The 48,939-nt window shown below is 36.1% G+C and carries 40 protein-coding genes (1 of these 40 running past the window's edge); 30 read left to right on the forward strand and 10 right to left on the reverse strand.

The genetic code is table 11. From position 1 onward, the window contains the following. The 4 genes in view from FN817_RS19125 to FN817_RS19140 are tightly spaced (at most 24 nt apart) and all read left to right on the forward strand, a layout consistent with a single transcriptional unit that may run on beyond the window. A protein-coding gene (locus FN817_RS19125; RefSeq protein WP_228451607.1) for a curli production assembly/transport protein CsgE crosses the window boundary here: on the forward strand, window positions 1-448 show its 3' portion. It extends 287 nt beyond the left edge of the window; only the last 448 of its 735 coding nucleotides appear in the window; the start codon falls outside the window, past its left edge; it ends in the stop codon at window positions 446-448. Between the two features lie 11 nt (window positions 449-459). Continuing rightward, a complete protein-coding gene (locus tag FN817_RS19130; RefSeq protein WP_142719321.1) occupies window positions 460-870 on the forward strand; it encodes a curli production assembly/transport component CsgF in 411 nt (136 codons plus the stop codon). 24 nt (window positions 871-894) lie between these two features. Then, complete coding sequence (locus FN817_RS19135; RefSeq protein WP_142719322.1) at window positions 895-2,259, forward strand: CsgG/HfaB family protein; 1,365 nt, start codon at window positions 895-897, stop codon at window positions 2,257-2,259. An 11-nt stretch (window positions 2,260-2,270) separates the two neighbouring features. Further along, a complete protein-coding gene (locus FN817_RS19140) occupies window positions 2,271-3,782 on the forward strand; it encodes a carboxypeptidase-like regulatory domain-containing protein (protein WP_142719323.1) in 1,512 nt (503 codons plus the stop codon). Between the two features lie 258 nt (window positions 3,783-4,040). Here the strand turns inward: FN817_RS19140 and FN817_RS19145 are convergent, their stop codons facing one another. From FN817_RS19145 to FN817_RS19165, 5 genes are all read right to left on the reverse strand, one after another. After that, window positions 4,041-4,691: a response regulator transcription factor gene (locus FN817_RS19145; protein ID WP_228451608.1), complete on the reverse strand. Its 651-nt coding sequence runs from the start codon at window positions 4,689-4,691 to the stop codon at window positions 4,041-4,043. Window positions 4,692-4,904: 213 nt separating this feature from the next. Next, on the reverse strand, window positions 4,905-5,372 hold the full coding sequence (locus FN817_RS19150; protein WP_142719324.1) for an OsmC family protein: 468 nt from the start codon (window positions 5,370-5,372) through the stop codon (window positions 4,905-4,907). A 113-nt stretch (window positions 5,373-5,485) separates the two neighbouring features. Next, a complete protein-coding gene (locus tag FN817_RS19155; protein WP_142719325.1) occupies window positions 5,486-7,045 on the reverse strand; it encodes an Rne/Rng family ribonuclease in 1,560 nt (519 codons plus the stop codon). A 366-nt stretch (window positions 7,046-7,411) separates the two neighbouring features. After that, window positions 7,412-7,702: an HU family DNA-binding protein gene (locus FN817_RS19160; RefSeq protein WP_002984212.1), complete on the reverse strand. Its 291-nt coding sequence runs from the start codon at window positions 7,700-7,702 to the stop codon at window positions 7,412-7,414. A gap of 318 nt (window positions 7,703-8,020) precedes the next feature. Continuing rightward, the gene (locus tag FN817_RS19165; protein ID WP_047424429.1) at window positions 8,021-8,692 is read right to left on the reverse strand and encodes a response regulator transcription factor; all 672 of its coding nucleotides are present in this window, start codon (window positions 8,690-8,692) and stop codon (window positions 8,021-8,023) included. Window positions 8,693-8,871: 179 nt separating this feature from the next. Between FN817_RS19165 and tssO the strand changes: the two genes are divergently transcribed. From tssO to polA, 22 genes are all read left to right on the forward strand, one after another. Beyond that, a complete protein-coding gene (gene tssO, locus FN817_RS19170) occupies window positions 8,872-9,408 on the forward strand; it encodes a type VI secretion system TssO (protein WP_047424431.1) in 537 nt (178 codons plus the stop codon). A gap of 11 nt (window positions 9,409-9,419) precedes the next feature. Next, complete coding sequence (locus FN817_RS19175; RefSeq protein ID WP_142719326.1) at window positions 9,420-9,944, forward strand: type VI secretion system transmembrane protein TssO; 525 nt, start codon at window positions 9,420-9,422, stop codon at window positions 9,942-9,944. A 48-nt stretch (window positions 9,945-9,992) separates the two neighbouring features. Next, complete coding sequence (locus FN817_RS19180) at window positions 9,993-10,904, forward strand: PKD domain-containing protein (protein WP_047424435.1); 912 nt, start codon at window positions 9,993-9,995, stop codon at window positions 10,902-10,904. A 45-nt stretch (window positions 10,905-10,949) separates the two neighbouring features. Next, window positions 10,950-13,355 (forward strand): type VI secretion system protein TssR domain-containing protein, encoded by a 2,406-nt coding sequence (gene tssR / locus FN817_RS19185; protein WP_142719327.1) that lies wholly within the window; start codon window positions 10,950-10,952, stop codon window positions 13,353-13,355. A 435-nt stretch (window positions 13,356-13,790) separates the two neighbouring features. Further along, entirely contained in the window at window positions 13,791-14,198 is a 408-nt protein-coding gene (gene tssD / locus FN817_RS19190; RefSeq protein ID WP_047424439.1) for a type VI secretion system tube protein TssD, read from the forward strand. Between the two features lie 167 nt (window positions 14,199-14,365). Next, entirely contained in the window at window positions 14,366-16,300 is a 1,935-nt protein-coding gene (locus FN817_RS19195; protein ID WP_142719328.1) for a type VI secretion system Vgr family protein, read from the forward strand. A gap of 17 nt (window positions 16,301-16,317) precedes the next feature. Further along, complete coding sequence (locus FN817_RS19200) at window positions 16,318-17,772, forward strand: hypothetical protein (protein ID WP_142719329.1); 1,455 nt, start codon at window positions 16,318-16,320, stop codon at window positions 17,770-17,772. Between the two features lie 86 nt (window positions 17,773-17,858). Next, the gene (locus FN817_RS19205) at window positions 17,859-18,326 is read left to right on the forward strand and encodes a hypothetical protein (protein ID WP_142719330.1); all 468 of its coding nucleotides are present in this window, start codon (window positions 17,859-17,861) and stop codon (window positions 18,324-18,326) included. 22 nt (window positions 18,327-18,348) lie between these two features. Then, on the forward strand, window positions 18,349-19,107 hold the full coding sequence (locus FN817_RS19210) for a hypothetical protein (protein ID WP_142719331.1): 759 nt from the start codon (window positions 18,349-18,351) through the stop codon (window positions 19,105-19,107). Window positions 19,108-19,266: 159 nt separating this feature from the next. After that, window positions 19,267-19,788, forward strand: a complete 522-nt coding sequence (locus FN817_RS19215; RefSeq protein WP_228451609.1) for a hypothetical protein — start codon at window positions 19,267-19,269, stop codon at window positions 19,786-19,788. A 358-nt stretch (window positions 19,789-20,146) separates the two neighbouring features. After that, window positions 20,147-21,325 (forward strand): hypothetical protein, encoded by a 1,179-nt coding sequence (locus tag FN817_RS19220; RefSeq protein ID WP_142719332.1) that lies wholly within the window; start codon window positions 20,147-20,149, stop codon window positions 21,323-21,325. 105 nt (window positions 21,326-21,430) lie between these two features. Next, window positions 21,431-22,102: a hypothetical protein gene (locus FN817_RS19225; RefSeq protein WP_142719333.1), complete on the forward strand. Its 672-nt coding sequence runs from the start codon at window positions 21,431-21,433 to the stop codon at window positions 22,100-22,102. Between the two features lie 261 nt (window positions 22,103-22,363). Further along, the gene (locus FN817_RS19230) at window positions 22,364-24,859 is read left to right on the forward strand and encodes an ATP-dependent Clp protease ATP-binding subunit (RefSeq protein WP_142719334.1); all 2,496 of its coding nucleotides are present in this window, start codon (window positions 22,364-22,366) and stop codon (window positions 24,857-24,859) included. Between the two features lie 57 nt (window positions 24,860-24,916). Continuing rightward, entirely contained in the window at window positions 24,917-25,783 is an 867-nt protein-coding gene (locus tag FN817_RS19235; RefSeq protein ID WP_142719335.1) for a lytic transglycosylase domain-containing protein, read from the forward strand. A gap of 344 nt (window positions 25,784-26,127) precedes the next feature. Beyond that, window positions 26,128-26,544 carry a type VI secretion system tube protein TssD gene (tssD, locus tag FN817_RS19240; RefSeq protein ID WP_047424455.1) on the forward strand — a complete coding sequence of 139 codons (417 nt, stop codon included), beginning with the start codon at window positions 26,128-26,130 and terminating at the stop codon, window positions 26,542-26,544. Window positions 26,545-26,735: 191 nt separating this feature from the next. Then, window positions 26,736-28,922 (forward strand): type VI secretion system Vgr family protein, encoded by a 2,187-nt coding sequence (locus FN817_RS19245; protein ID WP_142719336.1) that lies wholly within the window; start codon window positions 26,736-26,738, stop codon window positions 28,920-28,922. A 32-nt stretch (window positions 28,923-28,954) separates the two neighbouring features. Continuing rightward, window positions 28,955-29,812, forward strand: coding sequence for a hypothetical protein (locus FN817_RS19250; RefSeq protein WP_142719337.1), 858 nt, complete (start codon window positions 28,955-28,957; stop codon window positions 29,810-29,812). 17 nt (window positions 29,813-29,829) lie between these two features. Next, window positions 29,830-31,080: a PAAR-like protein gene (locus FN817_RS19255; RefSeq protein ID WP_142719338.1), complete on the forward strand. Its 1,251-nt coding sequence runs from the start codon at window positions 29,830-29,832 to the stop codon at window positions 31,078-31,080. A 1-nt stretch (window position 31,081) separates the two neighbouring features. Next, window positions 31,082-31,999 (forward strand): ankyrin repeat domain-containing protein, encoded by a 918-nt coding sequence (locus tag FN817_RS19260; RefSeq protein WP_228451610.1) that lies wholly within the window; start codon window positions 31,082-31,084, stop codon window positions 31,997-31,999. A 282-nt stretch (window positions 32,000-32,281) separates the two neighbouring features. Further along, window positions 32,282-32,695 (forward strand): type VI secretion system tube protein TssD, encoded by a 414-nt coding sequence (gene tssD / locus FN817_RS19265; RefSeq protein ID WP_142719339.1) that lies wholly within the window; start codon window positions 32,282-32,284, stop codon window positions 32,693-32,695. A gap of 468 nt (window positions 32,696-33,163) precedes the next feature. After that, window positions 33,164-33,577, forward strand: coding sequence for a type VI secretion system tube protein TssD (gene tssD, locus FN817_RS19270; protein WP_047373786.1), 414 nt, complete (start codon window positions 33,164-33,166; stop codon window positions 33,575-33,577). A gap of 161 nt (window positions 33,578-33,738) precedes the next feature. Then, a complete protein-coding gene (gene polA / locus FN817_RS19275) occupies window positions 33,739-36,573 on the forward strand; it encodes a DNA polymerase I (protein ID WP_142719340.1) in 2,835 nt (944 codons plus the stop codon). Window positions 36,574-36,735: 162 nt separating this feature from the next. On the opposite strand, the gene FN817_RS19280 is transcribed toward polA, so the two are convergent. Genes FN817_RS19280 through FN817_RS19290 form a run of 3 tightly spaced genes read right to left on the reverse strand, consistent with a single transcriptional unit; the run spans window position 36,736 to window position 38,270 of the window. Continuing rightward, window positions 36,736-37,296, reverse strand: coding sequence for a hypothetical protein (locus FN817_RS19280; protein WP_142719341.1), 561 nt, complete (start codon window positions 37,294-37,296; stop codon window positions 36,736-36,738). Between the two features lie 7 nt (window positions 37,297-37,303). After that, window positions 37,304-37,702, reverse strand: a complete 399-nt coding sequence (locus FN817_RS19285; RefSeq protein WP_142719342.1) for an immunity 22 family protein — start codon at window positions 37,700-37,702, stop codon at window positions 37,304-37,306. Window positions 37,703-37,712: 10 nt separating this feature from the next. Then, window positions 37,713-38,270 (reverse strand): YdeI/OmpD-associated family protein, encoded by a 558-nt coding sequence (locus FN817_RS19290; protein WP_142719343.1) that lies wholly within the window; start codon window positions 38,268-38,270, stop codon window positions 37,713-37,715. 146 nt (window positions 38,271-38,416) lie between these two features. Between FN817_RS19290 and FN817_RS19295 the strand changes: the two genes are divergently transcribed. Then, window positions 38,417-39,064 (forward strand): MgtC/SapB family protein, encoded by a 648-nt coding sequence (locus tag FN817_RS19295; protein WP_142719344.1) that lies wholly within the window; start codon window positions 38,417-38,419, stop codon window positions 39,062-39,064. Between the two features lie 41 nt (window positions 39,065-39,105). On the opposite strand, the gene FN817_RS19300 is transcribed toward FN817_RS19295, so the two are convergent. Then, window positions 39,106-39,594: a copper resistance protein NlpE gene (locus tag FN817_RS19300; RefSeq protein ID WP_228451611.1), complete on the reverse strand. Its 489-nt coding sequence runs from the start codon at window positions 39,592-39,594 to the stop codon at window positions 39,106-39,108. Between the two features lie 275 nt (window positions 39,595-39,869). Between FN817_RS19300 and FN817_RS19305 the strand changes: the two genes are divergently transcribed. The 3 genes from FN817_RS19305 (at window position 39,870) to FN817_RS19315 (ending at window position 44,152) form a co-directional block, all read left to right on the forward strand. Further along, window positions 39,870-42,008 (forward strand): S46 family peptidase, encoded by a 2,139-nt coding sequence (locus tag FN817_RS19305; RefSeq protein WP_142719345.1) that lies wholly within the window; start codon window positions 39,870-39,872, stop codon window positions 42,006-42,008. A 72-nt stretch (window positions 42,009-42,080) separates the two neighbouring features. Continuing rightward, a complete protein-coding gene (locus tag FN817_RS19310; RefSeq protein WP_142719346.1) occupies window positions 42,081-43,079 on the forward strand; it encodes a polysaccharide deacetylase family protein in 999 nt (332 codons plus the stop codon). Then, window positions 43,076-44,152 carry a GNAT family N-acetyltransferase gene (locus FN817_RS19315; RefSeq protein ID WP_142719347.1) on the forward strand — a complete coding sequence of 359 codons (1,077 nt, stop codon included), beginning with the start codon at window positions 43,076-43,078 and terminating at the stop codon, window positions 44,150-44,152. Before FN817_RS19310 ends, FN817_RS19315 begins: the two co-directional genes overlap by 4 nt. Window positions 44,153-44,245: 93 nt before the next feature. On the opposite strand, the gene FN817_RS19320 is transcribed toward FN817_RS19315, so the two are convergent. Then, complete coding sequence (locus FN817_RS19320; RefSeq protein ID WP_142719348.1) at window positions 44,246-47,113, reverse strand: M16 family metallopeptidase; 2,868 nt, start codon at window positions 47,111-47,113, stop codon at window positions 44,246-44,248. Window positions 47,114-48,939 lie beyond the last annotated feature (1,826 nt).

Consider the following 48,939-nt stretch of genomic DNA (forward strand, 5'->3'; position numbering starts at 1 on the left):
TGTCAATCTTGAATCAAAAGATGCCTTGAAAGCCTTTCTTTATATCAGGGATGAAGAAACACAAAAACTGGTCGCCAAAGACAGCCTGGAGCTTAACAGCGATCTTTTTAAAAAGAAAACCGCAAAGGTAGAAGAGGATGCAGCTTATGAACTGAGAGGACTTACCATTGATGAAACCAAAACCAAGGTTGGAAAAGATTTTTATGATCTGTTTTATATGCAATACAGCCAACTCCCGGATAAAAGCAGCAGTGCCGTTACCATTACAGAGCTTCCCCTTCGCGGAACAAGCGGCCAGATCAATATTCAGATTGAGGATAAAATTATTTACAGTTTTATGACCAATCCGGCAGAAGATTATTTAGCAGAACAGCTGGTCTACAGCTTGAAATATATCAAAGAATTTAATGCTAAGAAAAACCTTATTAAAAATGAATTTATCTACTAAAAATGTCCGCCATGAAAACCTTTATCATTATTTTGACCTTTATTGCAGGTATTTTCTACGGAAAATCTCAGCAGCTCGTCTACAAACCGATCAATCCGGCTTTTGGGGGTGATACGTTTAATTACCAGTGGCTTTTAAGCTCTGCCAATGCACAAAACCAATTTGACGAAAAAAATGATTTCAGCAATCTGCTGGATCGTGTAAACTCTCTTGACAGCTTTACCCAGAGTCTCAACAGACAAATTCTCAGTGAACTTTCAAGAAAACTGTTTGATGAACAGTTTGGTGATGGAAACATAAAGCCGGGAAATTATCTTTTCGGATCACTTTACTTACAGATTACCAATACTAATCAGGGACTTTTAATCAATATTTTGGATACCAGCAATGGCGATCAGTCCGAGATCGTAATTCCGAAATAGGAAATCACTAAAAATAAACTTACCATGACAACCTACACTTACACCAGAATCTTTTTCTGTAGTTTCCTGCTATGCATTCTGCAGGCTTGTAGCTCAATATTTGGTTTACCTTCGGATCCCGAAAAACCAACAATGGGAGAGGTTACTTCCTCTACCGCAGAATTGAAAAACCTTCCCCTTCCCAAAGAAAAAATTGTAATAGGGGTCTACAAATTCCGGGACCAGACCGGCCAGTATAAACCTTCCGAGAACGGAAACAACTGGAGCACGGCAGTCCCTCAGGGAACCACCACCATTCTTATCAAAGCACTGGAAGACAGCCACTGGTTTATCCCAATTGAAAGGGAAAATATTGCCAATCTTCTCAATGAAAGACAAATCATCCGTTCCACAAGACAGGAATACATAAAGGATGCAGATAAAAACAGCCAGGCACTTCCTCCTCTTTTGTATGCCGGAATTCTTCTTGAAGGCGGTGTAATCTCCTATGACAGCAATATTCTTACCGGAGGACTTGGGGCAAGGTATTTCGGAATTGGTGCTTCCACACAATACCGTCAGGACAGAATTACTATTTACCTTCGTGCTGTCTCCACCCTTAACGGAGAAATTCTTAAAACAGTTTACACCTCTAAAACCATTCTTTCAACCAGCGTCAACGGAAGCTTCTTCAGATATATTGATACAGAAAGACTTCTGGAAGCTGAGGTAGGACTCACCCAAAATGAGCCCGTTCAGCTTGCTGTCACCGAGGCTATTGAAAAAGCTGTAAAATCTCTTATCGTAGAAGGAATAAGAGACAAAATATGGGGGAAAGCAGTGGATACTAATGGAGGATACGAGACCTTAATCAATGAATATAACAGAGAACAGGAGCAAAATGATGGAAGAGCAGTAGGTGGCAAATATCCGGAAAACTACAGACAGAAAGTTTCTGTATTCGCCAATGTTGAAGGGCAGAAAGTGAAAGATGATTATGTTGGCGCTAAAATGAATGTCGGAGGTAAAATAGGATTTAAATATTTCCTTACTCCTTATCTGAATATGGAAATAAATGGCAGTTATTTTACGCTGGAAAATTCAAATATTGTGAAAAGAAACTATTTCGGTCCCGAAGTGAATCTGGAATATTTACTTTTCCCTAAATACAGATTCAGTCCATACGTTTACGGTGGGATAGGAGCCATGTATTCAAAATATAAACCTCAATATAAAGCACAATTCGGGGGCGGACTGGAATATATGATCAGCAGGAATATTTCACTGAGAGCATCAGCCCAATATGACCTGGGTTTCAAAGACGACTGGGAAGGCCTTGTAAACGGAAAAAGGAAAGATCAGGCTTTACGCTTCGGTATAGGAATCAACTTTTACTTCGGAAACAAATAAAAACACGAATTATGAAAACTTTAATTAAAATACTCAGCATATTCATTTTTGCTTTTTGTCTGTTTTCATGCAATGAAGACCTTGTAGAACAGGCTCAGACAGGAACATTAAAAGGAAAAGTCGTAAAAAGAGGCAGTAATGTGCCGCTTTCCAATGTGAAAATCTTTACCAATCCTACAACGCAGACGGTTTTCAGTGGTACAGACGGTTCTTTTGAAATTGCAGCAATGCCGGTAGGCAATTATTCAGTAAAAGCGGAGCTTTCAGGATATATTACCAGCTTTCAGTCTGTCAATATACAGAATCAAAATCAAGTGGTAACAGCAGTTTTTGAGATGGATGATGACACCTCATTGAATTCTCCTCCCGCTACGCCACAGTTGTTAAGTCCGATAGATAATGCAGTCAATCAACCTTTGAGCGTCGAATTAACCTGGAGCGCAACAGATCCGGATACAGCGGATGTTTTAAAATACAGTTTGGCAATTAAAAATAATCTTGACACTAATGTGATTCAGGTTAATGATTTGACAGCTAATCATTATACGCTTTCAAATCTGAAGTTTGGTGTAAGTTACTTCTGGCAGGTGTCTGTTTCGGACGGCATTCACCAGCCAGTTTTAAGCTCTATCAGTAAATTCACCACCAATACGGTACCGGCCAACAGGTATCATTATACACAAAAACAGAATGGAAACTTTGTTATTATCTCCAGTGATGATCAGGGAAATAAATTCCAGTTTACCAGTTCTTCCTACAACAGCTGGAGGCCACGTAAGAACAATAATGCAGGCCTCATTGCTTTTCTTCGTACAGAAGGCGGAAGTACTCATATTTATACAGCCAATCCTGACGGTTCCAATCCTTTTAAAGTAACAACGGTGGCTGTAGCAGGGTTTAATAATTATGAAATGGATTTTGCCTGGAGTACAAATGGTAAGGAGCTTATTTATTCTAACTTCAATAAACTATACAGGATCAATAAAGATGGCAGCGGTCTGAGTCTGGTATATACTACTCCGGACGGAAGCATGATATCCGAATGCGACTGGAGTTATGACGGTAGTAAAATAGCGTTGAAAACCAACGATTATAACGGTTATAATACCAAAGTTTATGTTATAGACATGACAGGAAGTGTCCTTAAAACCGTTTTATCCGGTTCGCCGGGAGCCAGCGGTGGACTGAATTTCTCCGTAGACGGACAGCTTCTTCTCTTTACCCGTGATGTCTCAGGATACCTTGATGGAAGCGGAAATTACAGACAACTGGATTCACATATTTTCATTTACAATCTGGCTACAGATGCCATAAGTGATATTTCCGCCGAAAGCGAAAAAGTGATGGGAACCAATGATCTTGATCCAAGGTTCTCACCGAATAATGCACAGATCATTTTTATGAACACTTCCAATGATAATATTTCGCAGAGAAATGTAATGGTTATTGACCTTAACAGTAGTTTGACAGATCTTACCCGAACAGCACTTTTCAGCAATGGGGAGATGCCGGATTATGAATAAAGTTCAAGGTTTTAAAGTTTAAAGTTCAAGGTTGTGAGCTAGAGATTAGAAATTTGGGTTGTTTCTAGATAAACAATAGGGTCAAAATTATATAAGTTTTTTCATCGCTCAATTTCTGATCTCTATGTCTCACTTCTCATCTCACAATGAAAAAGAATTATTAATTTACGCCTGATTCTGGCAATTAGAATGAATTCAGGCATAAAAAAATTCCAGACTGCCAAGTTTGGAATTTTTTGCGTTTTTCATGGGGAAATTTCAGTCGATAATATGATTCTCAATAGCATATTTTACAATTCCGACTGAGTTTTTCGCATTGAGTTTCAAAAGAATTCTTTTTCGGTGTGTTTCTACCGTATTGATACTGATAAAAAGTTTTTCAGAGATATCTTTACTGCTGCATCCGTCGCAGATCAGTTTAAGGATTTCCATTTCACGGCGGGTGAGTGGTTCCTTGATGTGTGGGCTTTGCTTTTCTTGTTCGCTGCTGATGAAATTCATCATTTTTTCCTTTGCATGATCGCAGATATAGATTTCATTAAGGAGTAAAACATTAATGGATTTCAGGAACTCATCATAAGTGCAGTCTTTGTCCAGATAACCTTTGATGCCTTTGTTGAAGAGCTTCCGCATATCTATCACGTCATAAGAGCTTCCTATGACAATGATTTTGGTGTTTTTGTGTTGAGAAATAATGCTTTCTACCAATTTGCAGATTTCTGTAAGCATGAGCATGTTGGAGCTCATGACAAGCATTTCCGGTGGTTCTTCTTTTAAGTGTTGGGAGAGGGTTTCTAAAGAATTACAAATGTCAATAGTGCTGAAAATTTTGCTCTGTGTAAGCAGTCTTGACAATCCCTCGGTATAGAGCATGGGCTCATCAAAAATGGTCAATCTTGGTTTCATCATGGTTTGTTTTGTTTATATAAAAATATGAAAAAAACTTGACATTTTGAGTAAAATTGATAAATATTTTAAAATTATTGTGTTTTTATTTATGGTAAAACATTGTTTTCATTGATTTTTTATTAAATAATTCTCTTTTGGTGGAATTTTTTAGAGTTATTACTGTTAAAATGTAATATTCATCATTGTTTTATGAATTTAATTTAAGATGTGGTATTATTTAACTAACGTGGTAGGGATATGCTTCACCGGAAAATTGACCGAGTTGGCAATGAAACAAAATTCGTTGGCTTTATGATGAAGCTGTTCTGCTTTTTCAACCATTGATTCTTCTGCAACTGTTACTTTGGGATGCAAGGTTGCTTCCGTAAAATGGCCGCTTCCATTGGCTGTTTCTTCCATGATGCCAGTCGCTTCATCAGTATATTCAGTTACAATAATACCGGCTTCAGAACAGAAGTGCAGATACCAGAGCATATGACAGGAGGAAAGGGAAGATAAAAGCATTTCTTCCGGATTATATTTTGTTTTGTCACCTCGGAATGCCGGATCAGATGAACCCTCTATCATAACTTTGTTTTCTGCTGAGATCCTATGGCTTCTTTCATAGTCTCTATATCCACTGGTTCCAGTTCCCTGGTTTCCTGTCCATTGGATAGTCATTTTGTAATGGTGTTTTTTCATGTTTTAAAGATAAAAGATAAAAGATAAAAGATATTGTTGTTAAAATTCAATAGGGGTGGGCTTTAGCCCAGCCTAATAAAAAAACCTCCAGTACAACTGAAGGTCTTAAATTTTTAATTAGAGAATTCTATTAATTCTTCTTTTTTGGCATTGTAGATTTTGTATTCTAAATATTTAAAAGAATCTCTTGGAACAATGGTTACCCATTTTTTGTATTTGATAAACCATTTCATTTGGATGCTTTTGATGCCTTTGGTAAGGTAGGCCTCCACAAAGGGGTGTACATGCAGGTAGATTTTTCCTTTTTCTTTCTGCAGGATGGTTCTTAAGGTTTCACCCATTTTTTCCACGATAACAATAGGAGCTACAATTTCTCCGTCTTTGTTCGGGTTTTCTTCTTTGGTGTCGATCTGTTTTTCCGGACGGTTTCTTTGTCTGGTAATCTGGATCAGTCCAAATTTACTTGGAGGAAGTATTTTGTGGCGAGCTTTGTCGCGCTTCATTTCCTCTTTGAGATGCTCGTAAAGATCTCTTCTGTGATCAGAATTCGGCATGTCTATGAAATCGATTACAATGATACCTCCCATATCGCGGAGGCGAAGTTGTCTTGCGATCTCAGTAGCAGCCATTTTGTTCACTTTCAGTGCATGTTCTTTGTTGACAGCGGCTCCGGTAGTAATATTGTTGCCGGAGTTGACGTCAACGACGTGAAGTGCTTCTGTGTGTTCAATAACAAGATAAGCGCCTTTGGAACTTGGAATGTTAACGTGTTTTCCGAAGCTCTGTTTAAGCTGTTTTTCAACATTGTAATATTCCAGAAGAGGAATATGGGAATCATAAAACTGGACAATATTTTTCTTTTCAGGTGCAATTACTTCCACGTAATTTGTCATTTCGTTCACCATTTGCTCATCATCGCAGATGATATTCACGAAATCCTGATTAAAATTGTCTCTTAAAATAGCTGAAGCTTTGTCTTCTTCGCTTAAAACTTTGGATGGAACTTTATTTCTCTGGATATTTTTAAAAGTGCTTTCCCATTTCTGAACCAGCTGGTTCATGTCATTATGAAGATCTGCTACTTTTTTTCCTTCGGCCACTGTTCTGATGATAACCCCGAAACCTTCAGGCTTGATGCTGTCGATAAGGGTTCTCAATCTTTCCTTTTCTTCGAAGCTTCGGATCTTTTTAGAAATAGAAACTTTATTGTCGAAAGGGATCAGAACCAGAAAACGTCCTGTCAGAGAGATTTGGGTAGATATTCTTGGGCCTTTTGTAGAAATAGGCTCCTTAGTGATTTGCAGCAGAACGATATCGTCTTTGGCGATCACTTTATCTACCGTTCCATTTTTGTCTATTTCGGGTTGTATCTCGAAATTCTTTAAGCTTGAAGTGCTTTGTTTTTTAGAAATAGTATCTTTTAAAAACTTTCTATATGTAAGATACTGAGGTCCCAGATCCTGGTAATGCAGAAATGCATCTTTATCATATCCGATATTCACGAATGCTGCATTCAGATTGGGTGCCAGTTTTTTTACTTTTCCTATAAACAGATCTCCAACTATAAAATCGCTTTTGTCCTCTTGCTCATGAAGTTCACATAGTCTTCCGTCTTCCAGTAATGCAATCTTTGTAAGATCATCTTCATGCGAAACTATTAGTTCTTTCTTCATTTTTTAATAAGATAAAATTGTTAAGATTATAGGAATGGGATGTTTTTCTGATTAATTCATCTATTAAATATAAGGATTTTGGATGAAAACCATTATATGTTTATTAAAATAATATTTGAAACCATCCGTTTTCCGCGGAATCTTATAGTTGCAAACAAAAATATAGTTAGTGAACTTTAAGAATTTAAATCCACCAACTATATTATTATATTGTAAATCTCGAAAAGAGGAGATTATTTTTTCTTATGTCTGTTTGCTCTTCTTCTTTTCTTTCTTTTGTGAGTCGCAACCTTGTGTCTTTTTCTTTTCTTTCCGCTTGGCATAATTTTAATTTTTTAGTAACTAGTTAATATTCAGTTAATGTTCTTATTTTACTGCAACTTTAGTTTTTACTTTCTCAACAAAAGATTTTGAAGGTTTGAAAGCAGGAATGTTATGAGCAGGAATCTCAATTGCAGTGTTTTTAGAAATATTTCTTCCTGTTTTAGCAGCTCTTGTTTTAATGATAAAAGATCCAAAACCTCTTAGATAAACGTTATCCCCATTATACATAGAAGTTCTGATCTCCTGCATAAAAGCTTCTACAACTTTCTGTGTTTCATTCTTTTCTGTTCCCAACTTATTTGAGATGGTGTTTACCAATTCTGCCTTTGTCATTTCCTTATTTTAATTTTAAATTTTAGGTGTGCAAATTTAGTTAAAAAAATTGAATACTAGCAAATTAGTGGCAAAATATTTTTATTCAAATCGTTGAGCTTTTTATGTATATGCTATATTAAGGCAGGGTAGCAATAATTTAACAATAAAATAATCTAACGGTATAAAGGTACAAAAAAATTAATGAACAAAATTTAATAAACGGCGGTAGCGATAGCTTTGGCAGGGTTTTCTTACTTATATTAAGCATTTATAAACCCTCCTCAGCTTCCACCAGTTAGCCGGAATTTTAAATTTTCAAATCTGAAATCAGAATTTTTATAAACTGGAATTGTAATAGCCGTTTTCTACACAGAAACGGATAAGGTGGAGCTTGGTTTTCAGTCCCAGTTTTTCTGTAAGCCGGTTAATGTAAGTGTCAATAGTTCTTGTGCTCAGGTTAAGTTTTTCTGCAATTTCTTTATTGCTGAATCCCTCATAGCAAAATCTCATCAGCTGTATTTCGGCTGGAGAAAGTTCTTCCTGACCTTTTTTCTGCCTGTCCATATATTCCTGTACTGCAAGTGGCTGCTGCTCCCATTCCTTGGAATAGGTCTGGTAGTCAAAGTCTTCAGAAGTGATGCTTCCCTTGATGATATCTTTTATAATGGTGCTTTTTTTCTGACAGTAATAGGTATTAGGAATTTTTGAAAGAATTTCAGCCATATCTTCCTGATAAGTGCCGGAATAAGTGATAATAGGTGTTTCCGTATTGTTTTTCCGGATGTATTTAATCGCTTCAATTCCGCTTAAAACGGGCATAAATAACTCAATGATGAACACATCCTCCTGCCTTCTGTAGATTCTGTTTACCAGCTCGTGCCCATTGTTACAGTCATTCAGAAGCATATAGAAAGGATTCTCCATGAGTGTTTTGATCATTATTTTTTTAAAATAAAAATCACTGTCAGCAATAGAAAAACGTACGGTATTAGATAATATTTTACTCATTCTTAATATCGATTTGGCGAATGATATTTAAAATTTAGAGGTCTAATTTATGAAAAACTTATCAAAGTGGAAATTAATATTAATTTAATCAGGGTTTTCACGAAACAGGTTTGGGGAAATTACGTATTGTGCATAAAAATTTTTTTTTATATTTTCACAGGCCAAACAAATCGCAAATTATGTCTTCTAACAGGGAAAAAAAATTAAACAAATCTGACGTCAGAATAGGCATTTGGAAGTTTATTCTGTCTTTTGTCGTTTTGTCGGTTGTAACTTTTGCGTGCTTATTTCTCTTCTTTAAGAGTTATGACATACAACGTGAAGGAATCAGCCGGGAAGCTGAAGCCTATAAAGAACTGATGCTTCGAAGCGACGTGCTGAAAGATCACATTGATGAAATTTATGACAAAATGAACCAGCTTAGTATTAATAAGGTGGAAAATGATGTGTTCCTCAGAACCAGCATTATGGATAACGTGAGAGACGCCAAAAATATTATGGGCAAAGACAGTGCACAGAGCTTTAAGCACTATGCTATATTGATGAAGCAGATAGTACCTATGATGACTTTAAAGGCTAAGATCATTGAAGTGGAATATAAGAAGAAAACCGTTTTAAGAGATCTGGATGAATGTATGGGTAAAATAAAAGTAACCAATAACGAGCTTAGAAAAGACCCTACAAGAAATTTCACAGGAAGTAAAAGAAGAAGATAAAAAGAAAAGATATGCAAGGACAAATCACATTATCGAAGAAAGAAAGGCATTATCAGTTTTTTTATTTAATACTGATGCTTGTGACTGCTATGTTATTTTTAGGAGTGATATTTTTAAAAGGATTTGTATCTCCGTTTTCTGATGAAGATGTGAGAGGAATTCAGAATCTTGAACAGAAAGCTGAATTTGAGCATCATCAAAAAATCGTTATCCCAATCATGGACAGTACTTATACCATGATCACAAAACTTACTGATGACGGCCCGCAGCCTTTTGTAGAAAATAATATTCAGTTGGGGGTTAACGATCTTAACAGTTATTTCGGCAGTACTGATGTTGTTGATATCAGAAAAGATGCTTATCCTCAGATTGCAAAATTCTATAAAATGTACTTTGATGACAAAAAAGTGATTTCAACTACTTCAGAAGATATTAAAGTTTTTCAAAAGCAGGTGGATGAGTGCAGAATCGGATTTAAGGACAAGCAAAATAAGCTTTATCAGCGTGAGCAGGACCTGAAAGCAAGAGTACAATAAGTAATAAATACTAGGAACTTTATATAAAACACATCACAATTATTAACTATGAATTATTTTCAAAAGAACAAGAAAAACATTATTATCGGTGTTGTTGCAACTTTGCTCATCGCAGCATTAGTTGCTCTATGGCTGCAGAAAAAAGTTATCCATTCAGCCGATGATATTGTTGGGGTGGTTTATCCGTCTTCACTGGCGGTAGGAGACACGCTATTATTCGAAGATAAAACCCAGTTTGCGAAAACCAAAAGATGGAATTTCGGAGACGGTACAACTTCAGATAAAAACAGCGGGATTCACTTCTATAATAAACCGGGGTACTATCAGGTGAGTTTGATCGTTGACAATAAGTATACGAAATCTTTCCCTGTAATGGTAAGCGCAAGAAGCGTTCAGAAAGCAAAAGATACCGCAAAATCAGCAACTACTATCGAAGCAGTAGCTCAGGCTATGCAAAATGAAAGCGTATCTTTCCGTGCCATTTCTGATGCAAAAGTGTTTGCATGGAAATTCGGAGAAACAGGAAATACAGATTCTAAAGATAAATTTACAATCTATTCTTATAAAAAACCCGGAGATTATGTGGTAACGCTATACACTGAAGAAAGTCAGGAGCCTATTTACCACCATATTAAAATCCTTCCGGCTTATGATGCACTTGCAGAAGAGGAAGTTTCAGTAGAAGATTCTTACGCAAGAGTAGATAATGATTTCAAATATCACCTTCAGCAGATTGCCAATGGAAACAGTTTCAATATGCATTACAATTACCTGTTGAAAACCTATCTGTGTAACAATGAAAATACAGTAGTAAAGGTAAATGACAGCAAAGTGAACAACTTCTACATGTACTGTGCCGGTCTTCAGTTTGACAAAAACACGGTGATTCAGACTGTAAAGGTGAACCTTGATGATAAACAGGAGTGTGTAACGAAAGTAGAAATCAACCAAAGCAAATAATATCATCCGGTTTACGGATGCGCCAATCATTAAAGATAAAATAGGATGAAAAATAAATTTCCTCTAGCAGCATATTATATAGGGTTATCAGTATTATTGACGAGTTGCCAGGTAAAACTGCCGTCAAAGAAAACCCCGGAACCGTCACAGTACGGACAGGTGGATGCTTCCCCTGTCGTTAACGGTTATCCTAAAAAGTCAGCTCCATGGATCGTTATTTCAGACAGGTCGAGAAATACGGCTTATCTGGATAAAGATGATGAGAAATCTTATAAAGAAGTAAAATTCCTGGAACCTCTGATGGTTTTAAAACATAGAGACGGAATGGTAAAAGTAGCGGAATATGTTCCGGATGCTTTAATGAAAAAAGTTTCTTCAAAATCTATCAAAACATATGGATGGATTCCTGAATCTGAACTTCTTCTTTGGAATAATGCTTTAAAAAGCGAAAAAACAGGATATCCTGTAAGAGTTGCCGTAGTACCAAGTAACAGTGAAGTGATTAAAAACGCTGAAAGATACTATAAGAATGACTCTATTATGGTGTTTAATTCACCAAGCCTTATTGAAACAGCCAATGTAAAGATTCCAAACGGACAAATTGTTTATGTCTATAAACAGGCTGAAAACAACAAGCGATTTTTAGTAGGTAAAAAGCCTTCAATTGACATAGACAGCATTGGCAAAGGACTTTACGGATGGGTAAGTTCTAACGTGATTTCCAGCTGGGGAGAGCGCTCTGCGATCAAACTGAAAAATACAACAGGGATCAACGATTCTTCTTTAGGGATCTATGAAGGATCTCCGGGAGGATCTGGATCTGATGCTGAAAATAAAAAAGCAGTTCTTCTTACAGACGTTAACAAAAGAACACAGCTTGAGAATATCTTTCCTGTAAATCTTCCATTGGAACAGGCTCCAACTCCGGATTCAAAAACAAAATATTTCACCAATATTTTAGACTACAGCAAGAACTTTGTATCGAACGTATTGGGTGAACCTATTTATTTTGACCGCTACAGAGAGATCACGGAAAGAGATAAAAATATTAATATTGTCTTTGCGTTAGACGTAAGTGCAGGAAATGCTCCTTATGCCCCTATCGTAAAATCATTATTACAGGATCTTCAGCTTAGATTTGAGAAACCATCTTATTTTAACAATGTTAAATATGGAGTGGTGCTGTACAAAAATAACCCTTGCGGGGAAAATATTTCTGTATCCAACCTGAGTGCTGACTACAGTAAAATGACAACGTTCATTGATCAGAAAACGAATGAGATGAACTGTGCAAGCAACAGCGGTTATCAGCCGGTTGGTGAAGCTCTTACTGCAGCAGGAAACCTTCTTTCCAGCGTACCTGATGAAACCAATATTGTGGTGACTGTAGGAACTTCTGCCAACCAGAGCGGAAATATGTACAGTGTGATCAGTTCGCTTACTCAGGCTCAGGCAAGACTGATTATGTTCCAGACGAGTGCAAGATCATCAGATACCTACAATGATTTCGTATTGATGGCAGAAAATGTTGTTACCAATACGGCTAAAAATATTGCTGAACTTAAAAAACAAAAGATCATCAACCAATATGATGTTCTTACCAAAAATAACTTCAGCCTGGTAGAAGGAGATGCCGGATTCTTCTCATTGGCTTACCCTAAACAGAGTATGTCTCAGGGATTTGTTATTTTCCCTAAAAAAGGGGATATTACAACTCCCGGATTCCTGAAAAAATCTGTTGACAGCCTTATTTCACAGGTTACTTTAGATAATCAGAATATTGATAAATCACTTAATGAATATTTCCATTCATCAGTAGGAGCAGGAAAAACAGATGTTGATGTAAAATATAAATATCTGTATCCAGGTCTTACCAATCCGGTTTCTGCAGGAATTGCAGCACAGCTGATCAACTACGGAAGCCCATTCCTTGTAAAAGGATACATTCCGAAAGATCTGAAAGATTATACTCCGGGAATAGAAAAAGGAATCCTTATTTCTGAATCAGAATATGACAACTTAAAAGCTTTCTATACCGAAGTATACAGAAATACTCAGGCAGACCGTCCGGATTTTAATCAGGCAAGAGCAGTGAAAGAATATGTGAAGCTTCTGAAAAAGTATAACCCGACTATAAAATTCCTGGATAAAGGAGCTCTTTATGAACAGCCAATGTCGTATGCTATTGGAATGAGTACAGGATTTGATCTTTCCGAAGAAGAACTGATGGCTAAGTACAAACTGAAAGGGTGGAAAAAATCAAAAGTTGTTCCTAGTGAGACTGTGAAAAACTATTTCTATCACTACAAAAATTTAGCAGACAGAATGCTTGCCAACAGAAATAACCCAGCTGTAAAGATTCAGCAAAACGGACAGACTTTCTATTGGCTTAATGAATACTTTACGCCGTCAAGAATTCCGACGGAACAACCGGAATATACAAAGCACTAAAAAATTCATTTTATCATATCAAAAGCAGAAGTTACCTCCTTCTGCTTTTTTTGTGTCCCAAAACCGGAAGTGAAAAGTTGAAACACCTAGACCTTAAACTTTAAATCTTGAACTTTAAATTTAAAACCTTGAATCAAAAATTCACAGAAAAGCGAATTGACCATTCATAATTCACCTTTAATTTCCCGATTATCTCTCGCTATAGTGTAAAAATAATTTTTATCTTAAAAATGGGATTTAGTCTAAAATACTGTATTGGTGGGTGTTGTGATGTGGTGTTTAAATCTTTTGTCGTAGAATTACGACAAGAAATCGTAGAACTACTACAATTTCTCAGATTTATATTGAAAAGTTTTTTTTAGCGAAAAAGAGCCTCTATCTTTGCTAAACAATCACCGAATCACAAATATTACTAACGATTAAAATTTACTAATCATGGCCGAAAGAAATTCAAGAGGAATCTTAAAATTCAACAACGGTGAAGGACAGAAGCTGTTAAAAATGAATTACAGCGTATCCAGATCTACAGACGTATCAGGACGTGTAGCATCAGATCCTTCTAACGCACTTATTAAAGTAACAGTAGAAGCTACTGAAAAATCTGATATTCTTGAAAGCTTGCTGAATGGTAAATACAAGCCAACAGTAGGAGAAATTACATTCAATAAATCTCACGAAGAAGGAACATTGATTACTTTGAAATGGGAGAACGGATATGTAATTCAACATCAGGTTGATTTTGATGCAATAGACAGTAATAGCATGCTGATCAGCTTCGTAATCAGTGCTGAAACTATTGACTACGGTACTTCTCAGTACGCTGGTCTTTGGCCTTCAAGCTAAAATTTACACACATTATCAACATTCATAAGAAAAAAGACTGTCCCTTTTAAAGGCGGTCTTTTTTTGCCTGATAAAAACTTATACCGGAAAATTTTACTCTAACATGCTTATATAACCTCTGTTATATAAAATATTGTTATCTTTAATCAAACACAAACACAAAGCATATGAAAACCGAATCAAAGACAAAAGGATCTTCCTTCCGTCCGTCACAGAATGCAGACGGGATATCCGAGAATCATCATGCAGGAATCAACCGGCTGGTTAAATTGTCACTGGTTGTGGAAGGTAAAATTATTAAGTACTACAAACACTTCACTCTTAAACAAAAAGCCAGTCACCATCACGAATTCAGTCTTACCCTTGCCCATGACGCATTGGGAGACAGACAGAGCCATACTCTTGAAGAAGCTAATAAATTTTTAGGAAAGCGACTTACAGCCGTTATTTCTTACAAAGATATTGAGAAAAGCCCTGAAAGAAACTTTGTCGGAATTATTACTAAAGTTGGATTCAGCCAGGAAAAAATGAGCCTTGGAAATATCGTACTTTCCGGATACAGTCCTACTATTTTATTGGATGGAGCTCCGCATATCCAGAGTTTTGGCGGCGGGCAATCTGTTAACATGGGAATTATTGCTGAAGAAGTAATCAAACAGGGAATTGATAAAGAACGGTTTGATATAAGAATTGATACAAATGATTATTCTCAGATCATTTACAGCAGCCAGTACAATGAAACCCATTATAATTATCTGGCTAGAATGGCAGAAGCATATGGAGAGCAATTTTATTATGATGGTGAAGTATTGCATTTCGGGAAGCTTCCACCACAGAATAAACCTATCAAACTGCTCTATGGAAGCAATGCAGATCATGTAAAAGTAGAGTTAAAAGCTGTTCATACAAAACCTCAATACTACGGTTATAACAGCAGTAAAAATGAAAAACTTACTTCCGGGGAAACTCCCGTAAACCATTTAAGCGATCTTGCCAATACAGCATACAGCCATAACGATAAAATCTATAAAACCCCGGCGCTTCAGGTTGCCCCTATTAAAGCAACAACGCATCTGGATGTTGAACATTCTCAAAGAAGTACTTCAGGCAGCGAAGCGGTAAATGTATTTTCCGTTTCCGGATCTACAACAGTTCCGTTTTTACACCCGGGATGTGTGGTGGATATTTATATGAGAAAGCCGGACAGTAATGAAACTTCCTACTTTACAAAAGTAATGGTAACAGAGGTTGTTCACGAAATTGATACGATTGGACATTATTCAGGAACTTTTGAGTCTATCGCTGCGGATACCGGTTTTTTACCGAAACCCGAATTCAATGTACCTGCCGCACAGCCACAGATCGCGACCGTAATTTCTAACACGGATCCGGAAGGACAGGGAAGAGTTCAGGTGAGATTTGACTGGCAGATGAATGATACCACCCATTTTGTCCGTGTAATGAGCCCCGATGCTGGAGGAACAGACCAAATCACCCAAAACCGTGGCTATGTAGCCATTCCTGAAGTAGGAGACCAGGTGATGGTCAATTTTGTTCACAGTCACCCCGACAGACCTTTTGTCATGGGAGGAATGTTTCACGGTGGAATAGGCCTTGGAGGTGGTGCGGACAACCGTGTAAAATCTATACAAACACGAAGCGGCCACAGAATCGTTTTTACAGAAGATGAAAGTATCATTATTACAGATAAAAGCGGTAATGAAATTCATCTGGATACGACGGGAAGCAATATTAATATTACGGCACCGGAAACGATGACCCTGAACTGTAAAAATATGAATATTAATGTAGGAGAAAACATGACTACGACGGTGGGGATGAATAAGTCTGATAGTGTCGGATTAAATAATACCGAGACCGTAGGCGCTATGAAACTTACTTCGGTTATAGGAAATGTGAGTACATTTATTACGGGGAAACTTACTGAGATCATTGAAGGAGATGTACACAGCGAAACAAAGAAAGGCAAAACGGTGATTAATGGTGAGGAAGGAATTGAAACAAGTACCAATGCTTCTATCAATAAACATGCAAAAAGTAATATTGATAATAGGAGTGGTGAAAAAGGAAAAGCTCATTAATTACATAACCAATTAAGATGAGTAGGGTAAGAATTGTAAAAGGAAAAATATATGAGGCTGTTGAAGGAAATCTTAGTTATTATTCTGAAACAGACATTATAGAAAACGCAAGTATCATATATAGTGAAAATAGTGATACTGAGATTCTTTATGGAGGGAATCCTGAAAAACCTCCTATGGCTGAAATCAATATTGCTGCGGATGCAATAGTGCATTTTCGCCCCATGAGAAATTGGAAGGGAAAAGAATATGGTTTTGATTGGATGCGTATCAAGGATACAGGTTTGTTTGGTGATGATTTATATTCAGATTTAACAGGAACATATGATAAATATCCTTCAGCTGACCCTGCAGCAAGATTTACTACCTCACCTACTTTATTTACAGATCTTAAAAGAGAGTATAGTAATCCTGTATACAGTATACCTTGGTTGCTAAAGGATAGAAAGCCAACTAGCTACTATCCTTCTTGGATATGTGTTGAAAAAAATAAAAAAATCAAGCTATCTTTAAAAGTACATATAAAAGATAAGGAAAAACTTCCGACAGAATTGGTAATTGCTTATGATAAGACATTATGTGAGATTACGACAAGTTTGGGACAAGGTGTTGAAAATGAAAAAAGTGATCCTACAAAAAATACACATTATGCAAAAATTGTAATTAAAAAAAATGAAAGTTACAAATTAGAGGACGAAATAGAATTGAAAGTAATAAAAGATATTACGACTCCTGAAATTTTAAAAGTTCTTTGTGATGGGAATGAAGCAGGATATTTAAAGTTATATAATAACAAAGTGAAAAGGCTAAATGTAGTGTGTGTGAGGGTGAAAGCTAATATAGGAAATGGAGAAAATAAAGGCTCAATAAAAGGTAAAACTGAGTTAGAAAATTATTTAAAGCAATCCCTGATTAAAACAAATATAGTTGAAGAAGATTTGAATATTCTCAGAAATATTGATAGTACACCAAATACAGATTTATCATTACCTTCTATAAGTAATGGAAGTGGAATTAATGTTGGTGGAAATATTAGAGGTAAATCACTATATGATTATCTAGATGAAAAGTTAAAAGCTATGTTTCCAAATTTTGGAACTGATGGTAAAGCAGATGGGACAGGTAAATATGATAAATTTTTACGACTTTATTTTTTTTCTGAAACTGCGTATCTGGTTCATAATGGAGCAACAATAGGTGTAGGTGGAATTGGAACTCCTATAGGTGCAGGGCGAGGAACTATGTTTTCAGGAATCACAGATGCTGATGTAGCTCATGAAGCGATGCATGCTATTGCATTGGGGCATTCATTTGGGACACAAGAGAGTATATCTGCAATAACACCTTATCTCTTTAAATATAAAAAGACAGAAAACGTTATGGATTATGCTCATTTAGATAGTAAAGATAAGTACTCCACTTGGAAATGGCAGTGGGATAAATTGAGAAATTTTAATTTATTAACAGAATAATGGTAGAACAAATAATTAAATACTCTAAACATTCTGTTTTTTTTCTTCTATTTATTTTTACTATAAATTGTTCAACATATAAACAATTGGAAGGAAATATAGTTAGAACTGGCATTTTATCTAAAAATGATACTGTTATTGTTCAATCGACAATGAAGTTTGATACATCTCATTTGTTATGCGGGCAAGATGTTCATGAAATATTAAATAATCAATCATATTTTGGAAATATTAATGATGGTAAAACAATTAAAAATAAAAAATTAAATAGGATGTTAAAAGGTTTACCTATAACGGTTTTATGGTCTGAACCTTATAACCCAGTGTATTATTTTATGCAGAATAATATTATCAGCTTTAGTCAAACAAAATCTCAACGATTACTTAGAGAAAAAGAATTATTACAAATTAGATATTCTGCATATAGTAGAAAAAAAATGAGAATATATGTGATGCAAACAAATTGGAATGAAAAAATAAGAAAAAAAAGGGAGTATTTTTTTTCTGGTGAAAAAATTGATAGCGTAAAAACCTACGAATTTATTTTAAAATAAATATTTTGTTAAATCATAAATAATGAGAATACACACCCAATTAATATACTGTTTCTTCCTGAGTTTTATATTTTATCAATGCGATGCACAAAAAGAAACCTTGAATAAAAACAAATATATCATGCCTATGGACTCAATAACTGAAACATTAAACATCAATAATCCCAGATTATTAGAGACTAAAAAAGCTCAAGGTCTTGTTGAACCCTATTCTTCAAGGTATGATGTTGATATGACTGAAACTCTAAGTGATGGTAGTACACAAACAACTATGGGAACCCTAGGATTGGTTTACAGTCAAAGAACATTATTACCCAAAGGCTGGTTTGATCTTTATAAGGAATACTATCCAAACGGAAATATAAAGCTAAAAAGGATTTATAATAAAACTTCTAAAGGAGATTATGGATTGATGTATGAATTTGATGAACATGGAAAGCTAACTAAGACAATTGATTTTGATGAAGGTTGGAAGACTTCTTTTGAAACTATTACTGAAATTGCAAAAAAATATATTCAAAAATATAATTATAAAATTGATGCTTCAGCAAATGCTGTAATTAATACAGACCAGCAGTGGACTAAACAGTATATAAAAATATGGAGAAAAGAAAATGATGGAAAAAAATATTGGCAGATTGGTCTGAATAAAGGTCATTTTGAAAATCCGGATGATAAAAAATGTGAACGAGTTATAATTCTCGTGGATGACAGTTCCGGAAAAGTTTTAAAAAATGAACATTATTTTGACTGGTATAATCGTTTTTTCAAGGAATTATAAATAAAGTTGAAATTTTAACTGAAATGAAATGTATAAAAAAACTTTTTATAATCCATTTATTATATGGGTAGTATAAATATAAAACTATTTGTAGTATTCTTGTTGGTTTTTTTTATCCAATGTCAATCTCAGGAAGTACAAGAGACAATGATTCCAAAAATGAGTAATGAATTTGAAAAGATTACTATAGAGAATTCTAAGAAAAAAGAGGATGACAGATGTATTGAAACTCCGGAAGAAAGAAAAGAAATCTTTTCTGCTTCTAAAGGTGGATATAGATTAAGTATTTACTATGAGAATTCTTTTTATAAATCAGATAAATTCTATTATAAAAATGGGTACATAAAAAATAAATCATTGTCATTTAATATGGGTTCTCCAATAGGAATATTATATCATTTCGATAAATCAGGGAAGCTTATTAAAGAAGAAAATACAGATGAAGGATATAGTTTTACTCCTGAAAAGATAGTGGAGTATTGTGAAAAGAATAAAATTAATCTCCCAAAAGGCTATCATGATTCAGGTTATCAGACAAGAGTATTAAAACAGGATTTTGAAGGCAAAAAAGTATGGCGGATTTCTCATCAGACTGCAGGTGATACAATTGTGGAAATCATATTAGATGGGAAAACAGGGAAAGAACTTCAGAAAAAAACAGTACCTTTTTATAATCCGTAATTATTGATTAATAAAAGTTTAATAGGAGATTATATCTATTCAAAATCACTATTTGATAGTAGAAACAACTCATAAGACATGCATACTATTGCATTAAATTATTCATTTGAGATACAAGAGAGTGTTCCGCAATAATTCTTTTTAAATATAAAAACAGAAAATGTAATGGATTATATTTATGGAGATGTACTGATCACTTTTTGGAAGTGGCAGTGGGATAGAATTCATAAAGACACAGACGATATGAAAGCAATAGATAAATCGAAAAAAAATGAAACTGAAAAATAAGAAGTCAATCATCTTTAAGATGTTAGTTTTTATTGGCATAGTAATAAGTTGTCATTCAAATAGTCAAAATATGCAGGAATATAATAAAGAAGTTGAGAAGTTTAATGTTAAGGAACTGTACCCAAACCAGAAGATTGCGTATGAAAAAAATGGAGATATTGTATTGTTTTACGCACCTGGGAGACAGCATGAAATATACGCAAAGGTTGATCTGAAATCGCAAGTTTTTGATATACAAAATTCAAAATTTCTGAATACGGATGACTTGCTGGAGATTAGCCGTCTCAAATATTTTTCTCCCAAAAAGTATTCTACCTTTTATAAATATCCTATTGGAAGAAGTGGAACCGCAGGAGGTGATTTTTTTACACTCATAGAATTTAATGAACTTGGACTTATTAAAAGTATCGAAAAAAATCTCCCGGATGCTAAAAATAAATATTTATATCACTACAATAAATATGGGCAGCTACTGAGGATAGCTGAAGATAAAATAGTTGACAAAATCCTGTTAGAGAATACATATGATGAAAACGGAAGACTTATTTCTCAAAAGAAAGATACCAAAGATATACAGTCAGAAAGAGAATTTACCTATGATAAAAATGATAATATTCTAAAAGAAAATATAAAAGAAAAAGAAATAGCCCCTAATGGAAAAGTAGTAAAAAATGAAGCTTATGCCTTACTCTATCAATATAATAATAAAGGGCAAATTGCAAGGAAATATACTGAAAATGAAAATCATATCATTGAATTCCAGTATGACCCGGTGGGTAATGAACTCATGAGTGTTGTTGAATACTATGGCGCTCCAGATAAATCTGATGCTAAAAAATGGGTAAATCATTTTACGAAAATAACCTATAGGTATGCTAAAGATCAGATTACCGAAGAGAAAAAGTATGAATATGCGATTGTAAATGCTTCGGTTCTTATAGATAAAAAATGGACTCCAATAACTGTTGAACAACAGAAAGCATTAGGCTGGAAAAAATTTAAAGAAGAATCTGAAACACCGCTGTCAGGAATTGAAAAAAACTATAAATACGAACCAGAGGCAATTACTACAGAAATCAATACTTACAATTTTTCCAATCATTTTAAAAATGGTAAAACAGAAATAAATAAAGAACTTACCAACGGTGAAAAAATCAAGTTTACACTGGATAATAATGGAAGAATAACCCATAAAGAAATTAATAGTACCCTAGAAAACACATCAGAAGTACAAATGTTTTATTATTGAATCATTATCTTCAACAACAATTTAAATAACCCTTAACTATTAAATTATCAACATAAAACTGCTTGTCATAAGGCATCTCATAAAACTAAATAACCATCAACGTCAATGAACAAAATCACGGATCACCTGAAATATTTCTCCAAACTATCCGCAGCATTCATCCTCAGTATATTTAAAATTTATGCAATAGGACTTATTTCTACGATTGTTACCCTGGTATTTGGAATTTATATTTTAGCTGATCGTTTAGGCCCGTCATTAGGACATACAGGAGCAATTGCATTTATAATAATCACAATTAAAGCAAAACCTGTTTCGGCGGTTCTATTTTATTTGTTAATGATCATAGCTCCGTTTTTTACCATTGTTTTTGCTTCAAAATATGCAATGTCAGTAGTGATCAGCAAGCTGCTTCAGGATCATTCCAAAACAATTGTAATCCCGTTTATCGATAAGGTGATTGGGATTTTTAAAGCCAAACAGCCAACTGTTATCCGCACAAGTGCTGATTTTGCAATCGCTAAAGTTAAACTTCTGAATGAATTTAGAAATAGTTCAGAAAACAAAATACTCAAACGTATTTTAGGGTATGCTTTAAATAAAATAAAGTTTGACGAATTGAATCTGGGAAATGATAATGCAGATTTTTCTGAAATTATAAAAACTACTCTGATTGAAAAACTGTATGAGCTGGCAGAAACTTCGGTCATGTTATTCTATATCTACATCGGACTTCAATGGTTCAGTTTGATTTTATTATACTTTTTGAATATATAAAAGAAAAAAGAAGGCTTAGGTGAGTAATTTATCACAAAACTTCGCCATCAGAATTATATTGAAAAACAAAAAACACCGTTGTTACTTCTCTATTTGAAGAATTAACTATCTTTATATCGTTTAGAATAAAATAACTAATTTTAGCATCATAAAAAGAACAATTTTTTATACCCTGATAAAAGGGATGGAAAATATGGATCGAAACCATCAAATCAGCACATAAAAACAGAACGCAAATATATTAATATAAGAAAATTATAAATGGGAGTACTAGTAACCAACGAAACCGTAAAGCAACTATTTCACATTGCTCAGTCGATAGCGAAGGAAAATTATAACGGAACCTATGGAGGCCCGCACATCCTGCAGGCTTTAATGCATAAAGATATCGGACTCAATGAATTCCTGAAAAGTATAGATAAAGATCCCGGCTATTTCTATGAATGGGCAGATGTCCGTATTGAAGAATATCCTAAGACCAATCACCTTCCCGATGAAGTAGGTCAGGATGATGCGATAGATAATCTTATTGAAGAAGCTGATGATATCCGCTTAAAATTAGGATTGGATGAGATTACCCCTATTTGTATCCTGACAGCAATTGTAAAACCACAGGTTGTGTTCTCACTTCAGCAATTGAAATCACTTCCGTTGAGAGAACATGAGATATTCAATCTGTATAGAAAAGATACACCGTTTACCGTTTCAGAAGATGGTGATTTCTCATCATTATTTTCAAATGGTTCAGACTATTCAGACTCTTCTTTTCCTTCCATTAAAAGCTATTGTGTAGACAGAACGGCACAGGCGAGAAAAGGAGAAATTGAAAATATCATCGGTAGAGATAAAGAACTCAGAATGCTGGTAGAAATTCTTTGCCGCAGAAGCAAACCGAATGTGATCATCATCGGGGAACCCGGAGTAGGAAAAACTGCATTGGTGGAAGGATTTGCCACTGAAATTATCAGAGGAAATATTCCCGAAATGCTTAAAAACGGTACCCTTTTAGAACTGGACACCGGAGCATTGCTAGCCGGAACTTCTTATAAAGGTGAAATTGAAGACCGTCTGAAAAAAGTCATCAATGAATGTAAGAAAATTGAAAAAGCGATTCTTTTCATTGATGAGATTCATACCCTTTTAGACCCGAAAGGAAGCATCGGAAATGTTGCCAACCTTTTGAAGCCTGAGCTTGCCAGAGGTGAAATTACCGTAATTGGAGCTACGACCCAGGAAGAATATAGAAAAATTATAGAGCCGGAACAGGCTTTCAACCGTCGTTTCGAGGTCTTAACCGTACATGAACCGGATGAAAAGACCTGCGTGAAAATGATTGATGTTCTTCTTGAAGGCTACAAAAAACACCATGGTATTGAAGTCGAAAAAACTGCGATTCCGGAATGTGTGCGTCTCGCTAAAAGATATGCAAAAGGTAAAAAATTACCCGATGCCGCTATTGATTTATTAGACAGAACAATGGCAGCCATCAAAATGCTTGATGAATTGTCAGAAAAAGAATTGAGCAGCTGGAAAGAAAGCTATGATGCTATTTTAGAAGAAGAATATGCAGATAGCAAAGATAAAGCGGACGAGCTGATCTGGACTTATAATCTCCTGAGGGATAAAATAAGCCCGATTCTTTGGGGATCGCTGAGTGAGCAGCCTGCCATTGACAACTCTATGCCGGTAGATCAGATTCAGAAGATTATTGAAGATACCTATGCAGAACTTCTGCAGCATGCTGCGAAAAAAAGAGAAAAAGTAGACAGACTTGAACTTGCCGCTGTAATGGCTGCGAAAACCAATATTCCAATCGGAAAGATCCAGGCTCAGGAAAAAGAAAAACTTTTGAATATGGAATCTCTTCTACTAAACAGAGTAGTAGGACAGGATCATGCATTAAAAATTCTTTCCGATGCTATTGTAGAAAACCGAAGCGGATTGAATAAACCAGGGCAGCCAATTGGGTCATTCTTCCTTCTCGGACCTACTGGGACGGGTAAAACAGAGCTGGCAAAATCAATGGCAGAATTACTTTTCAATGATGAAAAAGCAATGGTGCGTTTTGATATGTCAGAATTTAAAGAAGAACATTCCGCAGCCTTACTATACGGAGCGCCTCCGGGATATGTAGGATACGAAGAAGGAGGTATGCTTGTCAATAAAATCAGACAACAGCCCTATACCGTTGTTTTATTTGACGAAATTGAAAAGGCACACCACTCAGTTTTTGATGTGTTCCTTCAGATTATGGACGAAGGAAAAGTTCACGATAAATTAGGTAAAGAAGGAGATTTCAGCAATGCATTGATCCTGTTTACCTCCAATATCGGAAGTGAAGAAATTGTAAAGCAATTTGAAGAAGGAAAAATTCCGGAATCATCTTCACTGATGCAGATAATGTCAAATTCAGGACGATTCAGGCCTGAGTTTTTAGCAAGAATCACAGAGATCATTCCTTTTGCACCGATCACAGAATCTATTGCAGAAAGAATCTTCAATATTCAGCTGAAATCACTTCATACCTCATTGACAAGATTGGGAATCACTTTAAAGATCAGTGATGATGCGGTAAGAAACCTTGCATTAGGCGGATTCAGCAGCAAGTATGGAGCAAGACAGATCTCAGGAGTAATCCGTGCACAGCTTGCCAGACCGATCTCTAAAATGATTGTCAGAGAAGAAGTAAAATCCGGCCAGACCATTCATGTAGATTGGAATAAAGACGAAGAAAAACCAAGCTGGAAAGTAGATTAATTAGGAAGCGAAAGGGCAAAAAATACATTTGCCTTTTTGCTTATAAATACAAAAAAAATGAAAACCATTGTCAGAAATATTTTTACAGGCTTACTATTATTGGGAACTGTTATAAGTGTAAACGGGCAGTTTCTTGCTGCTTCAGATACGTCAGAAAGCAGTGTGAGAAAATATAAAGGCATCATTAATGCCAATAAAGATCTTGTAGAATTTATTGAACAGTTACTCCTTCAGAAAGGACTTCCCAAGCATTTAAGAAACCTGGCCCTGATAGAATCCCATTTCGACAGAAACATCACTTCCGGAGCCGGAGCCGTAGGCATATGGCAGCTGATGACTGCACATGCCAACCAATACGGACTTACGGAACAGAATCGTACCGATGTTTATAAAAGTACGAAAACAGCAGTTATCTCATTAGCAAACCTTTATAAAAAATATAACAATTGGGTAACTGTTGTAGCTGCCTATAACTGTGGTGAAGGAAATATTGCCAAAGCGATGGAAGCTGCAGGCTCCTCTCAATATCACGAATTCTCTAAATACCTTCCCGGAGAAACCATTAATCATGTGAAGAAATACCTCAATGCATGCTATGCTACCGGAGAACTTCAGAGTGTTTTAAGCAACTACAATTCTTCAAGGATCAACAAAGTTTTCTTTGAGGACGGAAACAGAAGAGTGATGGCTGCTGCGCTTTCAGAAACAGAAATCAATGCCGGATTCAATCTGAAAGTTGTTGCTGATGAACTTAAAGTGGACATGGATAAAATCCTTACCTGGAATCCCGGCATCGTAGAAGAACTGCAGAAAAAAGGAGAAAGCCCTTTCTATCTTCCGGTTGACCTGATGCCGGATTTTCTGCTAAGAAAAAATAAAATACTCGTTCGTTCCATCAAAGAGGGAGCTAGTATGCAACAGTAATTAAAATACAAATAAAAAAGCAATCAATGTTAAGTTGGTTGCTTTTTTTATGCAATAACTGATTGTTAAAAAAAGGCCAACTTTATATTAAAGGAATCTTAATATTTCTCACTCAAGTGGAAAATTTTTATTTTTACTGTTGTTTTTTAATGCGTTGAAATCCTTTGCTGGTGGCGTTTTGAATGGATTTGTTAAATCAATTGTCGTAGAATTACGACAAGAAATCGTAGAACTACTACAATTTCTCAGATTTATATTGAAAAGTTTTTTTGAGCAATAAAGAGCCTCTATCTTTGCTAAACAATCACCGAATCACAAAATATTAACGATCAAAATTTACAATCATGGCAGAAAGAAATTCAAGAGGAATCTTAAAATTCAACGGAGGAGAAGGACAGAAGCTGTTAAAAATGAATTACAGCGTATCCAGATCTACAGACGTATCAGGACGTGTAGCATCAGATCCTTCTAACGCATTGATCAAAGTAACAGTAGAAGCTACTGAAAAATCTGACATCCTTGAAAGCTTGTTAAACGGTAAATACAAGCCTACAAAAGGAGAAATTACATTCAACAAATCTCACGAAGAAGGAACATTGATTACTTTGAACTGGGAAAACGGATATGTAATCCAGCACGAAGTGGACTTCGATGCAATCGACAGCAACAGTATGCTGATCAGCTTTGTAATCAGCGCTGAAACTATCGACTACGGTACTTCTCAGTACGCAGGACTATGGCCTTCTACAGGTAGTAATTAAGCCTATTCATCATCTTAGTAAAAATAAAATTGGTACAGAACAGCGGGTAAGAGACGCTGTTCTGTTTTCTGCTTTAAAATAAGTTTCAGATAAATAACCACTAAAATAGAAACCAATATCTGGAATGTACAGAGCCGGTAATTATACCTATGGTTTCAATTCAATATTTATTAACTTAAACACGCAACACTATGTTTCAAGATGATAAAATTAAAGTAAAGAATTCTCAGCAATCTATCAGCCAGAATACAGAGACAATTAAAAAAACTGCACAGGAAAATGCGGTTGCAAAAGCAGAGGAAAAGGTAAGTAAAGCAGGGGATAAAATAAAAAAAACAGCTGAAACCACGCAGTATTTAAACCCGGCACAAGAAACAGGTAAATTTCTGAATCAAACGCTGGTTTCCAATGATCCTTCCGTTGTTGAGACAAAAGTGTGGGCTAAGCAGCCTACTTCAAAAATACATAATGCAGAAGCTATCTCTCAGAGTTATATAGCAGGGATCAATCGGGTTATCAAGCTCGATGTCATCATAGAAGGAAAGATCATTAATCATTTCAAGCATTTTAAGCTGGTGCAGAGTGCTACCAGGCACCATGAGTTCAGCCTGATGCTGGCCCATGATACCTTGGGTAAACCGGAAAACCACAATCTGGAAGAAGCCCAGAAATTTTTAGGAAAAAGAATCACAGTTGTTTTCAAATATAAAGATATTGAGAAAGGAGCTGAACGTAATTTTGTAGGAGTGGTTACAGAAGTGGGATTCAGCCAGGAAAAAGGAAGTCTTGGAAATATTATGATCAAAGGTTACAGCCCCACTGTACTTCTGGATGCTGCCCCTCATATTCAGAGTTTTGGAGGGAACCAGCCTGTAAGTCTGAACAGTATTGCTGATCAGGTAATTAAAGAAGGGCTGGGAAAGCATAAATTCGATTTCAGAGTAGATGCCCAGCATGGAAATATATCGTACAGTTCACAATATGAAGAAACCCATTATAATTTTCTCGCCAGAATGGCCGAAGCCTATGGAGAGCAGTTTTATTATGATGGGGAAGTTTTGCACTTCGGGAAACTGCCGCCTCAGGAAAAACCAGTCAGGCTTACTTATGGAAGCAGTGTAAGTGATATTGCCATCAAAATGAAGGCTCAGCATGTAAGTCCTACTTTTTATGGCTATAACAGCAGTAAAAATGAGAAGTTGACAGCTGGCAGTTCAAAAATTAACCATACATCAGATATTGCAAGACGTGCGTACGAAATATCAGAAAAAACTTTTACCACCCCTTCTTTGAGAGTTGCCCCTATTAAAGCTTCTTCCTTTATGGATATTGATGCTTCCCAGAAGGGAACCGCAGGAAGCAAAGCTTCAGAAGTTTTTATTACTTCGGGAACTACAACAGTTCCTTTCTTATACCCGGGATGTACCGCAGATATTGAAATGCGTAAATCAGAGAGTAATGAGACTGCTTATTTTACAAAGTTGATGATTATAGAAGTCACTCACGAAGTAGATGCCAGGGGCTACTATGATGGCAAATTTGAAGCGATTGCAGCAGATACAGGATTTATCCCACGTCCCGAATTTCAGATGCCAAAAGCAGAAGCCCAGTTTGGAAAAGTAATTTCAAATACCGATCCTTTAAATCAGGGAAGAGTGCGGGTGCAGTTCGATTGGCAAAGCGGACCTGATACTACTGAATTTATCCGCGTAATGACCCCGGATGCGGGAAGTAGTGATAAGGTAAGTAAGAACAGAGGATTTATGGCTGTTCCGGAAGTGGGAGATCAGGTTATTGTCAACTTTGTACATCAGCATCCGGATCGTCCGTTTGTGATGGGAGGAATGTTCCATGGTGGAATCGGTGGCGGTGGAGGAGCCGGTAACAATATAAAAAGCCTAAGCAGCAGAAGTGGAAATAAATTAGAATTAAATGATGGTGAAGGCTCTGTTTTTCTAACAGATCAGGGCGGGGCCAATATGAAGTTTGACGGGGCAGGAAATGCGCAGACTAATGCCAATAACAATAAAACGGTAAACGTAGGAAATAATAATACAGTAAATGCCGGCAGTACAAATTCCATCAATGTTGGAGGAAAAGAAGGCGGGGCAGCCAATTCAGTCCTGACAATGGACGCTGGCGGAAATATTTCTCTGGAAGGAAAAACAAAAATTGAATTAAAAGTTGGTGAAAATAGTATTACAATTACTAAAGAGGGGATTACTATATCTGCAAAAGAAGGAATGCTGGATTTGAATTCACTAAAAAATGCATTACTGGTAACACAGGATAACCTGAGTATTCACAGTAAAGCAGTGACCTCAATGAATGCTACAGGAGATATATTTATTACTGGAAGTAATGTTGATATTAACTGATGTCGCGAATGTATTCTAAAACGTATTAAAACATGACTTTGGACCCGAATAAAGTTGAAAAAAATGACCAGCTGTCAGGATTTAAATATGCCTGGTATAAAAAAGGAGAATATAATATCAATATTAAATCCTATCTTACTTTAGGTACAGGGAAAGCCAACGAGACGGAAATAGAAGAAGACTGGATAGTAATGCCGGGAGAATATAACCATATTACCATACAGTCTTCTACCCAGCGATATATTCAGGCAGACGGGCAGATGCAACCGTTTTATGAAATCCTCGAAAAAATAAATAAAGCGACCGAGGTTATTGAATTATCTTTAAATACCGATAAAAGTATTCATGAAGTAACCAATAAAAATGAAATTGTAAGCAGGTGGGAAGAGATAAAAAAGGACCTGCATTTTTTTGAGCTGGTAAAAGAAAGTTACAAGGCATTTATTCAGATCTATGATCAGGAATTTAACAATATAGATCGTAATATCAAACTAAATTTTTTGTATCAGATCATGTTTTATCCTTTACCTGTATTCTGCGGAGGAAGTTTTACAGATGAAATTCCTGTAAGAACAGCTTTGTCAACCCTTTTTCCGGGGGAAGAACTTGAGTATAGTTCCTTATATAGAATTTTAAAAAATAAAGAAGGGGGTTTCACTGTTAAACTGGATGGCAAAAGTAAAGGCAACCAGTCCAGCTTTGAAAGTATTTATAAAGATAAATATCAGAGAACGCTTGGAAATGCTTTGGAATATAAGTACGCCATTGAGGGAGAGTATGTTTATAATGAAGATTCTGTATTATCAGAGGTGATATTCCATGTGAAAGAAGAACTCAATGAAAAGATGATCTATGTTTGCAGATACCATATAAAGTTAAATAAAAAATAACAATTAATACCATCACTATGAGTCAATTATATATCGCACAGGATACTCCGCTTACTTGTAGTAAAGGCCGTAGACTTATAGGCATTGGAGTCAGTTCCCAGTCTTCGGTAAAATTGAAAAAGGGAGCTAAGCTGATGGCTACGGAAAAGGACCGGTTTAAAGATAATTTTATTTGTCCTGAAATGATGATGGCAGGGGCTTTAGCTGGTGTAGCAGTCGCAGCAGCTTTCTCCGGTGGGCTTTTTGTTTTAGCTGCAGCAGCCTGGGCAGGAAGCGCCCTCATAGATGACTGCCTCAATATCTGTTCATTTTTATGTAAGGGAAGCGACTGGCAGAATACCCATCCCAAAGTAAAAATTGAAAATAAAAAACCTCTGTTGCAAAATTCCAGTTTACACTGTTTCATAGGAGGTAAAATTACCTTTCATTTACCTGTTGCCCAGCTACAGGAAGCCTCTATTGCCAGTAGAATGGCCCAGGATTCTTACGAGGATAATAACGGGAAAAATACCAGTATTGAGGGCTATACAAGAATCAATACAGATGATCAGGCTGAGCTGGATAAGCTGTTCGGTCCCGGGGTGTTAACCAGCAAAGATTTCAACACCAATAAAGATAACGGTTTCTTTTCCTCTTTATATTATAATAAAGAAACAGGAGATTATTTTGTGGCGTTCAGGGGATCCGAACCTAAAGGAATGCAGTTTTATCATGACTGGCTCATTGAAGATGGAGGGCAGGCTCTTGGTTTTGCAACCCCTCAGATAGAAAAAACGAGAATGCTCGCTGAAAAAATGGATTATGCTACCGGAGGAAAAGTGAAATTTACCGGACATTCATTAGGAGGAGGAAACAGCGCCATGGCATCCTATTATACAGGGCTTCCCGGATACACCTTCAATGCAAGAGGAGTACACGGCAATACACTCGATTATCTCGATAAAAAAGGAGCTGTAAAATCAACTTCAAACATTATCAATTACAGTACAAGTAATGATATTCTTAACGGGCTGCAAAATAACAGGGAAGGTCTGCTCTCTACATTGGCTTTATCCAGAATTCCGGGGCTTAACAAAATTGCAATTTTCGGAGGTTTAACAGGAGGTGTTCCAAGGGCTTTAGGACAACAGCATGAAATTTTCGGGTACATTGATGATAATGAAGGGCTTGGAATCAAAACCATTGGAAGCGGACATAGCGCATATAATGATGCATTTCAGGCAATGCTGGCCACTATAAATACTGATGTTGTAGCTAATAATATATAATATGAAACCATTTATTTTAATAATACTTTCCATCATGACACTTTTTTCCTGCTCAGATTTTAATCTTAGGTCGCGTAAAAACGAAAACAGAAATCAATATCCTCCTTCAAGAATGTTTACAGGAGACGCTTTATCAGCTGCCCAGAAAATGTTTGACGGAGATCTTAAAGGCATGGAAGAGCTCATTAAGGAAAAAAATATTGACATCAATAAATTGCAGGAAAATACAGGATATACCTTACTGATGTATGCTTCCATTATTGAAGATTTAAAAGCAATGGAAAAGCTTTTAGAGCTGGGGGCTGATCCCAATATCATAGTGCCTCATGAAGGTCTTGAATCTCCTTTGAATCATGCCGTAGCACTTAGTAATTACGAAATGCTGCAATTGCTTTTTAAATACAAAGCCAATCCTAACCCGGCTTTAGGGAATTCCCCGTTATCCGATGCAATGACCCTTGGAGGTGATGAAAGTACCGAAAAGAAAATGATTGATTACTTACTTCAGAATGGAGCTGACATCAATAATGTTTCTTATAACGGAAGCAATATTATGGAAAGCGCTGCCAGAGATGATCTGGATATGGCTGAATACTTTCTGGCTAAAGGAGGATTGCCTAAAATAAAAGGAACAAACCTTTGCCCAATTGCAGATTATATTCAGTATAAGGAAAAGCAGAAAAATGATCGTAATCTGCCTGACTCTCCTTATTATGAAAAATTATTCAGAATTAAAAAACAGCTGGTTGAGAAATATAATGTCTTGTTCCCATATAAGAAGGACACATTGGAAGAAGCAAAGCTCAGAATAAAACAATATGAATCGTTAAACCCTAAAGACAAGCTATCAGTAAATTTCAAAAAAAATTACGGAGAAAACCTTTATCAGGAAGATGTAAACAGGGTTAAAGGAAAATAACATCATAAAACGGTTAAGAATATAGTTATTCCGGGGTGTTATTTGTCTTTAATTTGTGAAATGTTTTATTTTTTATAACTCTTCTTTTTTTTACGTAATGTGTTTGTATCCAGTGGTTTAATTTGATGTTTAAATCCATTGTCGTAGAATTACGACAAGAAATCGTAGAACTACTACAATTTCTCAGATTTATATTGAAAAGTTTTTTTTAGCAATAAAGAGCCTCTATCTTTGCTAAACAATCACCGAATCACAAAATATTAACGATCAAAATTTACAATCATGGCAGAAAGAAATTCAAGAGGAATCTTAAAATTCAACGGAGGAGAAGGACAGAAGCTGTTAAAAATGAATTACAGCGTATCCAGATCTACAGACGTATCAGGACGTGTAGCATCAGATCCTTCTAACGCATTGATCAAAGTAACAGTAGAAGCTACTGAAAAATCTGACATCCTTGAAAGCTTGTTAAACGGTAAATACAAGCCTACAAAAGGAGAAATTACATTCAACAAATCTCACGAAGAAGGAACATTGATTACTTTGAACTGGGAAAACGGATATGTAATCCAACACGAAGTAGACTTCGATGCAATCGACAGCAATAGTATGCTGATCAGCTTTGTAATCAGCGCTGAAACTATCGACTACGGTACTTCTCAGTACGCAGGACTATGGCCTTCAGCAGGTAAATAAGCCTATTCATCATCTTAGTAAAAATAAAATTGGTACAGAACAGTATACTCATCCGGGTTTACTGTTCTGTTTTTTTATATAAGATCAGGTTGTTTATAAAAGAGGGAATGAATAATACATATTCTCTAGTCTCTACCTGTTCATATATGCAGTGAATAAAAAGAACGAATTTAATTCCTGTAAAGTTGTTTTTTTGACATTTTATTTCTCTTATTGGTGGTATATTTGATGAAATTTTCATATTTCCTTATAATATTTAATATGTTTATTTATAGTGTGTTATAATTTATTTTAAATCTTTTGTCGTAGAATTACGACATGAAATCGTAGAACTACTACATCAAATCGTACAATTACTACACTTTTTCATATTTCTGTTCAAATGCTTTTTTTTCAAAAACAAGGGAGCTATCTTTGTTATATAATTATTGAATAACAATTTATTACTAACGATTAAAATTTACAATCATGGCAGAAAGAAATTCAAGAGGAATCTTAAAATTCAACAACGGTGAAGGACAGAAACTGTTAAAAATGAACTACAGTGTATCAAGATCTACAGACGTATCAGGACGTGTAGCATCAGATCCTTCTAACGCATTAATCAAGGTTACTGTAGAAGCTACTGAAAAGTCAGACATCCTTGAAAGCTTGCTAAACGGTAAATACAAGCCAACAGTAGGAGAAATCACTTTCAACAAATCTCACGAAGAAGGAACATTAATTACTTTGAAATGGGAGAACGGATACGTAATCCAGCACGAAGTAGATTTCGATGCAGTAGACAGCAACAGTATGCTGATCAGCTTCGTAATCAGTGCTGAAACTATTGACTACGGTACTTCTCAGTACGCAGGACTATGGCCTTCTACAGGTAAATAATCCCAATACAATTTTAAAAAAAAAGAACAGTATACCGACGGTATACTGTTCTTGTGTTTTCATGCACCTCCACCTTGAACCTTGAATCTCCATCCCCGAAACCCTTCCTCAAACTACCAACTTTTACTCCTATTTTCTTATATTTGTTCATTATTCAAAATATGGACGCAACACAAGATAAAAGGCTGTTTCTCATCGATGCCTATGCGATGATTTTCAGAGGATATTACGCATTAATCAGGAATCCGAGACTCACCAGTAAAGGGGTGGATACTTCTGCGATCTTTGGTTTTACCAATTCTTTGATCGAATTGATCAGAAGGGAAAAACCTACCCACCTGGCAGTAGTTTTTGACGTAGGACAGGCGAGTGTAAGAACTGATGACTATTCGGATTACAAAGCCAACAGAAGCGAAACTCCTGAGGCAATTAAAATTGCTGTTCCATATATCCACAGAATTCTTGAAGCCATGCATATTCCACGCCTGGGAGTGGAAGGTTATGAAGCGGATGATGTAATAGGTACTATTGCGTGCAAAGCAGAAAAGGAAGGATATACCACTTTCATGGTAACACCGGATAAGGATTTTGCACAGCTGGTTACAGATAACATTAAAATTTATAAACCAGGTTTAAAAGGTGGTGATATTGAAATTCTCGGAGTAGAAGAAGTAAAAGCAAAATACGAGATTGAAGACCCTAAGCAGGTAATTGATTTCCTTGCTATGATGGGAGATGCAGTGGATAATATTCCCGGGCTGGAAGGTGTGGGAGAAAAAACGGCGATGAAGTTCCTGAAAGAATTTGGAAATATTGAAACTTTACTAGCCAATACTGATAAGCTGAAAGGGAAGCTGAAAGAAAAAGTGGAAGCTTCTGCAGAACGTGGTATTTTATCTAAAAAATTAGCAACCATTATCTGTGATGCGCCTGTAGAATTCCATCAGGAACAATATGATCTGGAAACCCCGGATTTTGAAAAAGTAAAAGAAGTCTTTGATGAAATAGAATTCAGAAGACTTTACGAAAATCTTTACAGAGCTTTTGCACCTGCTCCAACAGAAACAGTGGTGGTGAGCGAAGTAGAAGTGAAGCAGACTCCTGCCGGTACAGAAATCAAAGGACAGGTGATGCAGCTTGATCTTTTTGCCAATTTTGAAGAGCTGGAACAGGCTACTTCTACAAAATCTACCATTGAACAGAACGATCATCTCTATCAGTTCATTGATAATCCCAAGGCTCAAAAAAAATTAGTTGATAATCTGTTACAGCAAAAAGTGGTTTGCTTTGATACGGAAACCACTTCATTAAACGAACTGGAGGCAGAATTGGTGGGAATGAGTTTTTCCTATAAAAAAGGACTTGCCTATTATATTCCGCTTTCTGAAGACAGAGCTGAAGTGCTGCAGACGTTAGAGATTTTCAGGCCGTTTTTTGAAAAAGAAGACCTGCTGAAAATCGCCCACAATCTGAAATACGATTATAAAGTTTTAAAACAATACGACATTACCGTTAAAGGAGCAATGTTTGATACCATGATTGCCCATTACCTGTTGAATCCGGACGGAAGACACGGTATGGATTACCTTTCAGAAGTATACCTGAACTATAAACCTGTATCCATAGAAACCATTATCGGGAAAAAAGGTAAGAAACAGGGAAGCTTCAGAGATGCAGATCTGAGAACACAGACAGATTATGCAGCAGAAGATGCAGATATTACTTTCCAATTATATGAACTTTTTGCACCACAGCTGAAAAAAGAAAATCTGGAAGAGCTTTTCTATAATATTGAAATGCCATTGATGGAAGTCCTGGCAAAAATGGAACTGGCAGGTATTTCTTTGGATGAAAAATGGCTGGCACAGGAAAGTGTAGATCTTGAAAATGACCTGAAGCAATTAGAAACCACAATTTTTGAACTTTCCGGAGAAGAATTCAATATGAATTCGCCAAAACAGCTGGGAGAAATCCTGTTTGAAAAAATGCAGCTGGATCCGAAAGCCAAAAAAACAAAAACAGGACAATATGCAACCTCAGAAGATGTTCTTCAGAAATTAAGTTCAAAGCATGAGATCATTAAGCATATTCTGGAATACAGAACTTATCAGAAATTAAAATCAACTTATGTAGATGCTCTGCCATCACAGATTGATAAAGAAGATAACAGGGTACATACCAATTTCTCACAGACTACAGCCGCTACTGGCCGTCTGGCGAGTGTAAATCCGAACCTGCAGAATATCCCGATCCGAACTTTGAGAGGACAACAGATTCGTGGGGCCTTTGTTTCAGGAGAAGGAAAGAAAATTATTTCTGCCGATTATTCACAGATTGAACTTCGTTTAATTGCTGAAATCTCGGGAGAGGATAATATGATCAAAGCGTTCCAGGACGGAGAAGATATCCACGCTTCCACAGCTGCAAAACTCTTTAAAATTCCTTTGGAAGAGGTTTCCAAAACCCAGAGAAGCCAGGCAAAGACTGTAAACTTTGGTATTATCTATGGACAGGGAGCTTTTGCATTGGCAGAACAGACCGGATTGTCCCGTACAGAAGCCAAGCAGATGATTGAAGCGTATTTTGAAACCTATCCAAAACTGAAGGAATACATGGCCGAGCAGGTGAATAAAGCACGTCAGCTTGGTTTTGTAGAAACCATATTAGGAAGAAAACGTCATTTGAAAGATATCAATTCCAACAATTTCGTGGTAAGAGGACATGCGGAAAGAAACGCAGTAAATGCACCGGTTCAGGGAAGTGCCGCAGATGTTGTAAAGCTTGCGATGATTAAAATAGACAGAGAACTTGAAGAACAACAGCTAAAAACAAAAATGCTGCTTCAGGTACATGACGAATTGATATTTGAATCTCCAACAGATGAGATTGAAGCCGCTTCAAAACTGATTAAAACTGAAATGGAAAATGCTTTAAAAACGCAGGTTCCGTTGTTAGTAGAAATTGGAGTAGGAGACAACTGGCTGGAAGCTCATTAATCAATATTGCAAATCATACTTTAAATAAAAAACTTCTGTCTTTTGGGCGGAAGTTTTATTTTTTTTCTACAGAATCGTATGCATTACTGACAACATGATCCAGGGAAACATTTTCAAATAAATATCTCTCCTTTTTTACCTGAACTTTTCCATAAGCTGTTTTTAGTAATGATAACCACTTTTGAAAGCTTCAAGTTTTATTTGCAGATCCTGTTTTATCTTCTCATTAATCGTTACCCATTGATGAGGATTATCAAGTTTGAAATCTTTATATATACCTAGTAATTCCTCAAAATTAGTTTTAAAAAGATTTAATTTCTCAAATACTCCGTTTTCAAAAAGGTCGATATATTCATCAAAACGGTAAAGAAGAAATTGCTCTTCATCGGTAAGCCGTTCTTCGTAAGAAATATGGGTGGCGGTTTCAAAGATATTTTTTAAAACTACTTTATTCTCATCTAGCAGATGATATAAAATTCCCAATACAGCTCTGGATGTGATTTCTGAATCTGAATCAAGAGTATTCTTGTTTAAGACCTGTATGATATCGTGTGTATTTGCACAAGTGGAAAGCTCAATGAATGCATATTCAGATTCATTCTCAGATGCCAATATGGAATCAGCCCAGCTAATAACCTTCTCTTTTCTGATCACACCATAATCTAAAAGGATTACAAAAACCTTCAGAAGATTCCGGTAATCCTTTATTGAAGCTCTTTTCATTTGAAGGCTAAATGTCATATTCTATTTCACCCACATAATGCAGTGAATAATCATCATTCTCTACAGAAACAGGATTAGGAATTACAAATCTTGTTGCAAAAATGATAGCATTCACTGGAGTATCCAGACTTAACTCATTCAGTTTGTTTTCCAGGATTGGAAGCCATTGGTCAGCATAAGAATATTCTGCAAACTTGTCATAAAGACTAAGTCTTTCATCTTCAAAACCATACTCTATAAAATCATCATCAAACCATTTGATGTTTTGTGATTCTGCGAATTTTGAAACATACTGATCATCAGTTTCCTCTTCTATATAATAATTTTCATCCTCTTCTACGAAACTATAAAATTCTTCTTCATTCTTGAAATACCCTAACCAGAAGTGTGAAATTTCTTTATCCATAATAATTTTTTTATTCTAATCTTTTTGATTGTTTACTTGTATCAATAGCTTTTTCAAGCCGTGAAAGCCTTGTTTTTTCCTGTTTGGCACTCATAATCCAGTGTATAATTACCTTTTTATAAGAAGGCGCCTGGCTTTCAAAAAATTCCCAGGCAGCCTGATGATTCTTAAACTGTTTCTGATAAACAGGATCAAAAGTAACTTCTGCTTTTTCATGGGAATAAATTCCGGATTTGTTCTCTTTTCTAAGGTCAAATGCTTTTTGCCCTGCTGGAGTCATCAATCCTGCTTTGGTGAGCTCTTCAACTTTCTTTATATTGATGTTACTCCAGATGCTGGAAGGTTTTCTTGGTGTAAAACGTATAGAATAACTTTCATGATCTATGGATTTTCTTACGCCGTCAATCCAGCCAAAACACAAAGCCTGATCTACAGATTCAGACCAGCTCATAGAAGGTTTTCCACTTCCGGTTTTGTAGAATCCCGTTAAGAGTTCTTTCTCATCCTGATGGTGCTTCTCAAGCCATTTTCTGAATGCTTCCTTTGTTGAAAAAAATGTAGGTTTCATAACTCCTGTATCTGCCTTTTACATTTAACCTGTAATATTACGAAAGTTTTCAGTCAAATAAAATCTTCTTGCCCCAAACAAAGTTCATTGATAACCCAAAAGATAAATTTTTATTGTAATTTTATTCTAGGTTTAAATTATAAAAAATGGATTTTCTTCAGGACCATTACGCTGTCAAAAATGAATTATTACTCATTCTTATTTCTGTTATTTTAGGACTGTTTATTGGTGCTGAACGTGAATACCGTAATAAATCTGCGGGTCTCAGAACTTTTATACTGGTTTGTTTCGGTGCCTGCCTGTTTACCATTCTTTCCATCAAAATAGGCGTTGGAAATCCGGATCGTCTCGCAGCCAATATCATTACAGGAATCGGATTTCTGGGGGCGGGAGTTATTTTCAAAGGAGACAATAAAATTGAAGGAATTACCACAGCAACCACTATTTGGGCAACGGCTTCTATTGGAATGGCGGTAGGTTCCGGATACATTTATATTGCAATGTTGGGAACCGCTTTGGTATTAGTTATTTTGAATGTATTAACTTACCTGCAGAATTTCATTGATAATTATAATAAAGTAAGGGAATATAAAATTGCTGTGACAGGTTCTGCGGATATTCAATATTGTGAAAATATCTTTAAAGAACACCACCTGAAATACCTGATGATCAAACAGCAGTATTCACCGGAAAGTTTAACCGTTATCTGGCGTCTTACCGGCAAAAATTCCCGTCATGAAGAAGTAATCAGACGTCTGGTAGATGACCCGAAAATCAAAGCCTATCAGTTTTAGAAGATATAAAAGCAAAAAAATAAAGGCCGAAGCCTTTATTTTTATTTTTTCTTGAATACATAGAGATCCTTGTTGGGACCATCAATTTCTTTTCCTTCCATATCAAGCTGGATCAGCATATTTTCACCCACTTTATATTTATAATTGGCAGATTTACCTTTTAAAGTAATCATGCTTCCCGTAGAATCCCATGCAAAAGAGCCTTTATCCTGGTTCTTTGAATTTCTGTCAAGATATTCTTCAGAAATGCTGAATGTTTTATCATTATTCAATGTTAAAGAAGTCTTGATTCCCGGGCAGTCAGCACAAGGAACTGTGGCTTCATAAGTACCGGCCCAGTCCAGTGCATTTTCAGAAGTATCACCAGCTGCTGTTGGAGTAGCTTTCGTGATGCTGTCTGTAGCAGCGGGTTGAACAGCAGTTGCAGAATCTGTGGTTGTACCGGTTGTTTCAGTCGTTTCTTTTTTAGAACATGAAGCAAGGAATAAAACCGCTCCCATTCCCAACATGAGCATTTTGCTTTTCATCATAATAATAGATTTAAATAGGTTTTTAATAATAAAGTTACTTCCAATCAACAAAAACTAAGCCAGAGGGGAGGTTTTAATGTTTAATGTTTAATGTTTAATGTTGCTGGTTGATAGTTGTCAGTATATGGTTCGGGTTTACTGTATAGATCATGAAATGAATTTTCTGCTTTCCCTTCATTAATACATTTTACAAAAACCTACTCTTAACAACTTTTCCGGCTGTTTTATAAGGTCTATTCTTATTTTTCTTTGTAAATTCGGGCAAAATTTTGATTATGACAAAAAAGATACTTTTATCTGTATTTCTTTTGCCAGCTGCAATGGCATTTGCACAACAATATGGAGGAATGTGGATTCCTATTGAGCTGAATGAAAAGGAAATGAAGGATTTGGGAATGAAGATTTCTGCAAAAGATATTTTCAACCCTCAGAAACCAAGCATAAAGGATGCGGTAGTACAGTTTAACGGCGGATGTACTGCAGAAATTATTTCGCCTAAAGGACTGCTTTTAACCAATCACCACTGCGGTTTCGGTCAGATTCAGGCGCATTCTACCGTTCAGAATGACCTTCTTTCAAACGGATTCTGGGCAAAAAATACACAGGGAGAATTGCCTAATCCGGGCGTAAAAGTAGACTTTATTGTAGATATAAAAGAAGTTACTGATCAGATTTTGGAAGGTACAGACAACCTGACGGAACCTGAATTGACTAAAAGGATTAACAACAATATTGAGGTTTATAAAAACGCTCAGAAAATTGAATCTTACCAATCGATCATGGTAAAGCCAATGTATTATGGAAACAAATACTATGCTTACACCATCGAAACCTATAAAGATATCCGTCTTGTAGGAGCGCCGCCTCAAAGCATCGGGAAATTCGGAAGTGATACAGATAACTGGGTTTGGCCTAGACATACGGGAGATTTCTCTATGTTCAGAATCTATGCAGATAAGAACAACAGGCCTGCAGAATATTCAAAAGACAACGTACCTTACGTTCCAAAACACTACTTACCGGTTTCTATAAAAGATAAAAACGAAAACGATTTTACTTTTGTGTTCGGATTCCCGGGAAAAACTACAGAATATCTTCCTGCAGTTGGCGTAGAGAAAATCATGAAGGATATTGATCCTGCAAGAATTGCGGTACGTGATGTTGCTTTAAAAACATTGGACGAAAAAATGCGTGTTGACAATGAAACACGTATCAAATATGCTTCAAAATACGCTTCTGTAGCGAACTACTGGAAAAAATGGATCGGTGAAGTAGAAGGATTGAAAAAATCCAATGCAGTAGAAAAGAAAGTAATGTATGAAGGTTCTCTGGTGGCTAAAAATCCGGAGATCAAAAATACACTGGATCAGTTGAATAAACTGTACAATGATCAGGCACCTTATGCATTAAACAATGCTTATTTTACAGAAGTGGTAAGAAATGCTGAGACTTTGAAGCTGGCCGGTGATTATTATGACTTTGTAGCTTCTGTAGAAGCGGGAAGAATGGATGAAAAGGAACTTACAAAGCTAAAAACAAAATTAACCTCTTTTTACAAAGATTACAGTGCAGAGCTTGATGCTAAAGTAACCGCAAAATTACTGGCTTTATACGCTAATAAAACAGCACCCCAGTTTTTACCGGCTGGTTTCAGCAAATATAAAGATGAAAGCCCGAATATTCCTGTAATAGAAGATATGTCTAAAAATTCTATCATCACAGGAAGAGCTGCTGTGAATGGGGGAACATTGACAGCAGATATTGATAAAGCGTTTTCTAACCAGGATAAACTGATCAAGACTTTAAAGAAAGATCCTATTTATCAGCTGTATGTTTCTATGAAAGAAACGTATATGAAAACTGCAGATCCACAGTATACTTCAATGCAGGCAAAAATTGATGCTTTACAGAAAAAGTTCATGGCACAGCAGATGCAGACGGATAAAGACAGAAAATTCTTCCCGGATGCTAACTCAACGCTTCGTGTAACGTATGGTAAAGTAAAAGGGTCTACACCTAGAGATGCGGTTTCTTATGGATATCAGACTCACCTGGCAGGAGTAATGGAAAAATATGTTCCGGGAGATTACGAATTTGATGTTCCAAAGAAACTGATTGACCTTTACAACAAAAAAGATTTCGGTAACTATAAAGATAAAACAGGTGACGTTCCTGTAGGATTCACTGCAACGAACCACACCACCGGAGGAAACTCAGGAAGCCCCGCTCTTGATGCCAACGGAAATCTTGTAGGATTGAATTTCGACAGACAGTGGGAAGGAACCATGAGTGACATCAACTATGATCCACGTTTCAGCAGAAACATCATGGTAGACACAAAATATATCCTTTTCATCATCGAAAAGTTCGCTGACTCAAAGTGGCTTGTTGATGAAATGAAAATTATAAAATAATTTTTAAAAGTTATACCTTTAAGAATCTATTTGAACTGAGCTTTGAATAGATTCTTTTTTATTTTAAATAAGATGAAAGACAGGATCATCAATGTTTTGGCAGCTTTTGAATCTGATAATATCGGGAAATCTTTTCCGCTGGATTACTGTTTACCACTTTATCACAGTGTTTCCGACAGAGAACTTCCCCATATAAAACATGTGATCCGTTATAAGAATACAAAACAGTTTGAAGAAGATCTTGATCATCTTGCAAAGAATTTCCGGTTTGTCAACTGGCAGGAGTTCAAAGATTGTATGTCCGGGGATTTTAAACCTGAGAAAAAGATTGCCCTGCTTACGTTTGATGACGGTTTCAGAGAGTTTTATGATATTGCGGCTCCCATTTTGGAACGAAAGGGAATTTATGCCTGCAATTTTGTAAACCCTGCTTTTATAGACAATAAAGATATGATGTTCAGATGCAAGGCCAGTCTTCTTGCGGATGCTCTTGAAAAAAAGAAAACCATTGATCCTGAAATTTATTTTATGCTATCGCTGCAGAACGCCGATAGAAGCATTTTAAAGAAGAAGATTTTATCTGTAAATTATCAGGAAAAAGATATTCTGGATCAGCTTGCTGAAAAACTTGAAGTGGATTTTAATGCCTATTCAAAAGAATTCAAACCCTATTTAAGCACAGAAGAGTTAAAAGAACTTGCCGGAAGAGGTTTCGGAATTTCGTCTCACAGCTGGGATCACCCGAAATACGGAGACTTATCTTTGAAAGAACAGATGGAAACTACGGATAAGACTTTTGCTTATTTGAAAGAAAACGGGTTCCTCTATGAAAGTTTTGCATTTCCGTTTACTGATTTTGAAGTTCAGAAAGATTTTTTTGATGAGCTTTTTAAAAATGAAGAAATCTACTGCAGTTTTGGCTGTGCAGGGATAAAGCTGGATAGTGTGAAGAGAAATTTTCAAAGAATTCCAATGGAAATGGGGGAGAGCGGAGAACAGATACTGAAAAAAGAAATGGCATACTTCAAACTGAAAAAGCTGATTAATAAAAATACGATTCTGAGAAAATGATAACGCTGAAAACATTCAACAGAAAAGAACTGGAAGATTTTATATCATCCGGAGCATTTTTGCAGTATGATTTTCTTCCTGTTACGAAACATCGAGCATTGTCCCATATTCGGAATCCTAAAGCATCAGAGGAAGATACCCTTCTTATTCTGGCTTTCTCTGAAGAAAGACTGATCGGTTATGTAGGATGCTTCCCGGATTATTTTGTCATTGATGGAAAAGAAATCAGATATGCGTGGCTGAGCACTTTGTATGCAAACCCTGAATACCGGAAAAAAAGACCCGCAAAAGCATTGCTGAAAAAGGTTTTTGAAGAATACGAAGGTAGAATTGCCATTACAGAATTTACCAAAGAAGCAGAAGCACTTTACAATATCATGGGTGTTTTTGAATATGTCTTTCCTAAACAGGGGAAGAGGTATTACTTCAGAACCGATGCCGCTAAAATGATTCCTGAAAAAAAACCGGGAACACAACCATTGAAACCGCTTTTTCAGACTTTGGATGCTGCTGCCAATGTATTCATCTCAATAAAAAACTTATCCATACAGAAACCGGATTTTAAATATGAAGTTCTTCCTCATATAGACAAAGAAAGTGCTGATTTTATGACTGAATTTTCCGGGGTACGCAATGCAGATGAAATCAATACTTTTATAGATTATCCATGGGTGTTGGAAGGTAAAAAAGATGAAAGATATCTCTTTTCAAGTTTTGCGGGTACATTTAAATATTTTTGGATTAAGATTTTCGATCAGAATAATCACCTCAAAGCTTGCTTACTATTGCAGCTCCGCGATGGATACCTTAAAATTCCTTACCTTTTTTCAACTTCTGATCTGGCTCAGGTTGTCAGGTTTTTAAATTACTTCATCGTTACCAATAAAGTGAAAGGATTTACCAGTTACCAGACCAGCCTGAATAAGGCAATACAGGAATCAAAAACGTTTTCCCATATCTATGACCGTGATTTTAAAAGAGAATATCTGTTTCATCAACAGCTGTTGGAGTTACTTCCCGACAATTTTAATCCCAACTATCAGGATGGAGACGGGGATTGTATGATGACGTAATAGAATTATAAATTATGAATTATCACTGATCAATTATCATTCATCATTTAAAAAAACAAACCGCCCGATAATGCTATCAGGCGGTTTGTTTTTTTAATGTCCGAAAATATCTTTCAGACTTACTTCTTTAAATGTTCCCATTTTATGGACGGCTTCCATATTCAGATTTTCTTTTTTACCGATAATGGCTGTATTAAAATCTATGGACTTCACTTCTGTCTGATAAAAATGTCTGATATCCTCAAATTTCAGATCCTGGATCTGTTTATAAATATCTTTTCTGAAATCATGATGAATATTCAGTTTCTTCAATCTTAATGTATTGAAAAATATATTATTTCGGGTAATCCTTGTTGAAGCAATCTGTTTCAGAGCAGCATTTCTGGCGTTTTCAAACTGAATAGGCACTTCAGGAAGTTCGTTCATCAGTTCATTCAGCGTATCCACAGCAATCATAAGTTTGTCAGGCTGAGTTCCAATATAAGTTGTTACATAATCAGGATGGTTAAGTTCAGAGTTGGCTGCATAAGAAACGTAAGCAGAATAAGCAAGACTCTTACTTTCACGCATCTCCTGGAAAACAATTGAAGATAATCCCCGTCCAAAATATTCATTAAATACATTGATCTTTCCAAAATGAAGCGGATTCACCAGATTTCCCTTTCCAATCTTGCTCATTTCCATCTGAACCATATCATAATTGATGAAATTTACATTTCCTCCGGTGGCGGGCTCTGGATATTGTTTAGCTTCCGGTATCTGAAGACTTTCAGTTTCTATATACTGACCAATATATCCCTTGAAATTCTCAAAGTTTTTACCATAGAAGAATACCTGATATGGATATTTGAAAAGCTTTTTCATTCTGTCAGTAAATACTTCAGAATTGCTGCTTTCAAGTTCCTTTTTCGAAATAACATCCGTAAAACGTGACTGAACACCCAGTTTGGTATAATTGGTCAGCGCTGTCATAATACGGTTTTTATCCTTCTTGATAGCCTCTCTGTTTTCCAGTACAGTTCCCACAAACTGATTGTAGATTTCCTGATCTGGTTTTACATCATGCATCCAGTGCTGCAGAAGAGTAATTCCCTTTTCTATATTTTCCTCCAGTCCGCTCAGAGAAATAATCAACTGGTCATTTGTGGTTTTGAAATCATTGCTGATCCCGATTTTAAAAAATTCCTTTTTTAAATCTTCGGGCGAAAGCGTATCCGTACCCAGGTATTGCAGCAACTGAGTGGAAATTCCGAGATCTCTGTCATTATCACTTCCAAAAGGGAAAATGAAATGCAGCTGTGCAATATCATTATAGTTGTTCTTTACGAAGCTTAATTTCTTTCCGTTAAGCTGATCGGTGGCAATCTCTTTCTGATAGTCGATAAATTCAGGCTTTATATCCTCCGTCTTATCCATTAAAATCTCTCTTAAAAAATCAGACTGAGTATCCCTGTTGATTTTTACAGGCGTGATACCCGGGTTTTCAACTCTGATTAATAGGTCGTTGACGCCTTTTTCTTTATTGACAACAACATAATTTTCTTTGAAAAAATCCCTGGCGAAATTTACTACATCTTCCTTCGTAAAAGCAGCATATTCATCCATCTCATTCAGTTCCTGCTCCCATGTTCTTCCTTTTATATAAGAATCGTACAGGTTCGTAGCAAGCCCTTCTGCTGTTTCAAGGCCTTTCATTCTCTGAATTTTGAAATCATTGATGATGGCTGGCAGCATCCAGTCCGGGAAATCACCTTTCTTTATCAGTTCAATTTCCTCCAGGACCATGTTCTTTGCTTCTTCCAGAGTTTGATTTTCTTTAGGTACGGCTACAATAGAAAAATATCCATATTGTCTTAAACCTACGGAAAATGCCTGAGCCCAAAGCATTTTTTGAGTCTGATTGATGTGCAGATCCAGTAATCCGGCTTCACCTCTGTTGCTGAGGATATTCGCAACAACATCTGCAAGCATGGCATTTCTTGTTCCATAGCTTTCCGTTCTCCATGCCAGTTGAGTGCGTGGAGTAGTGGGGCTTTTCACCGTTCTTGTGACAATCTCTGTAATAGGTTGTTCAATAATCGGTGTCTTTTTCGGAAGCTCTTTATAAGGTAAAGTGCCAAAATATTGATCAACTAATTGAATGGTTTCTTCAAAATCAAGATCACCAACCAGCACCATAGCATAGTTATTAGGAACGTAATATTCATCAAAATACTTATGAATAGCCTTCATAGAAGGGTTTTTCAAATGCTCCGGTCTTCCCAGTGTTGTCTGCTGGCCATTGGGATGCTTAGGGAAAAGAGCACTCATCAATTCATAGTTTACAAGCCTTGTATCATTATCCTGAGCTCTGTTGAACTCTTCATATACAGACTCCAGTTCCGTATGAAAAAGACGAAGTACAATTTCAGAAAATCTCTCCTTTTCTATTTTCAGCCACTTTTCAAGCTCGTTGTTCGGGATATTGTTTTTATATACTGTTTCATCAAACCACGTATGCGCATTCGTTCCTGTAGCTCCCAAAGAAGAAATAGCTTTGTCATATTCATTGGCAATGGCATATTGGCTGGCTTCCTGAGAAACTTCATCAATCTTTTTATATATTTCTTTTTTCTTTTCGGGATCCTGTTCTGCTTTATGCTCTTCATACAATGCTGAGATCTGGTCCAGAAGTACTTTTTCCCTTTCCCAGTTTTGAGTTCCGATTTGTGAAGTCCCTTTAAACATCATATGCTCTAGATAATGAGCCAGTCCTGTGTTATCTGCAGGATCATTATTGCTTCCGGTTCTTACAGGAATAAAAGTCTGTATTCTCGGAGCATCGAAATTTTGGGCAAGAAAAACTTTCAACCCATTTTTCAAAGTATAAATTCTGACGTTATTTTCGTCATGTGTTATCGTAATATATTCGTATTGGTTTTTATCAGTATGAACCGTTTCCTTATATTTTCTGTCTGTCATATAAAACTCATTTCACTCCTTAGAATCCGGAATGCACTACAAATGTATGAAATCAAAAAAAGATGATGGCCGGTTTTATGACAATTACATCTATGGTAATAGTTGAAAAGGTAAATCATAAGGATGAAAAACCTATTATAGAAAGGAAACAAAGGCTGCTGTCGGTACTTTCTTTTTTATTTAATATCTTTCATTACTATATATAAGTATAACCTTTACTATTCATTATTATATAGTACGATTTTTTTCAGGAGCTTTATCCTGCTATCCATTCCTACTCCTCGCGCCGATACTTTCCCACGCGCAAACCCATCTGCTCTCCAACCCAGGCTGCGGGGTAACCATTTCTATCAGGGCTAGGGAGGAATTATAAATTATGAATGATGAATGATGAATGATGAGTTTCGGGGTAGGAGGGTTTCGGGTTTCTATGCAGAAAAGGAACATTGGTGTTGAATTTTCATATTCCTGATTTCTATAGAAGGTGGTTAGTGAGTATAAATCTCTAATCCCATTGTGTCAGCTGGAATCCCAACTTCTTTACGAGAGCTCTTAAAGGAAGTAAGTTGCCAGGATACTATTTAAGATTTTTTTTAGCAGTTAGTATTCGCAGTGTCATGCTGAGCTGAGTCGAAGCATTTTAATTAAGGTTATATCTGTGCTATTATAAATTTTACAGAAGAGTTTTGTCCAGACTCCTACGGAGTGACAATGCTAGAATAATAATGATTATAAAGACTATACCGAAGCCAAAACTTTTAAAAAGCTATTCTATATAATTATAATACTCTCATCCCGAATTATTCACCCTCACTCATACCCCGCACCCCGCATCTCGCACCCTTAAAACCCTCTCCAACGCTCAAACCACCTGCTCTCCAACCCAGGCTGTGGGGTAACCATTTCTATCAGGGCTAGGGAGAGAATTTATAAATGATGAATGATGAATGATGAGTTTTGGGGTAGGAGGGTTTCGAGTTTCGTGTTTCTATGCAGAAAAGGAACATTGGTGTTGAATTTTCATATTCCTGATTTCTATAGAATGTGGTTAGTGAGTATAAATCTCTGTTCCCATTGTGTCAGCTGGAATCCCAACTTCTTTACGAAAGCCCTTAAAGGAAGTAAGTTGCCAGTATGAGGTTTAAGATTTTTTTAGCAGTTAGTATTCGCAGTGTCATGCTGAGCTGAGTCGAAGCATTTTAATTAAGGTTATATCTGTGCTATTATAAATTTTACGGAAGAGTTTTGTCCAGACTCCTACAGAATGACAATGCTAGAATAATAATGATTATAAAGACTATACCGCAGCCAAAACTTTTAAAAAGCTATTCTATATAATTATATAATACTCTCATCCCGAATTATTCACCCTCACTCATACCCCGCACCCCGCATCTCGCACCCTTAAAACCCTCTCCAACGCTCAAACCCTCCAACTCTCCCGTCTCCTTCCAAACATTTGTTTAAAATTTTTGTTCCTTTGTTTCAGTAGATTAGGGTTAAATATTACGAAACGGTAAAATTTATGTTAAATAAACTTGTTTTGCTTTGTAATAAGTTGTTATCTTTGCCCCACTGAAAAACGAGAGTATATCAGTAGCGCAGAAGAGCTTTTAGATAAGCTAAGACATTAGGATACTTCAAAAAGAGACAGGCGAAAAAACTTTAAAATTTTTTACAAAAAGAGTTGTGAGTTTAAAAAGAGTTTGTATCTTTGCAGTCCCAAATAACGGGAGCGCAGGAGTAGGGTGATTGAGGTAGAGAGAGGGATTAAGGTTACTTAAAAAACTTTAAAATTTTCTTTCAAAACATTTGGTCATTAAGAA

This window comes from Chryseobacterium rhizoplanae (assembly GCF_900182655.1).
GTDB lineage: Bacteria > Bacteroidota > Bacteroidia > Flavobacteriales > Weeksellaceae > Chryseobacterium > Chryseobacterium rhizoplanae.

Excerpts from the sequence above, each read along its gene's own strand:
- FN817_RS19130 (WP_142719321.1), top strand. The coding sequence starts at position 460 with ATGAAAACCTTTATCATTATTTTGACCTTTATTGCAGGTATTTTCTAC.
- FN817_RS19135 (WP_142719322.1), top strand. The coding sequence starts at position 895 with ATGACAACCTACACTTACACCAGAATCTTTTTCTGTAGTTTCCTGCTA.
- FN817_RS19140 (WP_142719323.1), top strand. The coding sequence starts at position 2,271 with ATGAAAACTTTAATTAAAATACTCAGCATATTCATTTTTGCTTTTTGT.
- FN817_RS19145 (WP_228451608.1), bottom strand. The coding sequence starts at position 4,691 with ATGATGAAACCAAGATTGACCATTTTTGATGAGCCCATGCTCTATACC.
- FN817_RS19150 (WP_142719324.1), bottom strand. The coding sequence starts at position 5,372 with ATGAAAAAACACCATTACAAAATGACTATCCAATGGACAGGAAACCAG.
- FN817_RS19155 (WP_142719325.1), bottom strand. The coding sequence starts at position 7,045 with ATGAAGAAAGAACTAATAGTTTCGCATGAAGATGATCTTACAAAGATT.
- FN817_RS19160 (WP_002984212.1), bottom strand. The coding sequence starts at position 7,702 with ATGACAAAGGCAGAATTGGTAAACACCATCTCAAATAAGTTGGGAACA.
- FN817_RS19165 (WP_047424429.1), bottom strand. The coding sequence starts at position 8,692 with ATGAGTAAAATATTATCTAATACCGTACGTTTTTCTATTGCTGACAGT.
- tssO (WP_047424431.1), top strand. The coding sequence starts at position 8,872 with ATGTCTTCTAACAGGGAAAAAAAATTAAACAAATCTGACGTCAGAATA.
- FN817_RS19175 (WP_142719326.1), top strand. The coding sequence starts at position 9,420 with ATGCAAGGACAAATCACATTATCGAAGAAAGAAAGGCATTATCAGTTT.
- FN817_RS19180 (WP_047424435.1), top strand. The coding sequence starts at position 9,993 with ATGAATTATTTTCAAAAGAACAAGAAAAACATTATTATCGGTGTTGTT.
- tssR (WP_142719327.1), top strand. The coding sequence starts at position 10,950 with ATGAAAAATAAATTTCCTCTAGCAGCATATTATATAGGGTTATCAGTA.
- tssD (WP_047424439.1), top strand. The coding sequence starts at position 13,791 with ATGGCCGAAAGAAATTCAAGAGGAATCTTAAAATTCAACAACGGTGAA.
- FN817_RS19195 (WP_142719328.1), top strand. The coding sequence starts at position 14,366 with ATGAAAACCGAATCAAAGACAAAAGGATCTTCCTTCCGTCCGTCACAG.
- FN817_RS19200 (WP_142719329.1), top strand. The coding sequence starts at position 16,318 with ATGAGTAGGGTAAGAATTGTAAAAGGAAAAATATATGAGGCTGTTGAA.
- FN817_RS19210 (WP_142719331.1), top strand. The coding sequence starts at position 18,349 with ATGAGAATACACACCCAATTAATATACTGTTTCTTCCTGAGTTTTATA.
- FN817_RS19215 (WP_228451609.1), top strand. The coding sequence starts at position 19,267 with ATGAGTAATGAATTTGAAAAGATTACTATAGAGAATTCTAAGAAAAAA.
- FN817_RS19220 (WP_142719332.1), top strand. The coding sequence starts at position 20,147 with ATGCAGGAATATAATAAAGAAGTTGAGAAGTTTAATGTTAAGGAACTG.
- FN817_RS19225 (WP_142719333.1), top strand. The coding sequence starts at position 21,431 with ATGAACAAAATCACGGATCACCTGAAATATTTCTCCAAACTATCCGCA.
- FN817_RS19230 (WP_142719334.1), top strand. The coding sequence starts at position 22,364 with ATGGGAGTACTAGTAACCAACGAAACCGTAAAGCAACTATTTCACATT.
- FN817_RS19235 (WP_142719335.1), top strand. The coding sequence starts at position 24,917 with ATGAAAACCATTGTCAGAAATATTTTTACAGGCTTACTATTATTGGGA.
- tssD (WP_047424455.1), top strand. The coding sequence starts at position 26,128 with ATGGCAGAAAGAAATTCAAGAGGAATCTTAAAATTCAACGGAGGAGAA.
- FN817_RS19245 (WP_142719336.1), top strand. The coding sequence starts at position 26,736 with ATGTTTCAAGATGATAAAATTAAAGTAAAGAATTCTCAGCAATCTATC.
- FN817_RS19250 (WP_142719337.1), top strand. The coding sequence starts at position 28,955 with ATGACTTTGGACCCGAATAAAGTTGAAAAAAATGACCAGCTGTCAGGA.
- FN817_RS19255 (WP_142719338.1), top strand. The coding sequence starts at position 29,830 with ATGAGTCAATTATATATCGCACAGGATACTCCGCTTACTTGTAGTAAA.
- FN817_RS19260 (WP_228451610.1), top strand. The coding sequence starts at position 31,082 with ATGAAACCATTTATTTTAATAATACTTTCCATCATGACACTTTTTTCC.
- tssD (WP_142719339.1), top strand. The coding sequence starts at position 32,282 with ATGGCAGAAAGAAATTCAAGAGGAATCTTAAAATTCAACGGAGGAGAA.
- tssD (WP_047373786.1), top strand. The coding sequence starts at position 33,164 with ATGGCAGAAAGAAATTCAAGAGGAATCTTAAAATTCAACAACGGTGAA.
- polA (WP_142719340.1), top strand. The coding sequence starts at position 33,739 with ATGGACGCAACACAAGATAAAAGGCTGTTTCTCATCGATGCCTATGCG.
- FN817_RS19280 (WP_142719341.1), bottom strand. The coding sequence starts at position 37,296 with ATGAAAAGAGCTTCAATAAAGGATTACCGGAATCTTCTGAAGGTTTTT.
- FN817_RS19285 (WP_142719342.1), bottom strand. The coding sequence starts at position 37,702 with ATGGATAAAGAAATTTCACACTTCTGGTTAGGGTATTTCAAGAATGAA.
- FN817_RS19290 (WP_142719343.1), bottom strand. The coding sequence starts at position 38,270 with ATGAAACCTACATTTTTTTCAACAAAGGAAGCATTCAGAAAATGGCTT.
- FN817_RS19295 (WP_142719344.1), top strand. The coding sequence starts at position 38,417 with ATGGATTTTCTTCAGGACCATTACGCTGTCAAAAATGAATTATTACTC.
- FN817_RS19300 (WP_228451611.1), bottom strand. The coding sequence starts at position 39,594 with ATGATGAAAAGCAAAATGCTCATGTTGGGAATGGGAGCGGTTTTATTC.
- FN817_RS19305 (WP_142719345.1), top strand. The coding sequence starts at position 39,870 with ATGACAAAAAAGATACTTTTATCTGTATTTCTTTTGCCAGCTGCAATG.
- FN817_RS19310 (WP_142719346.1), top strand. The coding sequence starts at position 42,081 with ATGAAAGACAGGATCATCAATGTTTTGGCAGCTTTTGAATCTGATAAT.
- FN817_RS19315 (WP_142719347.1), top strand. The coding sequence starts at position 43,076 with ATGATAACGCTGAAAACATTCAACAGAAAAGAACTGGAAGATTTTATA.
- FN817_RS19320 (WP_142719348.1), bottom strand. The coding sequence starts at position 47,113 with ATGACAGACAGAAAATATAAGGAAACGGTTCATACTGATAAAAACCAA.